General features: G+C 62.7%; 50 protein-coding genes (2 of these 50 cut by a window edge). 16 read left to right on the forward strand and 34 right to left on the reverse strand.

The genetic code is table 11. The features are described 5' to 3' along the window. Positions 1-1,141 carry the 3' portion of an aromatic ring-hydroxylating dioxygenase subunit alpha gene (locus A0J57_RS03970; RefSeq protein ID WP_061933982.1) on the forward strand. The gene continues 227 nt to the left of window position 1, outside the view, so the window shows 1,141 of its 1,368 coding nt (coding positions 228-1,368); the start codon falls outside the window, past its left edge; its stop codon occupies positions 1,139-1,141. A gap of 177 nt (positions 1,142-1,318) precedes the next feature. Here the strand turns inward: A0J57_RS03970 and A0J57_RS03975 are convergent, their stop codons facing one another. After that, positions 1,319-1,711, reverse strand: coding sequence for a helix-turn-helix domain-containing protein (locus A0J57_RS03975; RefSeq protein WP_061933984.1), 393 nt, complete (start codon positions 1,709-1,711; stop codon positions 1,319-1,321). 107 nt (positions 1,712-1,818) lie between these two features. Between A0J57_RS03975 and A0J57_RS03980 the strand changes: the two genes are divergently transcribed. Next, on the forward strand, positions 1,819-2,583 hold the full coding sequence (locus A0J57_RS03980) for an NAD(P)-binding domain-containing protein (RefSeq protein WP_328587031.1): 765 nt from the start codon (positions 1,819-1,821) through the stop codon (positions 2,581-2,583). A 54-nt stretch (positions 2,584-2,637) separates the two neighbouring features. Here A0J57_RS03980 and A0J57_RS03985 read toward each other — a convergent pair whose 3' ends face one another. Together A0J57_RS03985 and A0J57_RS03990 are read right to left on the reverse strand one after the other, a co-directional pair. Beyond that, positions 2,638-3,828, reverse strand: a complete 1,191-nt coding sequence (locus A0J57_RS03985; protein WP_061933988.1) for an acyl-CoA dehydrogenase family protein — start codon at positions 3,826-3,828, stop codon at positions 2,638-2,640. After that, positions 3,828-4,955 carry an acyl-CoA dehydrogenase family protein gene (locus tag A0J57_RS03990; protein ID WP_268873865.1) on the reverse strand — a complete coding sequence of 376 codons (1,128 nt, stop codon included), beginning with the start codon at positions 4,953-4,955 and terminating at the stop codon, positions 3,828-3,830. The genes A0J57_RS03985 and A0J57_RS03990 overlap by 1 nt, the downstream gene beginning before the upstream one ends. Positions 4,956-5,170: 215 nt before the next feature. Here A0J57_RS03990 and A0J57_RS03995 point away from each other — a divergent pair, with 215 nt between their 5' ends. Together A0J57_RS03995 and A0J57_RS04000 are read left to right on the forward strand one after the other, a co-directional pair. Next, positions 5,171-6,019 carry an enoyl-CoA hydratase/isomerase family protein gene (locus tag A0J57_RS03995; protein WP_061933992.1) on the forward strand — a complete coding sequence of 283 codons (849 nt, stop codon included), beginning with the start codon at positions 5,171-5,173 and terminating at the stop codon, positions 6,017-6,019. A 274-nt stretch (positions 6,020-6,293) separates the two neighbouring features. Then, positions 6,294-7,031 carry a TetR/AcrR family transcriptional regulator gene (locus tag A0J57_RS04000; protein ID WP_061933994.1) on the forward strand — a complete coding sequence of 246 codons (738 nt, stop codon included), beginning with the start codon at positions 6,294-6,296 and terminating at the stop codon, positions 7,029-7,031. Between the two features lie 27 nt (positions 7,032-7,058). Here A0J57_RS04000 and A0J57_RS04005 read toward each other — a convergent pair whose 3' ends face one another. From A0J57_RS04005 to A0J57_RS04020, 4 genes are read right to left on the reverse strand one after another with little or no spacing between them, the layout of a single operon-like run. Further along, on the reverse strand, positions 7,059-7,481 hold the full coding sequence (locus A0J57_RS04005) for an SRPBCC family protein (protein ID WP_061933995.1): 423 nt from the start codon (positions 7,479-7,481) through the stop codon (positions 7,059-7,061). Between the two features lie 31 nt (positions 7,482-7,512). Then, complete coding sequence (gene meaB / locus A0J57_RS04010; RefSeq protein WP_061933997.1) at positions 7,513-8,451, reverse strand: methylmalonyl Co-A mutase-associated GTPase MeaB; 939 nt, start codon at positions 8,449-8,451, stop codon at positions 7,513-7,515. Continuing rightward, the gene (locus tag A0J57_RS04015) at positions 8,448-8,852 is read right to left on the reverse strand and encodes a cobalamin B12-binding domain-containing protein (protein WP_061933999.1); all 405 of its coding nucleotides are present in this window, start codon (positions 8,850-8,852) and stop codon (positions 8,448-8,450) included. The genes meaB and A0J57_RS04015 overlap by 4 nt, the downstream gene beginning before the upstream one ends. 10 nt (positions 8,853-8,862) lie before the next feature. After that, the gene (locus A0J57_RS04020; protein ID WP_235600777.1) at positions 8,863-10,533 is read right to left on the reverse strand and encodes a methylmalonyl-CoA mutase family protein; all 1,671 of its coding nucleotides are present in this window, start codon (positions 10,531-10,533) and stop codon (positions 8,863-8,865) included. Positions 10,534-10,754: 221 nt separating this feature from the next. Here A0J57_RS04020 and A0J57_RS04025 point away from each other — a divergent pair, with 221 nt between their 5' ends. After that, positions 10,755-12,383: a class I adenylate-forming enzyme family protein gene (locus A0J57_RS04025; protein ID WP_061934003.1), complete on the forward strand. Its 1,629-nt coding sequence runs from the start codon at positions 10,755-10,757 to the stop codon at positions 12,381-12,383. A gap of 125 nt (positions 12,384-12,508) precedes the next feature. Here A0J57_RS04025 and A0J57_RS04030 read toward each other — a convergent pair whose 3' ends face one another. The 4 genes from A0J57_RS04030 to A0J57_RS04045 all read right to left on the reverse strand — a co-directional run bounded on the left by A0J57_RS04030 (position 12,509) and on the right by A0J57_RS04045 (position 16,286). Then, on the reverse strand, positions 12,509-13,408 hold the full coding sequence (locus tag A0J57_RS04030; protein WP_061934005.1) for an LLM class F420-dependent oxidoreductase: 900 nt from the start codon (positions 13,406-13,408) through the stop codon (positions 12,509-12,511). Positions 13,409-13,495: 87 nt separating this feature from the next. After that, the gene (locus A0J57_RS04035) at positions 13,496-14,257 is read right to left on the reverse strand and encodes an SDR family NAD(P)-dependent oxidoreductase (protein WP_061934007.1); all 762 of its coding nucleotides are present in this window, start codon (positions 14,255-14,257) and stop codon (positions 13,496-13,498) included. 115 nt (positions 14,258-14,372) lie between these two features. Continuing rightward, on the reverse strand, positions 14,373-15,137 hold the full coding sequence (locus A0J57_RS04040; RefSeq protein WP_061934011.1) for a glutathione S-transferase family protein: 765 nt from the start codon (positions 15,135-15,137) through the stop codon (positions 14,373-14,375). A gap of 216 nt (positions 15,138-15,353) precedes the next feature. After that, a complete protein-coding gene (locus A0J57_RS04045; RefSeq protein WP_061934124.1) occupies positions 15,354-16,286 on the reverse strand; it encodes a 3-keto-5-aminohexanoate cleavage protein in 933 nt (310 codons plus the stop codon). Positions 16,287-16,495: 209 nt separating this feature from the next. Between A0J57_RS04045 and A0J57_RS04050 the strand changes: the two genes are divergently transcribed. Continuing rightward, positions 16,496-17,350, forward strand: a complete 855-nt coding sequence (locus A0J57_RS04050) for a MaoC/PaaZ C-terminal domain-containing protein (RefSeq protein WP_061934012.1) — start codon at positions 16,496-16,498, stop codon at positions 17,348-17,350. A gap of 75 nt (positions 17,351-17,425) precedes the next feature. Here A0J57_RS04050 and A0J57_RS04055 read toward each other — a convergent pair whose 3' ends face one another. The 5 genes from A0J57_RS04055 to A0J57_RS04075 form a co-directional block, all read right to left on the reverse strand. Next, the gene (locus A0J57_RS04055) at positions 17,426-18,808 is read right to left on the reverse strand and encodes an SRPBCC family protein (protein WP_061934014.1); all 1,383 of its coding nucleotides are present in this window, start codon (positions 18,806-18,808) and stop codon (positions 17,426-17,428) included. 178 nt (positions 18,809-18,986) lie between these two features. Continuing rightward, complete coding sequence (locus A0J57_RS04060) at positions 18,987-19,802, reverse strand: enoyl-CoA hydratase/isomerase family protein (protein ID WP_061934016.1); 816 nt, start codon at positions 19,800-19,802, stop codon at positions 18,987-18,989. Positions 19,803-19,811: 9 nt separating this feature from the next. Beyond that, positions 19,812-20,726 carry an SDR family NAD(P)-dependent oxidoreductase gene (locus A0J57_RS04065; RefSeq protein ID WP_235600778.1) on the reverse strand — a complete coding sequence of 305 codons (915 nt, stop codon included), beginning with the start codon at positions 20,724-20,726 and terminating at the stop codon, positions 19,812-19,814. Positions 20,727-20,847: 121 nt separating this feature from the next. Further along, entirely contained in the window at positions 20,848-21,885 is a 1,038-nt protein-coding gene (locus tag A0J57_RS04070; protein WP_061934020.1) for an NADP-dependent oxidoreductase, read from the reverse strand. A gap of 37 nt (positions 21,886-21,922) precedes the next feature. Next, entirely contained in the window at positions 21,923-23,131 is a 1,209-nt protein-coding gene (locus A0J57_RS04075) for an acetyl-CoA hydrolase/transferase family protein (RefSeq protein ID WP_061934022.1), read from the reverse strand. A gap of 145 nt (positions 23,132-23,276) precedes the next feature. On the opposite strand from A0J57_RS04075, the gene A0J57_RS04080 reads away from it, so the two are divergent. Further along, positions 23,277-24,059 (forward strand): SDR family NAD(P)-dependent oxidoreductase, encoded by a 783-nt coding sequence (locus A0J57_RS04080; RefSeq protein WP_061934024.1) that lies wholly within the window; start codon positions 23,277-23,279, stop codon positions 24,057-24,059. A gap of 27 nt (positions 24,060-24,086) precedes the next feature. Here A0J57_RS04080 and A0J57_RS04085 read toward each other — a convergent pair whose 3' ends face one another. Genes A0J57_RS04085 through A0J57_RS04115 form a run of 7 tightly spaced genes read right to left on the reverse strand, consistent with a single transcriptional unit; the run spans position 24,087 to position 31,328 of the window. Continuing rightward, the gene (locus A0J57_RS04085; RefSeq protein WP_061934026.1) at positions 24,087-24,935 is read right to left on the reverse strand and encodes a MaoC/PaaZ C-terminal domain-containing protein; all 849 of its coding nucleotides are present in this window, start codon (positions 24,933-24,935) and stop codon (positions 24,087-24,089) included. Positions 24,936-24,981: 46 nt separating this feature from the next. Continuing rightward, positions 24,982-26,130, reverse strand: coding sequence for an acyl-CoA dehydrogenase family protein (locus tag A0J57_RS04090; RefSeq protein ID WP_235600779.1), 1,149 nt, complete (start codon positions 26,128-26,130; stop codon positions 24,982-24,984). Between the two features lie 4 nt (positions 26,131-26,134). Further along, positions 26,135-27,040 (reverse strand): CoA ester lyase, encoded by a 906-nt coding sequence (locus tag A0J57_RS04095; RefSeq protein ID WP_061934028.1) that lies wholly within the window; start codon positions 27,038-27,040, stop codon positions 26,135-26,137. After that, the gene (locus tag A0J57_RS04100; protein WP_061934030.1) at positions 27,037-27,498 is read right to left on the reverse strand and encodes a MaoC family dehydratase; all 462 of its coding nucleotides are present in this window, start codon (positions 27,496-27,498) and stop codon (positions 27,037-27,039) included. Before A0J57_RS04100 ends, A0J57_RS04095 begins: the two co-directional genes overlap by 4 nt. Then, positions 27,498-28,697, reverse strand: coding sequence for an acetyl-CoA acetyltransferase (locus A0J57_RS04105; RefSeq protein WP_061934032.1), 1,200 nt, complete (start codon positions 28,695-28,697; stop codon positions 27,498-27,500). Before A0J57_RS04105 ends, A0J57_RS04100 begins: the two co-directional genes overlap by 1 nt. Position 28,698: 1 nt before the next feature. Next, positions 28,699-30,150 carry a hydroxymethylglutaryl-CoA synthase family protein gene (locus A0J57_RS04110; protein WP_061934034.1) on the reverse strand — a complete coding sequence of 484 codons (1,452 nt, stop codon included), beginning with the start codon at positions 30,148-30,150 and terminating at the stop codon, positions 28,699-28,701. 11 nt (positions 30,151-30,161) lie between these two features. Next, positions 30,162-31,328, reverse strand: a complete 1,167-nt coding sequence (locus A0J57_RS04115) for an acyl-CoA dehydrogenase family protein (RefSeq protein WP_061934128.1) — start codon at positions 31,326-31,328, stop codon at positions 30,162-30,164. Between the two features lie 413 nt (positions 31,329-31,741). Here A0J57_RS04115 and A0J57_RS04120 point away from each other — a divergent pair, with 413 nt between their 5' ends. After that, the gene (locus A0J57_RS04120; RefSeq protein WP_061934036.1) at positions 31,742-32,305 is read left to right on the forward strand and encodes a MarR family winged helix-turn-helix transcriptional regulator; all 564 of its coding nucleotides are present in this window, start codon (positions 31,742-31,744) and stop codon (positions 32,303-32,305) included. A gap of 317 nt (positions 32,306-32,622) precedes the next feature. Here the strand turns inward: A0J57_RS04120 and A0J57_RS04125 are convergent, their stop codons facing one another. The 7 genes from A0J57_RS04125 to A0J57_RS04155 all read right to left on the reverse strand — a co-directional run bounded on the left by A0J57_RS04125 (position 32,623) and on the right by A0J57_RS04155 (position 42,121). Continuing rightward, positions 32,623-33,366: an NADPH-dependent F420 reductase gene (locus A0J57_RS04125; RefSeq protein ID WP_082718577.1), complete on the reverse strand. Its 744-nt coding sequence runs from the start codon at positions 33,364-33,366 to the stop codon at positions 32,623-32,625. Between the two features lie 27 nt (positions 33,367-33,393). Then, complete coding sequence (locus tag A0J57_RS04130; RefSeq protein WP_061934040.1) at positions 33,394-34,668, reverse strand: MFS transporter; 1,275 nt, start codon at positions 34,666-34,668, stop codon at positions 33,394-33,396. 67 nt (positions 34,669-34,735) lie between these two features. Beyond that, positions 34,736-36,226, reverse strand: a complete 1,491-nt coding sequence (locus tag A0J57_RS04135; protein ID WP_064232602.1) for an acyl-CoA reductase — start codon at positions 36,224-36,226, stop codon at positions 34,736-34,738. 26 nt (positions 36,227-36,252) lie between these two features. After that, a complete protein-coding gene (locus tag A0J57_RS04140) occupies positions 36,253-37,692 on the reverse strand; it encodes a hypothetical protein (protein ID WP_061934044.1) in 1,440 nt (479 codons plus the stop codon). 179 nt (positions 37,693-37,871) lie between these two features. Continuing rightward, on the reverse strand, positions 37,872-40,103 hold the full coding sequence (locus tag A0J57_RS04145; RefSeq protein WP_062017034.1) for a TonB-dependent receptor: 2,232 nt from the start codon (positions 40,101-40,103) through the stop codon (positions 37,872-37,874). Between the two features lie 626 nt (positions 40,104-40,729). Further along, positions 40,730-41,305 (reverse strand): MarR family winged helix-turn-helix transcriptional regulator, encoded by a 576-nt coding sequence (locus tag A0J57_RS04150; RefSeq protein ID WP_101756436.1) that lies wholly within the window; start codon positions 41,303-41,305, stop codon positions 40,730-40,732. 213 nt (positions 41,306-41,518) lie between these two features. Beyond that, positions 41,519-42,121, reverse strand: coding sequence for a helix-turn-helix transcriptional regulator (locus A0J57_RS04155; RefSeq protein WP_061934048.1), 603 nt, complete (start codon positions 42,119-42,121; stop codon positions 41,519-41,521). A 586-nt stretch (positions 42,122-42,707) separates the two neighbouring features. Here A0J57_RS04155 and A0J57_RS04160 point away from each other — a divergent pair. Together A0J57_RS04160 and A0J57_RS04165 are read left to right on the forward strand one after the other, a co-directional pair. After that, positions 42,708-43,469: a glutathione S-transferase family protein gene (locus A0J57_RS04160; protein WP_082718579.1), complete on the forward strand. Its 762-nt coding sequence runs from the start codon at positions 42,708-42,710 to the stop codon at positions 43,467-43,469. Between the two features lie 62 nt (positions 43,470-43,531). Further along, on the forward strand, positions 43,532-44,587 hold the full coding sequence (locus A0J57_RS04165) for an NAD(P)-dependent alcohol dehydrogenase (protein WP_061934051.1): 1,056 nt from the start codon (positions 43,532-43,534) through the stop codon (positions 44,585-44,587). 76 nt (positions 44,588-44,663) lie between these two features. On the opposite strand, the gene npdG is transcribed toward A0J57_RS04165, so the two are convergent. From npdG to A0J57_RS04185, 4 genes are all read right to left on the reverse strand, one after another. After that, a complete protein-coding gene (npdG, locus tag A0J57_RS04170) occupies positions 44,664-45,323 on the reverse strand; it encodes an NADPH-dependent F420 reductase (RefSeq protein ID WP_173664332.1) in 660 nt (219 codons plus the stop codon). Between the two features lies 1 nt (position 45,324). After that, entirely contained in the window at positions 45,325-47,640 is a 2,316-nt protein-coding gene (gene cofH / locus A0J57_RS04175; protein WP_061934053.1) for a 5-amino-6-(D-ribitylamino)uracil--L-tyrosine 4-hydroxyphenyl transferase CofH, read from the reverse strand. A gap of 11 nt (positions 47,641-47,651) precedes the next feature. Further along, positions 47,652-49,343, reverse strand: coding sequence for an FAD-binding protein (locus A0J57_RS04180; protein WP_061934055.1), 1,692 nt, complete (start codon positions 49,341-49,343; stop codon positions 47,652-47,654). Between the two features lie 194 nt (positions 49,344-49,537). Further along, entirely contained in the window at positions 49,538-51,727 is a 2,190-nt protein-coding gene (locus A0J57_RS04185; protein ID WP_061934057.1) for a TonB-dependent receptor, read from the reverse strand. A 532-nt stretch (positions 51,728-52,259) separates the two neighbouring features. Here A0J57_RS04185 and A0J57_RS04190 point away from each other — a divergent pair. The 6 genes from A0J57_RS04190 to A0J57_RS04215 form a co-directional block, all read left to right on the forward strand. Continuing rightward, positions 52,260-53,258, forward strand: coding sequence for an LLM class flavin-dependent oxidoreductase (locus A0J57_RS04190; protein WP_061934060.1), 999 nt, complete (start codon positions 52,260-52,262; stop codon positions 53,256-53,258). Between the two features lie 155 nt (positions 53,259-53,413). Further along, positions 53,414-54,583 carry an aminoglycoside phosphotransferase family protein gene (locus A0J57_RS04195; RefSeq protein WP_061934061.1) on the forward strand — a complete coding sequence of 390 codons (1,170 nt, stop codon included), beginning with the start codon at positions 53,414-53,416 and terminating at the stop codon, positions 54,581-54,583. A 52-nt stretch (positions 54,584-54,635) separates the two neighbouring features. Continuing rightward, positions 54,636-55,667, forward strand: a complete 1,032-nt coding sequence (locus tag A0J57_RS04200; protein WP_061934063.1) for an LLM class flavin-dependent oxidoreductase — start codon at positions 54,636-54,638, stop codon at positions 55,665-55,667. Between the two features lie 258 nt (positions 55,668-55,925). Further along, a complete protein-coding gene (locus A0J57_RS04205; RefSeq protein ID WP_061934065.1) occupies positions 55,926-56,156 on the forward strand; it encodes a biotin/lipoyl-containing protein in 231 nt (76 codons plus the stop codon). Positions 56,157-56,245: 89 nt separating this feature from the next. Beyond that, positions 56,246-56,626: a Rieske (2Fe-2S) protein gene (locus A0J57_RS04210; RefSeq protein WP_061934067.1), complete on the forward strand. Its 381-nt coding sequence runs from the start codon at positions 56,246-56,248 to the stop codon at positions 56,624-56,626. Positions 56,627-56,898: 272 nt separating this feature from the next. Then, a protein-coding gene (locus A0J57_RS04215; RefSeq protein WP_235600780.1) for a ThuA domain-containing protein crosses the window boundary here: on the forward strand, positions 56,899-57,671 show its 5' portion. 190 nt of this gene lie beyond the right edge of the window; only the first 773 of its 963 coding nucleotides appear in the window; the start codon lies at positions 56,899-56,901; the stop codon falls past the right edge of the window.

The raw sequence follows: 57,671 nt of genomic DNA on the forward strand, positions 1-57,671 counted from the left end.
CGGCCGCGCGTCGATCATAGTCGTCAGGACGCGGCCCGAAGAACTGAAGGCCTTTCACAATTTCTGCGCCCACCGCGCCAATACGCTGGTCACCACCGACTTCGGCACCGTGGGCAAATGCTTCCACTGTTCCTTCCACGGCTGGGAATATGATCTTGACGGCAATCTCGTCAAAATCCGCGATGAAGAGATTTTCCGGCCCGATGTGATCGCCCACCGGCCGGGCCTGGAGGAAGTGAAGATCGGGCTATGGGGCAATTTCGTGTTCATCAACATGGACCCCGATGCGGAACCGCTGATGGATTTTCTGGGCGATATTCCCAAGCATCTGGAACCCTATAATCTGGAGCGGTTCAGGCCCTATCGGGACGAGGAACTTACCTGGGACGCCAATTGGAAAACGGCGGCCGAGGCGTTCCTGGAATTCTACCATGGCGACGACGTGCATCCCGAAGTGCTTGGCAATAGCGAGACCTATCGGATGCAATATGACCTGTTCCCCAACGGCCATGGCCGCATGATCATTCCGGTCGGCCTGCCGCGCGAATTCAACGACGGCGACAAGGTTCCGCCCGAAACGCAACAGATGCTGGGCCTGTGGGACGGCAAGCCGGAGGATTATCCGGAACTCGACCTTTCCAGCGGCGATTTCAAGAAGGCGCTCGTCGACACCAAGCGGCGCTGGGCGGCGAAATATGGGCTTGATTTCAGTGGGCTGAGCGATGGCCAGGTCACCGACGACTGGAACTATTCCTTCTTCCCGAACATGACCTTCAACACATTTGCCGACGTTCTCCAGATCCAGCGCTGGCTGCCCGACGCCACCAATCCGGAACGAAGCCGCTACGTCACCATGACGCTGGCGCCGCCGGTGGACGATCCCGACTATCGGATCTTCGACATCAACAATTTCGGTCCCGACGCCCATGGCCCGATGAACTTCGACGGCAAGGTGCGCCCTCCGCGCGAACGACATGAGGATACGGCGGATTTCGGCTATGTCCTCAATCAGGACATCCGGCTGGTGCCCGAAGTTCAGAAGGGTATCAAATCCCCCGGTTTTAAGGGCGCGCTGCTGGGCGAGGCCGAGGTCCGCATCCGCCACTATCTGGTGGAGATCGACCGCTATCTGGAGAGATAGGGCTTCGAGCAAGGTGTCGGCGCGCGATATTCCGAAGAGTGCGCCAAGGAAGACGGCTGCTGGAAATTCAGGTCCCGTCCGGTCAGGATCATGACCCTATGGGAGGTCGTTCCCAACAGACCGCACCGGACATGGCCCGCCATCTCCGACCGGGAGGGCGGGCCACGTTCATCGCTCTCAGGCCTGTTCCATCAGGCGGTGTTCATCCACGCGCCTGCCGGCGCCTTGCGGTCCGGCCTCCGCCCAATCCTTCAGCGCCGATATGGCGGGCGCGAGCGCGCGTCCGAAGTCGGTCAGTGAATATTCGACCCTGGGCGGCACCTGCGGGAACAGCGTGCGCAGCACGAGGCCATCCTTCTCCAGTTCCTTGAGCTGCTGGATCAGCATCTTCTGCGTGATGCCTTCAATCGCCCGCTCCAGTTCCGAAAATCTGAGGGTGTCGGACGTGAACAGCTGGCAGAGGATCGTAAGCTTCCATTTGCCTTCCAGCCGCCGCAACGCATCCACTGTGGAGGCGATGCAGGCGGCCCGCATGGCCGGATCGGTACAGATGGGCGGGGCGTCAGCCATGTCACTATCCTTTTGGTGGGTTACTGTGTTTTTTGTTCGTTCTTGCGATTAGCACGCTTTCTTACCATCCTTGAAGAAACTATTCGCCTGCGCACTGGCGTTGGATCATCACCAAGGAGCAAAAAATGAAAATCGGTATCATCGGCGCTGGACAGATCGGATCGACCCTGGCGCGCAAGTTCAGCGCGGCCGGGCATGCGGTGAAGCTGGCCAATTCGCGCGGCCCGGAAACGCTGGCGGAGCTTGCGTCGCAGATCGGGGTCGCCGCCGCAAGCGCCAGGGACGCGGTCAGGGATGTCGATGTCGTCATCATATCCGTGCCCTTGAAGAGCGTTCCCGAACTGCCCAGGGATCTGTTCGACGGCGTCCCCGATGACGTGGTGGTCATCGACACCGGCAACTATTATCCGATCCGCGACGGCCGCATCGATGCCATCGAAGACGACCTTCAGGAAAGCCTCTGGGTTTCGCGGCAGATCGGCCGCCCGGTGACGAAGGCGTTCAACAGCATATTCTGGACCAGCCTCGCCAATGAAGGGAAGCCGGCGGGTTCGCCCGGTCGTATCGCCCTGCCCGTTGCGGGCGACGACGCGCGGGCGAAGGCGGTTGCCCTGGAACTGGTGGACGTGGCCGGTTTCGACGGCATCGATGCCGGGACCATCGATGAATCCTGGCGCCAGCAGCCCGGCACGCCGACCTATTGCACCGACTATGATGCAGAGGGCGTGCGGAAGGCGCTGCGCACCGCCGTCAGGGCGCTCGCACCGGTAAAGCGGGATGAATCCTTCGAGAAATTCGCCCAGCTCTCCGGCGATTTCGAACCGAAGATGCTGATCGACATCCTCCGGTCGATCAGCAAGGCCGGCAATTGAAATGAGGGAATAGCGACGGTCCGGAGCGGTGAGACCGCTCCGGCCCTTCCTCCATCAGGCTGCAAGCACCGTCTTCGCGATGATGTTCCGCTGAATTTCATTGGACCCGCCGAAAATCGACCAGCAGCGGGAATAGAGATATTGATGCGCCATGGCGCTCGCGGCTTGCGCCGGCGATTCCTTCTCTCCGACCGGCCTGTGCAGGTCTTCGGGATCGTGAATGGCCGCATAGGGCCCTTCCAGGGCGAGCGCCAGTTCGGCCAGGTCCTGCAGGACTTCCGTCCCCTTGACCTTGAGCATGGACGCATCCGCGCCCTGCGGCCGTCCCTTCGCCCACCCCTCCACGAAATAGCGTTCCATCGCGCACAAGGTCTGCGCCTGAACGGAAATGTCCGTCAGCCGGGCCGCCAGCCGCGCCTTGACCCCTGCCGGCACCTGCGCATCGGCCTGCACGGCGTCGTTCATCCCGCGCAGCCGTTCCAGCAGGCGCAGCTTGTTGCCGGAATCCGCGATCGAGACACGCTCATGGGCAAGGAGGAATTTGGCGATGTCCCAGCCCCGCCCTTCCACGCCCACCAGATTCTCCACTGGCACCCGGACGTCGTCGAAGAAGGTCTGGTTGGTGTGATGCTGTCCGTCGATGGTGACGATCGGCCGCACGGACAGGCCGGGGCTGCGCATGTCGATGAGCAGGAAGCTGATCCCCTCCTGCTTGCGGCCCGACGCATCGGTGCGCACCAGGCAGTGCATCATGTCGGCCCAATGGGCTTCGGTCGTCCACATCTTGGACCCGTTAACGACATAATGATTGCCGTCGCGAACCGCCGTGGTCTTGAGCGAGGCGAGGTCCGACCCGGCGCCCGGTTCGGAATAGCCCTGACACCACCAGCAGTCGGAGGAGATTATGCCGGGCAGCCATTGCGCCTTTTGCGCGTCGGTGCCGAAGCGGTTGAGCACCGGGCCGATCATGTTGACGCCATAGGGAATGATCATCGGCGCGCCGGCCAGCGCCGTTTCCTGCAAGAAGGCGAGATGCGTCGCCGCGTCCCAGCCAAGGCCGCCCCATTCCTTCTTCCAATGCCCCAGCAGCCAGCCCTTCGCGTCCAGTATCTTCTGCCAGCGGACATAATCCTGCTTGTCCAGTTCCTTGTACTGCGCAACCTTGTGGCGGATGTCGCCCGGCAGGGCGTCACGCACGAACGTCCTCACTTCCTTCCGGAAAGCGTCCAGCGCCGAATGATCCATTAGCCATTTCCTTCGAGTGTGGAGAGGCGCGCGGCCCGCGCCTCGCATGTTCCGATCTGGGCCCGAATGGCGGCAAGCCGGCGGGCATGGTGGCTGACGATGGTCTCGTCGCTGACGCCCATGCCGCCGAACAGCTGCACCGCGCCGTGGCCGACGGTGCGCCCCGCCGCGTCGCAGGCCAGCGACGCGGCCAGCACGCACCGGCTGCGTTCGGCCATATCCTGCCCGGAACCCAGCACGGCGATGGCATGGGCGGCCATCGCGGCAGCCTCTTCGCCTGCAATGGCCATGTCGGCGGCCTTGTGCTGGAGCGCCTGGAAATTGGCGAGTTTGGTATCGAATTGCTCGCGAACGTTGAGATAGGCGAAGGTTTCGCGATTGGCCGCCGCGGCGATGGCCGCCGTTTCCACGGCAAGACCGGCCAGACCCCATAGCAGCGCATCGTTTATGGCGTCCAATGCGTCGCCAACGAAGGCGAGGCGCGCTTCGGGACCGAGCCGCACGGAATGCAGGATCACGTCGGCCGCGCCAGCCGCATCGATGGCGCGCGTCGACGCCAGTTCCAGGCCTTCGGCAGCCGAGGGAAGCACGAAAAGCGCCGTCTCATCCCCCAGCCTTGCGCTCAGGAGCAAATGGCTGGCGACGTCGGCATGGCGAACGGCCGGCTTCACGCCCGACAGGACATAGCCGCCCGCACCATCCGGCTCGGCCGCAAGAATGGGGGCCGCGAAGGCGTCGAACCCCTCTGCATGGGCGAGGATGGCAATGGCGTCGCCGCTGGCGATGCCAGCCAGCAAGGCGGCGGCCTGCTCTCCTTCCGCCGCCTGCAACAACCGGGCGGCCACGACGGCGCAGGCCAGCACGGGCTCGACCAGCAGTCCCTCGGCCAGGGCCGCCTGGACGACGGCCATGTCGGCCGGCGTTCCCCCAAAACCCCCATGAGCCTCCGGCAACAGGGCCGCGACCGTGCCCAGTTCCAGCAGATGGGCCCAGAGCGCCAGCCGGTCCGGGGCAGGCCCGTGCAGGCGCCGCGCCCTGTCCTCCAGACCGCTTTCCGCAGTCACGAAGCGGACAAGCGTCTCCTGCATCATCCGATGCTCATCAGTCGTCCCGAAAAAAACAGACACTGCCCACCTCTCCCACTGAAATCCGATCTGGCGTTGTCACGAGCGGCGGCGCCTTCCGACATGAGAACCGGCAGATGATACGCCCGACGCTGCGTCATGGCTGAAGAGAAGGAGCATGCTGCCGCCCCGAATCTTGCGCTTGCGACTCGCCTTGGCTCCTGTATTAGTCTAAACATACTAATTGCGACAAGCGGGTGAGATTGCCACCCGGACAGATGAGGTACGAAGCCTTGCCCGACCCGACCGCCACCAAAGACGCGCCGCAGCCCGAAGCGCACATCCTGATCGACGAAGATGGGCCGATCCTTCGCGTCACGTTGAACAGACCCAGTAAATATAATGCGCTCGATCATGAGATGTGGGCCGGATTGGGCGAGGCGACCGCCCGTTTCCGCGACCGGGACGACCTGCGCGTCATGCTCGTCACGGCGCGCGGCAAATATTTCTGCGCGGGGATCGACCTCAACGGCGCGCTCGCGCCCGACCCGCAGATCGCCAGTCCATCCGCCTTCCGTCGCTGGTATCGCCAGGGGGTGGGAAGCCTTCATCCGCTGGGCGACGAGTGGGAGGCGATCGAAAAGCCGATCGTGGTCGCGCATCAGGGGCCATGTCTGGGCGGCGCGCTGGAATTGTCCCTTTGCGCCGATTTCCGCTTTGCGTCCACCGATGCCCGCTATGGATTGCCGGAGATCGCCCTGGGGGCCATTCCGGGATCGGGCGGCACCAGCCGGCTCACCCGCCTGGCCGGCCCGCACTGGGCGCGCTGGCTCGTTCTCGCCAATCGCCAGATCGACGCGGAACGGGCCCTGTCCATCGGGCTGGTTCATGAGGTGCACCCCACCGACGCGCTGGCGGCGGCGGTCGATTCCTTTTGCGCGGAACTGGTGGCCATCCCTCCGGAGGCCTTCGCCGCGGGCAAGCTCGCGATCGAATTGACCAAGGATCTGGAGCGCGGCCAGGCTCGCAATGTCGAACGCCTGACGGCAAGCTCGCTTATCCTGGGCGAGGAGTTTCACAGCATGATGAACGCCATGAAGGAAAGGCTGTCCCGCCCCAAGGGCTGAGGCGCCCGGCAATCGGCGCCTGCTGCGGGGATGAGGACGCGCGCGCATGACGAGCCCCCTTTTGAAAAGCAGGAGGTTGCCGCTATTGGGGAATGTCGCCCCCCGTTTTTCGGGGCGATGCCGGAGCATCGTTCGGAAAAGCCTGTCGAAGGGCGGGAGCCGGTTTTCCAGATCGAACGATGCGACGACAAAATTTGGAGCGCGCGACCTGCGTCCGGTTCAATGCAGCGCACTCCAGCGATGACGACCATATGCAACTATTCGATTGGGGCCGATGGAAGCGAAGGAAGAAAGCAGCACATCCGAACGGATATTGTCGATGGCGCTCACCCTGTTCAACATGGAGGGGGTGGAGCGGGTCGCCGTGCACAGGATTGCCACGGAACTGGGGATAAGCCCCGGAAATCTGACCTATCACTTCGCCAAGCGCAAGGACATCATCGGCAAGCTGGTGGACCGGCTGGAGCAGCAGTTGCTGGGCACATGGGATCGTCCGGAACTGGCGACGGAGGCGGAGGAGATGGCCCGATCCCTCATCGACCTGTTCGGGATCATGTGGGACTTCCGATTCTTCTTCAGTTCCATCAGCTTCCTGTTCGAGGACGATCAGGATCTCCGCGAACGCTATGTCCGGCTGGAAGACCGGATATTCCTGGCCCGCGTGGCGATCATCGAAGCCGCCATCGAAGCGGGCTACATGCGCAGGATCGTCGCGCCATCCAGTCCTGAACTGCTGGCGGGCAATATGTGGGACGTATCGATCGCAACACTGGCGTTCGATCGCATCCGCCATGGTTCGCGCTCATCGCGAAAGGCCGACGCGCTGCTCAAATGCTTCATGCGGCATGTCAGCCTGATCCAGCCCTATTCGGACAATCTGTTCCTGCAGGAGCTCGTCGCGATCGCGGAGAAGAAGATCGCCGCCTATGAGTCCGCCGAGCCGCCCGCCCCCCGCCGGCGGCAGGGCGCTAAAGCGGCAAGGGCGCGGAAGCAGGAACGCGCCGGAAAGTGACGCCTTCCCGCTTCCTGGCCGCGACGGTCAGGAAACCGATTGCAAGGCCGCCCGCAAATGCCCCACCCGCGTGGGGTAATAGGCTTCCAGCCCGGCATTGATCTGATCGGCCATGGGATGGCCGGCCTGCTGGCCCGATTCCCAGTACAGGCGCGCATGGGTCGCATCCACTGCGCTGAGCGACATCGAACCGCTGACCCCGATGACCGGCGGACGGCTGGCGTCGATGACGGAGTAGCCGAGGACGTGATTCTCATTGTCCAGCCGGTCGAGGCGCTCGACCACCCACCAGTCGGCAAAGGCAATCCTGCGGGTCGCGCCCACACCGGTTCCTTCGGTCGTGACGTCCACGACGTCGGGATGCCAGCGTCCCAGATGCGCAAAGTCGGAAATAATCGCCCACACATCCTCGACGGACGCATCGAGGTCCGCGGTGATCGATACGGTCATGGCTCTTCTCCTTTTCGAACTGGCCTGTTCTTCAATTCCATCCGACCAATGCTCTTGCCACCTCATGCGGGTCCGATCGACGGCCGATGAGATCGTCGATCCTTTCCGCCAGTTCCCCATTATCGGCCTGGAAACGCCTGGAAAGGATTGCCTGGGCGAGCGCCCATATGCGGGCCTGCAACTGGCGACGGCGGCGGCGTGCCGCATCTTCGGGATGCCGGCTGCGCGTCAGGAAAAAGGCATCCAGATGGTCGATCACCGCCTCGACTCCCTGCCCCTTGCTCGCCTCCGTCGGGATGACGGGCAACGCCCATCCCTCGGCGGTTTCGCGGCGGTGGGCAGCCATTTCGCGCAGGTCGCCGATCATCCGCGCCGCGCCGGGCGCATCCGACTTGTTGACCAGGATGAGGTCGGCAATCTCCAGGACGCCCGCCTTCACCGCCTGCACGCCGTCGCCCCCCTGCGGCACCTGGAGCAGGACCACGGCATCGGCGTGGACGAGTATCTCTATCTCGCCCTGTCCCACGCCCACCGTTTCGATGAGGATGATGTCGAACCGCATCGCATCCAATATGGTCAGCGCATCGCCGGTCGCATGGGCCAGGCCCCCGGGCGCGCCCTTCGACGCCATGGAACGGATGAAGACGCCCTCATCCGTCGCATGCTGCGACATGCGGACGCGGTCTCCCAGCACGGCCCCTCCCGACAGGGGGCTCGACGGGTCGACCGCCAGGATCGCGACACGCTCGCCCCTCTGCCGCCACAAGGTGACGAGGGCGTCGATCAGCGTGCTCTTGCCGGCGCCCGGCGGCCCGGTGAAGCCGACGATCCGCGCATGACCGCCTGCGCGGTACAGTTGGCGCAGCTGGTCCTCAATTCCGGCGTCGCCGGCTTCCACCAGGGAGATCAACCTTGCCGCGGCGCGACGTTCGCCGCGCAGGACCGCAGCGGCAAGATCCTGCGGGTTCATGCGCTGGTCCGGCCCCTGCCCTGTACGAAGTCGATGATCTCCGGCATGGTCGTGCCCGGCCCGAATATCCCCTTCACGCCGATGGCCTTCAGTTCGGCATGGTCGTCCGGATGGATGAGGCCCCCCACCATGACCGGGACGTCGCCTGCGCCCCGCCGCCTCATCTCCTCGATCAACAGCCTCGTATATTGGATATAGGCGGCGGAGGAGAAGCTCAGCCCCACTATGTCGGCGTCTTCGTCAAGCGCCGCCTGCGCCATGCCGGCGACGCTGTTATGCTCCCCGATATAGATCACCTCTATCTCGGCATCGCGCAGGAACTGGGCGATGGTCCGGATTCCCTTGGAATGCACATCGGTGCCCAGCATGCCGAGCAGACAGCGAACCGTGGACGTCGTCATATGATTCCCCTCAGCCGGCATAGTTCAACGGCGCCTCGATCGCGCCATAGGGGTCGTAGGGATAGCCATTGGCCACGCGCAGCGTGCCCCAGATTTCCCCGATGCTGGCATTGTCCAGAAAGGCGTCGATCATCGCCTGCATGCTGTTCCCGCCGCCGTGCGCCACGCCGTGCAGCTTGCGCAGGGCCGCTTCCCAGCGCGACCGGTCGCGCTGCTGCTTGAATTCGGAGAAGCGCCGGAGGTGCGCCTTGGTGTTGGCCGGGTCGAAGGCGAAGCGGACAGGCGGCGGGTCGTCGTCGGGGACGAACCGGTTAAGGCCCACGACGATGCGTTCCCCGGATTCCAGTTCCCTGCGGACGCCCAGATTATGGTCGTCCATGACCTGCTCCACGAAACCGCTGGTCATCGCCTCGATGATGCCGACCTCCTCGATCCGCGCCAGCAGGGCGACGGCCTCGGCCTCGACCGCGTCGGTCAGCGCCTCGACATACCAGCTCCCACCCAGGGGATCGGCCACCCGCGCCGCGCCGACCTCGTTCGCCAATATCTGCTGCTGGCGAATGGCAAGGTCGCGCGCCTCATGGGTCGGAACGCATACCGGTTCGTCATAGGTGCAGGCCTCCAGCGACTGGACGCCGCCGCACAGGGCGGCGAAGCTCTGGATCGCGGTCCGGGTCAGATTGTTGAGCGGCTGCTTGTAGATCAGCGAATTGCCCGAAGTATGGCACGCCACCCGCAGGCGGAGGGCGCGATTGTCGGTCACGCCGAAACGATCCTTCAGCGTCCGGGCCCAGAATCGACGCAGGGCGCGGAACTTCGCGACCTCCTCGAAGAAATCGGTATCGGAGGTGGAAACCCAGGCCAGGCTGGCGCCGGCCTGATCCGCGCTCATCCCGCGTCCGACCAGATCCTCCAGCGTCTTGATCACGATGGCCATGCCGACCGCGATCTCCCCGCCGGGTGTCAGGCCCCGTTCGCGCAGGTCATAGGCCTGGGGCAGGCCGAGCGCCCATTTGGGGCTGTTGCGGACGCAGAATTCGACCTGATCCACGGCGCTGCGATGGCCGAAGTCGGCGGGCACGACCCCCTGCCCCCAGCCGGACAGCGTTTCCTGCAACATGTCCGGCATGTTCGACCCTTGCAGCGTTTCCAGCGCCTGCCCCCGCGAGACATGGGTCGCCGCCACCAGCGCATAGGCCGTCGTCGTCCAGTGCCATGCCGTATCGATCTTGGCGAGGTCCATCCCCTCCACCAGGCGCGCCATGTCGTGCATCGTGGGCAGCGAGCACCCCTCCAGCCCGACTTCCGGCCCGATCGCCGGATGATCGGGATCGATGCCCTGGTTGGTCGGCGGATCGACCACGACATTCACGCCGCCGCCGCCCGATGCCAGGACCTTCAGCAACCCCTCGCGCGTATCCTCCGGCGCGCCGTAGCCGACGATGTTGCGCAGCGTCCACATGCGGCTGCGGTACATCTCCCGATAGGCGCCGCGCGTGAAGGGATATTGCCCCGGATCGCCCAGCTTCTCGCGATAGTCCGCGGCAGGCTCCGCCGGGCCGTAAAAGGCTTCGGTCTCGGTCCCTCCCCAGCTTCTGGTCCTGGAGAGCTTCACCTCGAGATTCTCTATGCTCTGAATGAGGGCATCGTGATCGCGTGGATCGGCAGTGCTTTTCATCATCCCTCTCTTGTTCGATTGGGGCCGTGGTCAACGGCCCGGGCCAGTCCTACACTCCATGGGAGCGAGCAGCAGACGGAGACGCCGTTCCCGGCCTTTCACACGGCAACTTTGTCTCTTGCCCCATTGGCAAATAGGTCGTTCCTACTAATAGTATAAGGATACTAATGAGTCGAGTCGGTTTCACGGGGAATCCCGATGTCCGTCGCAATTTGGAGGATGTTATGAGCGAGGGCTCCGTTGGAGTGGTGGCAGCGTCGAACCAGGCTTATTGGCCGGCGCAGCCGGACGGCGAGATCGTCGATTGGAGCGTGGGCGACCTGTTGCGCCATGTCGCGGCGTCGGTGCCGGAGGAGGTCGCGCTGCTGGAACCGCGCGATCCGGAAAGCGGGGCCCAGCGGCAATGGACCTATGCCCAATTGCTGGCCGAATCGGAACGGGTGGCGCATTTCCTGCTGCGGCATTTCCAGCCGAAGGACCATGTAGCCATCTGGGCGGAAAACCGCCCGGAATGGATTTTCGTCCAACTGGGCGCGGCGCTTGCCGGCATGACGCTGGTGGCCATCAATCCGGCCAGCCGCGCCAATGAACTGCACCATGCGCTGTCGCTGTCGAAGAGCAGCGGACTGTTCCTCAGCCGCCATTACCGGGGCACGGACACGCTCGCCCTGCTGGAAGGGATCAGGGGGGACCTTCCCCTGCTCCGCCATGTCTGGCTGTTCGATGCGTGGCAGGACTTCGACTGGCCGGAGGAAGCGGGCGACCTGCCGGCCGTTTCCGCCGACGACACCGCCATGATCCAGTTCACCTCCGGCACGACCGGCAAGGCGAAGGCCGCCATGCTGTCGCACCGGGGGGTCGTGAACATCGCGCAATTCACCAACGCCCGCTTCACGATGCCGACGGGATCGCGCTGGCTCAGTTGGCTGCCCCTCTTCCATACGGGAGGATGCATTTTCGCGATATTGAGCTGCATCTGGAACCGTGGGACGATGGTGCTGCTCTCCGGCTTCGATCCCGCCATCGTCATGCGCGTCTGCCAGGAGGAACGCCCCCGCTGGCTGCCGCTGGTGCCGACCACGGCGCTGGCGCTGCTCGACGCGCCCGACCGCAGCGCCTACGACCTTTCCAGCCTGGAAATGGTCACGCAGGGCGGAACGCCGATCGCGCCGGAGCTGGTGCGTCGGCTCGAAAGCGAACTCGGCGTCGACCATGTCATGGTTTTCGGCCAGACGGAGACCTGCTCGACCGTCTGCCTGGGGGTTCGCGGCGAAAGCGATCATCATAAATTCTCGACCATCGGCAAGGCCATGCCGCATACCGAATTGCGGATCGTCGATCCCGCGAGCGGCGAGATCGTGCCCTTTGGCGAAGTGGGAGAAGTGCAGATCCGGAACTTCGCCGTCATGCAGGGTTATTTCGGCCAGCCCGACGCCACGGCCAGCACCGTCGACGGGGATGGCTGGCTCCATACCGGCGATCTCGGCACGCTTCAGGCCGACGGTTACATGACCCTGACCGGCCGGCTGAAGGACCTCATCATCCGGGGCGGCGAAAACATCTATCCGCGGGAGATCGAGGATATCCTCGCCACGCATCCCGGCATCGTCGAAGCGGCGGTGTTCGGCGCGCCCGACGCGCGCTGGGGCGAACGGATCGTCGCCGCCCTGCGGATGCGCCCGGGCGAGACGACCACCGCCGCCGATCTCAAGGCGTTCCTCGCCCCCTTGCTGGCGCGCCACAAAATACCCGAGGCGGTATGGATCGTGGACGCCTTTCCCATGACCACATCGGGCAAGATCCAGAAATTCGCGCTTCGCGACGCCTATCTCAAGACTGTGGCCGCGAGTTGAAAAAGGGGGCCATGGCGCGTTCATGCGAACGCGCCATGGCCCCCTTCTCCCCCTTTTTCCGGAAATTGGTTTCAACCGCCTCGCACGCAAGGCCGGCTGACCGACCTTGCGCACGAGACGCCCCCTTAGTCGAGATAGGCCTTCAAATCCTGCGCCAGATTGTCGATGGTCGCATGAAGGACATCGGGCTCGTGCGAATTGAGCGCATAAATGAAGTGCGTCGCGCCCGCATCGGCAAAGGCCTCCGCAATCTCGATGATCCGCGCCCGGTCGCTTCCCAGCACGGTCGACCGCAATTCGGCTTCGCTGACCTCTTCGTCGTCCAGCGAGACGTTGAAGCGCATGCAGAATTCGATCGACGCCGGATCGCGCCCGGCCTTCTCCACCAGATCCTTGACCTCCTGCGTCTTGGCGCGGAATTCCTCCGGCGTGATGGCGGTGGGGTGCCAGCCGTCTCCCACCCGGGCCACGCGCTGGCCAGCCGCCGGGCTCATGCCGCCGATCCAGATCGGGACGCCGCCGGGGCGATAGGGCTTGGGGGAGGTCCAGACGTCCGAAAACTGCCAGAACTTGCCCGAATGGGCGGCGCGTTCCTGGGCCCACAAGGTCCGCATCACGTCGATCGCTTCGTCGGTGATGGCGCCGCGCTTTTCCCAGGGCACGCCCAGCACGTCGAATTCCTCCCGCACATTGCCGACGCCCACGCCCAGAATGAGCCGCCCATGAGAAATCTGATCGAGCGTCGCGACATATTTGGCGAGATCGAAGGGATTGTGGAACGGGACGACGATGACGGACGTGCCGAGCGTGATCCGGCTGGTCCGGGCGGCGACGGCCGAAAGGATCGCGAGCGGATGATAATAGGGCCGGTCCCCGATCCTCGCGCGGACATAGGACAGGTTGATCAGATGTTCCGACGTCCAGATCGACGCGAAACCGCGTTCCTCGGCACGCACCGCGACGTCTATCAGATGGCTCGCATCCGCCACGCCCCAGTTGTTCGGAATTGACAGGCCAATCTTCATATGTGGCTTTCCTTGTTCTTGATCGATCTTCTCACCGCCGCAGCCCGGCGATCCGGTCCGCCGGGCGCCGCAATCGCCGGGAAAATTCTATGCCGCAAGATGGCCGCCATCGACCACCAGCGCATGCGCGGTCACGAAGCTCGCCTTGTCGGAACATAGCCATATGGCCGCTTCCGCCATTTCCTCCGGCCGCGCCATGCGTCCCATCGGCGCGAAATCGTCCAGCGCCTGGCGGATCTCCTCCGAAAGGCTTTTTCCCTGCGCCACCATGGCGGTGTCCGTGACGCCCGGACAAATCGCATTCACCCGGATATTCTTCTGCGCATAGTCGAGCGCGGCAACCTTCGTCAGGCCGACCACGCCATGCTTGCTGGCGACATAGGCGGGCACGCCAAGCGTCCGGCTGCCGGCGAAGCTTGCCGTGGAGGCCGTGTTCACGATCGTGCCGCCGCCGCTTTTCAACATGGCGGGGATCTCCGCCTTCAGGCAGTTCATCACGCCCTTCAGGTTGATGGCGATGGTGGTGTCGAACGCATCGTCGTCCCATTCATGATCGCGAATATGCGTGATGCCGGCATTGTTCATCGCGCAGTCCAGCCGGCCGAAGCGGTCCAGCGTCGCCTCAATCAGCGCGTCGACCGATCCCCGGTCCGCGACATTGGTCTGCACGAACGCCGCTTCCCCGCCAAGATCGCGGATTTCCTGCGCCACCTTCTCGCCCTTTTCGGGGTTGAGATCGGCTATCACGACCCTGGCGCCGCGCTGCGCGAACAGATGGGCGGTCGCGCGCCCGATGCCGTCGCCGCCGCCCGTGACCAGCGCGACCTTGCCCTCAAACCATTGTTCCATGCATCCTTCTCCCGAAACGGCGAAGCTGGAACGTCCTTGAACGTCCCTCTCGCTCATTGTGATGTCTCATCGATAACCGCCGCCGCAGCGCATTCAGGACGCTGCCGCCGCCCGGTCAGACCTTCGCTGACATGAACGCTCCCCTCGCTGCATAGGATGCCATGTCGACCGATACGCCGCTGGGGCCGGAACGGCCGAAGAAGCGGTCGTAATCGCTGTCGGACGCCGCCTGCACCGACGCCGCCTCCGCATCGATCCTGGACGTGACCGTCCGGACCCCGCGCTTGACGGCCGGCCGTTCGTCGATCCTGTTGCGCCAGGCGACCAGATAGGGATGATCCTCGGCGGAAAAGCCGTGGCGCTCAAGATAGGCGGACCAGGGATACATGGCGATGTCCGCGATCGAATAGCTGTCTCCCCCCAGCCAGGGCGAAACGCTCAGCCGCGTGTTGAAATTCGCATAGACGCGCGCCGCCTGGTCCCGGTAGCGCCCGGCAGCATAGCTGTCGCCATGGTCGGCAACCAGTTGGAAGTGATTCATCTGCCCCAGCATGGGACCGGCAAGCGCGGCCTGCGCGACCAGCCATTTCATCACATCCCATCGCGCCGGCGCAGGCGGCAGCAGAGGCGATCCGTAGGTTTCCGCCAGATAGATCAGAATGGCGACGGATTCGAAGATCGGATGATCGGCGCCCGCCCCGTCATGGTCCACGATCACCGGCACCTTGCCCAGCGGATTCATGGCCAGGAACTCCGGCGTGCTGCCCCCACCCCTCAGCACATCGACATGATGAAATTCATAAGGGCATCCGACCTCTTCGAGCATGATCGCCACCTTGAGGACATTCGGACTGCTCATTCCGTACAGATCGATCACCATTCCGTCTCCTGATCCCTATCGTCGGCGGCGGATTCGGCTCCGCATCGCCCCGTTGCCGGTCGCAGCGCGCCCCCGCCGTTCGCATCGACCCTGTCGGGCGACGAACTGAGTCGGAGCGGGCCGTTCAACACCAACATATAACTTTCATTATTATATGCTAGCGTATTTATTTCCGTGCGACGGCGGCGATGCCGATCCCTCTACGCCGCAGCGGCGCTAGAAGCCGACCTGGTCTCCGCCCTTGGTCTTCATGATCGACCGGGCTTCGTCCGGCGTCGCGATCTCAAGGCCCAGTTCCTCCAGAATGCGGCGGATCTTGGCGACCTGATCAGCATTGGACGAGGCGAGCCGCCCCTTGCCGACATACAGGCTGTCCTCAAGACCCACCCGCACCGATCCGCCCAGCAGCGCCGACAGTGTGACCATCGGAATCTGGTGCTTGCCCGCAGCGAGTGCGGAAAACAGGAAGTCCCGTCCGAAAAGGCGATCCGCCGTCGACTTCATATGCATCAGATTTTCGGGCTCCGCGCCGATCCCGCCCAATATGCCGAACACGCCCTGGATGAAGAAAGGCGGCTCGATCAGCTTGCGGTCCGCGAAATGCGCGAGATTGTAGAGATGCGCGATGTCGTAGCATTCGAATTCGAAGCGGGTCCCCTGGTCGTTGAGCGCCATCATGGCCCGTTCGATCTGGGCGAAGCTGTTGGAAAGGATGAAATCCTTCGTCATCTCCAGATAGGGCTTCTCCCAGTCATGCTGCCATGCCTGAACCTTGGACCCCGCGCCCGAGATGTTGAAGTTCACCGAGCCCATGTTCATCGACGCGACCTCGGGCCTGGCCCATCGGGCCGCCGCAAGCCGTTCATCGAGCGGCATTCCAAGCCCCCCGCCGGTCGTGATGTTCAATATGGCGTCGGTGGACTGCTTGATGCGGGGCAGGAACTGTTCGAACAGATGCGGCGACTGATCTGGCTTGCCGGTTTCCGGGTCGCGGGCATGAAGATGGATCATTGCCGCCCCGGCCTCCGCCGCGGCGATCGCCTGTTCGGCAATCTGGTCCGGCGTGATCGGCAAATGCGGGGACATAGACGGCGTGTGGATCGAACCGGTTACGGCGCAGGTGATGATGACCTTTCCGGGCTGCATCATGGCGGGATTCATCCTCTCATTCTTATTGGCAGGTTCAATACGCTAACAGACATGCTGCCTTTTCCACCGGGTTATCAAGGCAGAACGGGGAATGGAGAGCCTTCGCGCCCGCTTCCCGCATGATGTCGAACAAATCCCGGTTGACCATCATCGCCCCAAGATAGTACGGAAGCATATATTTTGCAAACATTCGATGCGGAGAGGCTTCCATGGACTTGGACAGGTTGCGGAATTGGGTGATTCCGGCGGTGGATGACGACTACACCGTCAAGGACGGCATCCTTTATGCGCTCGGCCTTGGCTTCGGCTCCGATCCGATGGACGAAAATGAACTCGGCTTCGTCTTCGAAGATGGGCTGAAGATCGTTCCGTCCATCTGCAACACGCTCTCCCACCCCGGCTTCTGGGTGAAGGAACCGGTGCTGGGGCTGGATTGGGTCAAGATCCTGCACGGCGAACAAAGCTTCGTCATGCATCATCCCCTGCCGGCCGAGGGCAAGGTGAAGGGAACCTACCGAATCCTGAGCGTCGAGGATAAGGGGAAGGAGAAAGGCGCTGTCCTGACCCTCGAAAAGCGGCTGGTCGACCGGGAGAACGGAACGCTCTACTACACCGTCGTCACCACCGTCTTCATGCGCGGCGATGGCGGGCAAGGCGGCTTCGGGGAAATCCCCGTCGCGCCCGATCCGCTGCCCGAAAGGGCGCCGGACACGGTCGTCGACATAGCCACATTTCCGCAGATCGCGCTGGTCTACCGGCTGAGCGGCGACTATAATCCGATCCACGCCAGCCCGTCCATCGCGCGCAAGGCTGGGTTCGATCGGCCGATCCTCCATGGACTTTGCACCATGGGCCTGGCCACGCGCGCAATATTGCGCGCGCGCTGCGACTATGATCCTGCCAGGCTGACGTCCATGTTCGTCCGGTTCAGCCGTCCGGTCTATCCCGGCGAGACGATCCGGACGGAAATCTTCGATGAGGGCGGGGGTCTGGTGCGCTTCCGGTGCCGCGCGACCGAACGGGATGTCATTGTCCTCGACCGTGGCAGCGCAACGGTCGACTGACGACAGCCGGCGATCACCACGCCGGAAGGGGCGCGATAGCAGCATCCGCCGATGCGCAAATCGCGCCCCTTCCAGTTATTTTCTGCCCAGATAACGGTCGATCTCATCCAGATAATGGTTGATGCGGCATTCCGACGCGCTCAACCGGTTTCCGACATGGCTTCGGGACCGCAAGCCGCGCTGGATATAGGGCAGGCGTTCCACATCCTGCAAGAGGACCGATCCCCAATCCGCCATGCTTTTCGGCTTGATGCGCGGAGGACGCACCTCCCCTGTCCATCCCTTCTCCTGCGCGACCGTCATCGAGGTCGGGTCCGCGATGACCTGATCGGGATCGGCAAGCGGAAGAAGCAGGCAGATCGAACGATAGACATGCTTTTCAGGATCGTCCGGGCACGGCAGCCAGGACTGGATGTGCACGCCGTAGGAGAAGACATTCAGCGTGACGTGCGGAAAGATGCTATAGTTCCAGTCGTCCGTCACCTGATCGTCGCTCAACCTGTCGAACAGGTCGGAATGGCCGTTGCGCGCAGCCCATTTCCGCAAGGTGTCGCAAAAGGCCCGTCGATAATCCCCTCCCTTGATCCCCAGATAATCGGCGTTGTCGCCGCCATAAAGGGTGATCATGCCCTTCAATATTTCGGGAACATCATCCGGGTTCCTGCTTCTGTCGCCCGAATAGCCGAAGCGGATGAACATCCGGCTGACGCCCTTGTCATACAGGTCATATTGCGTGCGCAGTGTCGCGGAAAGCGGGATGACTTCCGGATGCGTGTCATCGGAATGATAGAATTCGAGAAACGCCTCCATCGCCGTTTTCCAATTGGCGTCGACGACGTCCTGCACTTCCCGATAGACGCGGGAGCGGGTGAAGTCATAATTCGCCAGATGTTCCGGAACCACGCCAAGCGCCTGATGCAGAGGTTCGACATCATCGTCGAAGCTGACGAACACCAGCGCGTTCCAGACTTCGCAGCGCAGTTCCCTCAGGCCGTTCATGCCGCATAGATTTTCCGGCGGAAAGGTGTGGCGGTCCTTTACGCTGCGCACGGACCCGTCGAGATTGAACCGCCATCCATGGAACTTGCAGTAGAGCGACGCCCCATCCTTGATCGATCCATAATCGTCATACACCAGGAAATTGCCGCGATGCGGGCAGACATTGTAAAAGGCCTGGATATTGTCTTCGGAGGAACGAACGACGACGATCGATTCACGGCCGACGTCGAATTTGAAATAATCCCCGACCTTTGACAGATCCTGGGTCAAACCCGCGAAAAGCCAGACCTTCTGGAACAGACGGTCCCATTCCATATCGGCTTCTTCCCGCGAGAAATAACGCTCCGTCGGAACTATGCCCTTGTGGACGAGCGTTTTCGGCGATTTCGCGGCAATATCGCCATTCTTCGTTTTGGGATATACGATATATCCCTTTTCAATATCATAGTCTTCGGACATTTTCCCACCCTCTCATTGTCGTTAATCCATATGACAATGGGAGGTTGCGAAGGTCACTGATCCAAATCAAATTTGACGATATTCATGATTATGGCTTTCTCAATATTCTTGTCTTGGCAGGAAAATTCGTTCCACCTGCCGTTCTTCTTACCTCACAACATGAGATATTCAGAAAATTCTATCGTACCGAAGGAAAGGAGGGCGGGCGCTTTTCAATGAACGATGTCACCCCCTCCGCAAAGTCCGGGTCCCCGACCGCCTGGATAACGCCCGCATTCTCTGCATCGAGCTGATCGGAAAGCGTGGTCATCGCCGCCTGGTCGAGCAGTCGCTTCGCGGTGCGCGTCGCATGCTGGGGCGCGCGGGCCAGACGGCGGGCGAGTTTCCCCACCTCCTCATCCAGCATGTCGGCCGCCACGATCCGTGACAAAAGGCCCAGCCGCTGCGCCTCTTCCGCTTCGACGCGGGCGGCGGTCAGCGTCAGCATCTTGGCGGGACGAACGCCGATGACGCGGGGCAACAGCCAGCTGACGCCGGCATCCGGATTCAACCCCATGCGCTGGTGCGCGAACAGGAAGAATGCCGTATCGTCCCCGATGACGATGTCGGCGGCAAGCGAGAAGAGGAGGCCCGCGCCAGCGACCCCCCCCTTCACCGCCGCCACGACGGGCCGGTCGAACGCGAGAAGCGCCTGGACGAGACGCTTCACGCTGGCCATGCGGATAGTGAAATCCGCCTGCAACGCAGCAGGCCCCTCCGCAACCCCCTTTGCGAAGACGGCCAGGTCGCCGCCCGTCGTGAAATGCTTGCCCTTGCCGCAAACCACCAATGCGCGAATGGCCGGATCATTCTGCGCATCTTCCAGCAGGGCGATGAGATCCGGCGTCGATGCCGGCGGCATGGCGTTGCCATGCTCCGGACGGTTGAACGTCAGCGTCAGGACGCCGTCCGTCCGATCGACCAGAAACGGCGGCGGATCAGTCACCTCAGTCATTGCAAAGCCTCAGAAAGGGTCCCAGGTGAAGACATGCGACGAAATGTCGAGCGGGTAGAAGTTCGGACGGAATGCCGGCAGCGCATGGGTGACGACGCTCTCGGCGGTCCATCCTTCTCCAGTCTGGGTCGTGCGCACGGGGCGGCTCTGGCTGAACAGGATGAGTTCGTTCATCCGCGCGCCGAACACCTGCCCGGTCACATCCGCCGCAGCGTCCGACAACAGGCCGCAGGCCAGCGGGGCTATCTTGTCCGGCGTCATGCGCTTCGCGATTTCCAGACGCTTGCGGTTCGCTTCGTCATTCGCCGGAATGGTACCCACCATTCGCGTGAATGCAAAGGGCGCGATGCAGTTCGACCGCACGTTGAAACGCTTCATGTCGAGCGCGATCGATTTGGACAGGCCCGCAACGCCCAGCTTGGCGGCCGAATAATTGGCCTGTCCCAGATTGCCGATCAGGCCGCTGGTCGAGGTCATGTGCACGAATGCGCCGCTGCCCTGATCCTTGAAATAGGGCGCCGCGGCCCGCGACATGTAGAAATAGCCATCCAGATTGACCGAACGGACCAGATCCCAATCCTCCGGCGTCATCTTGTGGAAGATGATGTCGCGCAGGATGCCGGCGTTGTTCACGACCGCGTCGATCCGGCCGAAGGCGTCGATCGCGTCCTGAATGATCGCCTGCGCACCGTCCCAGCTCGCTATGGAGTGGAAGGATGGCGCGGCTTCGCCACCGGCCGCCTTGATCTCGTCCACGGTGCGCTGTGCGGGGGTGGCGTCCGCCCCCTCGCCCGATGCGCTGCCGCCCAGGTCGTTGACGAGGACCTTGGCGCCATTTTCCGCGGCAAGCTTGGCAATGCCCGCGCCCACGCCGCCACCCGCGCCGGTAACGATCACGACCTTTCCAGATAGCAAGTCGGCCACGAATCCTTCTCCCCTATTCCACATGCGCCCGTATCGGACGTTTCCAAAAGATATGCAAGCTAACTAGATTTACGGCGATCCTGTCAAGCTTTTTCGGAACGCGGCAGGGTCGATCCGCCTGCTATCCAATGTAAATCAGGTTCTTGCCTCTGTTCTCGCCGGCATAGAGGCGGCCGATCGCCGCCGGAGCCGATTCGATGCCTTGCATTATGTCCTCCGCATGGACGAGCCGGCCCGCGTCGATCAGGCGGACGAGTTCGGCGGAGGCGGTTTCGAACCGGGCGGCATGGTCGAAAATGACGAACCCGCCCCAGCACAGCCGCCGCGTCAATATTTCACGTTCGTTGCGAAGGCCCATGGGAGGGGGCGTCCAGGCTGCGATGGACGCCGTCCCGCACTGGACGATGCGCCCGCCGACCCGCATCGCGCGGATCACGACGTCCAGGGTTTCGCCGCCGACATTGTCGAAGAATATGTCGACGCCTTCGGGCGCGAGCCGCTCGACCGTTTCGGCAAGATTGCCCTGCTTGTAGTTCGCCGCGTCATGATAGCCGAACCGGTCGACGCAGCGGCGACGCTTTTCCTCATCGCCCGTCAGTCCAACGACATGGCATCCCGATTCACGAGCCAGTTGGCCGACGATGGACCCCACCGCTCCCGCCGCCGTCGAAACAAGCACGCGGTCGCCGGGCTCCGGCCGTCCGATCCGGTGGAAGGCGAGCCATGCGGTGAGGCCGTTGATGCCAAGCACCCCCGCATAGGCCGAGAGCGGCGCAAGCAGGGTTTCGGTCTGCGTGATCAATTGCTCCGGCCCCGCCACGCAGAAATCCTGCCAGCCGAACCAGCCATAGACGAAGCTGCCCGCCTTGTGCCCGGCGTGGCGGGACTCGACGATCACCCCGACCGCAAGCGCCCGCATCACGCCGCCCAGCGGCACAGGCTCCGAATAATTCCTGTCGTCGCAGGCCCAGCCGCGCTGCGCGGGATCGACGGACAGAAACAGGTTGCGGACCAGAAACCGTCCTTCGGCCAAAGGCTCCACCGGTGCTTCATCAAGGGCGAAATCCTCCGCCTGCGGTATGCCCCTTGGCCTGCGGACAAGCAGAACCCGCCGGTTGCTGGCGGGCAGCCCATAATCGGGGACGAACTTGCTGGCCATTGTCACGCCTTCACGCTTCCTTCCTGCCGGATGGGGTTCAGAGCTTTGCCGCCATTTCTCGCCAGGCCCGGGCCAGCCCCTCCCGCGCATCCGGCGCGGCAATGGCGATCAGAGCAGCCGCCCGCTCATGGACCGAAAGCCCGCGCAAGTCGGCCGCGCCTTGCTCCGTCACGACGGCATCGACATCGACGCGGGAAAGAGAGGCAAGGCCGCCGTCGCCCAGCAACGGGCGGATACGCGACCCCTTGCCGCCGCCGAAGGTCGCGGGCAACGCGACGATGCTCATCCCCCCCCGACCCAGCCTGGCCGCCCGGGCGAAATCGGGCGCGCCGCCCGCCCCGCTCACCGCGCGTCCGGCGGCCAGTTCCAGATTGCACTGGCCGAACAGATCCACCTCCAGCGCGGAATTGACCGCGATGAACCGTTCCAGCGCGGCGAGGCGCATCGGGTCATGGCTGTGCTCCACGCCCCGGACATGAATGTCCTTCCGTTCCGCCGCCCACTGGTAAAGATGCCTGCTGCCAAGCACGACCGTCGTGACATGCGCCCAGTCGGGATCGAGCGCCCCTGCCTCGGCAAGCGCCATGACGCCGTCGGACAGCATGCCGGAATGAAGGCGCAGATTGCGGCGATCGCACAAGGCCTGCATCAAGGCATGCGGCACCTTGCCCAGCCCGACCTGAAGCACATCGCCATCGGCAATGAAAGCGGCGGCCAGAGACGCGATCCGGCGGGTCGCGGCATCGACTTCCCCGACGTCGTAGCCGGGGAGCGGCGCAGTGGAATGAACGATATGCGCGAAACGGGAGACGGGAACGACCGGCGCATTGGCGATGCGCGGAACATGGGGGTTGACCACCGCCACGATCCGGCCGGCCCGGCGCAGCACATCCGGCGTGAATTCCGCGGCGGGGCCCAGGCTGCAATTCCCGTCGGAATCGGGCGGCGTCACCTGTATGACGCAGCAATCGAATCCCGGCTGATCCCGCAGCCATTTGATCGTCGCGGCATAGCTGAAGGGCAGATGCCTGTAGCGGCCGTCCCGCTGCGCATCGGCGAGACCCGGCTGCATGAACAGGCCGGAGACGACGCAACCGGCCGGTATGTCCTCCGACCGCAAGGGATTGATGCCGGGGACGAAGCTGGTCGTGATCCGCGCATCCGGCGCTGAAAGCACGGCGTCGACGATGTCCTGCGGCGCACCGCACGATCCGGGCAGAAAAATCCGATCCTGAGGCTTGAACATGGCGAACGCTGTCCCGTCACGATGGGCCGACCACCCAATGGTTCGCAAGCATAGCTATAGACAGCCGCCGGTCAAATGGTAAGTAAGCGAATAGTTTTCCAGACTGGCCCGTTTCAAGGCCGCGGGAAGGCAAAGGAGAGGGATCATGACGAAATTGAACGACAGGATCGCGGTCATCACCGGCGCCGCACGCGGCATGGGCGCGGTCACCGCACGCCTGTTCGCGGCGGAGGGCGCCCGGGTCGTCCTGGCCGATATTCTGCCGGAGGTTCACGACGTGGCGGCGGAGATCGGCAACGCCGCCCTTGCCGTCACGCTCGACGTGGCCGACGAAAATAGCTGGGCGGAACTGGACCGCCGGACCCGCGCGGCCTTTGGTCCGGCGGACATATTGATCAACAATGCCGGCATCATGTGCGTCGGCACGCTGGTCGATCTGGAACTCGCCGCTTTCGAACGCACGTTGCGGGTGAACCTCTGCGGCACTTTTCTGGGCATCAAGACATTGGCGCCCGGCATGAAGGCGGGGGGCAAAGGTTCCATCGTCAACATCTCCTCGACGGAGGGGCTGCGCGGGATCAACGGCATGGGTGCCTATACGGCCAGCAAATGGGGGGTCAGGGGTCTCACCAAAAGCGCTGCGATGGAATTGTCGCCCTTCGGCATCCGCGTGAATTCGGTTCACCCCGGCCCGATCAGGACTCCCATCGCCCTGGATGTCGCGGACGCCGATCTGGATGCCGACTTCGCAGGCCTGCCCCTGGGACGCGCGGGCGAACCGGAAGAGATCGGACGCCTCAGCCTTTTCCTTGCCAGCGACGACGCATCCTTCATCACGGGCGCCGACTTCACCGCCGACGGCGGGATGACGGCAGGCAGCTATATGCGGTTCCTGCCCGGCAACCCTCCATCCCTCGCCAGCCGGTGACGACGGGCCTTGCGTCGCCTCGCACCCTTAGCGAAGCGACGCCATCCCCCTGTCCAGCACGGTCACGTCGCGATCGATAGCGACCATGCGGAACCGCACTTCGTCGCCGGCACGCCACAAGTCGATCCGCAACCGTTCGCCCGGATAGACCGGCGCGGAAAAGCGGACGCTGATCGATCCGAACCGATCCGGATCATCATGGCAGCAGAGCGCCAACAAAGCCCGCCCTGCCATGCCCAGCGTGCAAAGGCCATGAAGGATCGGGCGGTCGAAGCCGGCTTCCCGCGCTATGGCGGGATCTGCATGGAGCGGATTCCAGTCGCCGGACAATCGATAGAGAAGCGCCGCACGCGGCGACACCGTCATCGTGGCGTTGAGATCGGGCGGGCTGTCCGGCAGCGGCGGGAGGCCGGGCAGCGGCGCGGCCGGCCCCCCGAAACCGCCGCCTCCCCGCGCGACCCAACTCTCCCGTAAAGTGGCGAGCAGGAGGCCGCTGTCCGCGTCCACAAGCATGCGTCGGCACCGGAGAAGCGCATGGCGTCCCGGCCCCTGATCAACGATCTGCTCCACTTCATAACGGCCGACGACGCGCCCTTCGACCGGCAGGGGCGCATGCAAATCGATCGACTGCTCGCCATGCAGTATGCGCTGCCAGTCCAACCTGAAGGGCTGATGTTGCAGCCAAAAGCCCGGAGACCCCAGCACCACCGCCATGGTCGGCAGCGATTTCAGCTCCGGACCGTAGAGAAAGGGAAGATCGGCGTCTGCATCGCCACATCCGACGCCAAGCGCATAGAGGATCGTGTCGCGCTTCGTGAATTGCTGCTCGACGTCGGGAAATATGTGCGCCTTCAGCGCTTCATGGTCGAGAGGCAAGCCAATATCCTATCCGCCAACTTTTCCCATCCGATCGCACACCGTCCTAGAGCCGGTCCTTGAACAGATCGCGCGCAATGATCTGCTTCATGATTTCCGCGGCTCCGCCGGCGATCCGCACGATACGCGCATCGATGAAGGCCCGCGCAATCGGATATTCGGTCATATAGCCATAGCCTCCGAAAAATTGCAGACACTGGTCGACGACCTTGTTGTGCAGGTCGGTGACGAGCAGCTTCGCCTTCGCCGCGTCGACCGGCGTCAGTTCGCCCTTCAGATGCCGGGCGATGCAATGGTCGGTGAACACCCGCAGGGCCGTGGTTTCGGCGGCCAGTTGGGCCAGCACGAACTGCGTGTTCTGGAAGGTGGCGATCGTCCCGCCGAACGCCTTGCGCTCGCTGGTGTAATCCACCGTCCATTGGATCGCGGCTTCCGCGACGCAGATGCTGCGGACGGCCTGTGTCAGCCGTTCCTGCGCAAGCTTCGTCATCAGCATCCTGAAGCCTTCGCCCTCCTGGCCAAGGCGGTTGGCGACGGGCACGCGCACGTCGGAGAAGAAGAGTTCGGACGTGTCCTGCGCCTTCAGGCCGATCTTGTCGAGATTGCGCCCCTTTTCGAAACCCGCGCGCGCCGCTTCCGTAAGGACGATGCTGACGCCTTTCGCGCCTGCATCCGGATCGGTCTTGCAGGCGAGCAGCACGAAATCGCAATTCTGGCCGTTGGAGATATAGACCTTCTGGCCGTTGACGACATAGTCGTCGCCGTCGCGCACAGCCCGCGTGCGCAATTCCTTGAGGTCGCTGCCCGCGCCCGGCTCGGTCATGGCGACGGCGCCGATCGCCTCGCCCGTCACCATCTTCGGCAACCAGGCGCGCTTCAGCTCCTCCGATCCCCAGGCAAGGATATAGGGCGCCACCATCTCCGAATGAACCATGAAGCCCGGCCCGGTGATGCCCGCATAGGCCAGTTCCTCGATCACCACGACATTGTACAGCCAGTCCGCGCCCGCCCCGCCATAGGCCTCCGGCAAGTCGCAGCACAGCAGCCCGGCCTCCCCCGCCTTGCGCCAGACCGAACGGGGAACGATCTTGTCCCGCTCCCACTGGTCGTGATGGGGGGCGAGTTCGGCTTCGATGAAGGCCCGCACGGAATCGCGGAACATCTCATGGTCGCTGGAGAAGAGCGAACGCTGCATGACTTTATCCGTTCTGGTCAAGGGCGGCATGGGCGGCGGCTTGCGCCAACACCCCTTTTGCCTGCTTCAAATGGGGAATGTCGATCATCTTGCCGTCCAGCCCTACCGTCCCCGCGCCCGGCGCCGCATCGAAGGCCGCGACGACGCGGCGGGCATGGGCGACCTCCGCTTCCGAAGGCATGAAACTTTCATTGATGGCCGCGACCTGCGCGGGGTGGATCGCGACCCGGCCGGTCCAGCCCTCGGCGCGCGCGGCACGGCAGGAGGCGCGAAGCCCCTCCTCGTCCCTATAATCCACATAAAGCGTCTCGATCGCCTGCACCCCGGCGGCATGCGCGGCCAGCAGGCAAAGCGAACGGACCATGCGGAAGGTCAGCGCCCATTGCCCCGTTTCATCGACATTGGTGCTGGCCCCGATGGCGGCGGAGAGATCCTCCGCCCCCCAGGTGATGCCCGCCAGCCGCGACAGTCCCGCATCCGCATAATCGCCCAGGCGGAAGGGCGCCACCGCCGTCTCGGTCGCCACCGGCAAGATGCGGATCGATCCGGGATCGACCCCGCCCTGCGCCTCCAGCGCGTCGAGATAGTGGGAAAGGGTGCGCACATCCTCCGGCCCGTTCGCCTTGGGCAGCATCAGGCCGTCCGGCGCGGCGGCGACGATGGCGGCCAGATCGGCCAGTGCAAGTCCACTGTCCAGCGGATTGATCCGCACCCATAGCTGCGATCTGCGCTCCCCCCGCGGCCGGGCCTTCAGATAGGCCGCGACCAGTTCCCGCGCCAGCGGCTTGTTTTCCGGCGCGACCGAATCCTCCAGATCCAGGATCAGGGCGTCGGCGCCCGTGCCGTCCGCCTTGCCCAGCTTCTTCTCGCTGTCGCCCGGAATGAACAGGAAGGAACGCAGGCCGATCATGCGCCTTCCTTCGGACGCTTGCGCTGCAGGCCGGAGCGCTTGCAACTGGCCACCAGATCGCCATGCTGATTGAACGCCTGATGCAGGAAAGTGACGATGCCCGCGTCAGGACGCGACTTGCTCTCGCGCAGCTCCAGCACCTCCGTCACCACATGGATGGTGTCGCCGTGGAACAGCGGCTTCGGGAAGCGCACCTCATCCCAGCCGAGATTGGCGACCGCCGTGCCCAGCGTCGTGTCGCCCACCGAAATGCCGACCATCAAACCCAGCGTGAAGGCGCTGTTGACGATGCGCTGCCCGAATTCCGTGCCGCGCATATATTCCTCGTCCAGATGGAGCAGCGCGGGATTGTGGGTCATCGACGTGAAGAGAACATTGTCCGTTTCCGTCACGGTACGGCGGATCGGATGTTCGAACCGCTGCCCGATGGTCATTTCATCGAACCAGACGCCCGCCATCAGTGCAGCCCCAGGATGGAAATGGCGGCGATGCCCAGATAGGGAACCCCGCCCAGATTGTGGCTGAGCCCGAGCGACGGATTGGACAATTGCCGCTCGCCCGCGCGCCCCAGAAGCTGGCTGTAATTTTCATAGGCCATGCGCAGCCCCGACGCGCCGATCGGGTGGCCGAAACATTTAAGGCCGCCGTCGACCTGACAGGGCACCCCGCCGCCGTCACGATCGAAGAACCCATCGAGCACATCGGTCACCGCGCCACCATCCCTGGAAACGCCCAGATCCTCCATCGTCACCAATTCGGTGATCGAGAAACAGTCGTGCACCTCCATCAGCGACAATTGTTCGCGGGGATTGGTGATGCCTGCCTCCTTATAGGCGCGCTCCGCCGCCTTGCGCGTGTTGCGGACATAGGAACCGTCCCACAGGTTCGTGGTCGATTCGATGCCCGAACTGATGGAAAGCTGGATCGCCTTGATCGTGACCAGATCCTTCTTGCCCAGCGCCCGCGCGATTTCCGGCGTGGTGACGATGGCCGCCGCCGCCCCGTCCGACACGCCGCAGCAGTCATAGAGGCCCAGCGGCTCCGCGATCATCGGGGCGTTCAGGATCGCGTCCATGCTCACCTCCTTGCGCAGATGCGCCTTCGGGCTGTGCACACCGTTCTGGTGGCTCTTCCACGAAACATGGGCGAGCGCTTTCTTGAGGTCTTCGCGCGAGGTGCCGTATTTGGAGCGATACCCTGCGGCAAGCTGGGCGAACCCGGCGGGCGCCGACCCCAAAGGCAGCCAGAGATCGTTGAACGTGCCCTTATAGGCCGTGGGCAGGCCGCCATAGCCGGTGTCCTTCAGCTTCTCCGCACCGATAGCGAGCGCGATGTCGACCGCGCCGGAGGCCACCGCATAGGCCGCCCCGCGCAGCGCCTCGGTTCCCGTCGCGCACATATTCTCCATCCGGCTGACCGGAATGCCGTCCAGCCGCAGGGCGGTGGAGGCCGGAATGGCGGAATTGCCGATATTCACATTGTCGATGCAACTGCCGAACCATGCCGCCTCGATCTGGTCCCGCTCGATACCCGCGTCCAGCAGCGCCTCGTCGAACGCTTCGGCCAGCAGCGCCTCCGTCCCGGTATCCCAGCGTTCACCGAAACGCGAACAGCCCATGCCGAGGATGGCGACCTTGTCCTTGATGCCTGTAGCCATGTCAGACTCCTTTCGCGACCGGGGTCGCCTTCCAGAAATAGCGGTTGAACCCCCGGACCTTGTCCGGTTCCTTGATGCGATAGACCACGCGCAGCGGCGTTCCGACCTCCAGCCCTTCCGGACCGACGTCGACGATCTCCATCAACAGGCGGGCGCCGACATCGAACTGGACGAAGCCCACATAAAGCGGCGGCGCGGGATAATAGGACAGCCAATCGCCGGTGAAGGTCATCACCTGCGACGGCTGGTCCGTCAGCGACAGGTCGGTGAATTGCGCGGCGGGCTGCCGGCATTCGGGGTTCACGCAATAGGAAAGCTGCGGGAACTGCACCATGCCGCACGCCCCGCATTTGCCCGCCAGGAAAGCGGATAGCTGGTCGGAATCGCGATAGAGCGTCGTCAGCGCCGCCTTGTTGCTCTTTTCCGCGCGCATGCCCCATTCAAGGTCAAGCTCATCGTAGAAGGACAGCATCCGCAGATAATCGGTGGTGGAGACCTTGTCCGCGATTGCGCCGGACAGGCCGCGCGCCGGGCGGAAATCCGCGATCGCGTCCGTCACTTCCAGCACCAGCGCTTCCGCGCCCTGACCGAAGGCGAGGACCAATATCCGGTCGCCCGGCCTGGCCTGCTCCAGCGCGCCAGCCAGCATCAGCAGCGGATGCGCGGTGCCGGTATAGCCGACGGTCGATTCCAGCCCATCGGCAATCACGCCCTCGAACCGCAACAGCTTGGCTATGCCCGGCACCGTATTTTTGAGCGGCGACGCCAGCACCAGCGTGGAAATATCGCCTATGCCGATCCCCGCCTCATCCAGCGCCTTGCCGACCGCGCGGGGGAAGATTTTCGCATAGCCCTCATCGCGGATCCAACGCTCTTCCCAGAAATAGTCGTGGTCCTGATCGGTGGACCGGAAATGATCCACGAACTGCGCCGCGACGGTGCCCGAACCCAGCAGCTTCGCGATCACGCCCTCGCTGCCCAGCCGGAAGGCGGCGGCTCCAGCGCCATAGGTCATTTCCAGCGTGCTCGCGGGCTTGGCCCTGGGGCGATCCGCCGCCAGATAGAGCTGGTCGCCGCCGCCATCGCGCAGCGCCTGGACCAGACCGGCAAGACCGGCGCGTTGCGATCCCCCCATGTCGGTTCCGCGCACGCCATCGCCCAAGGCCAGCGCGCCAATGGCGATGACGCTGTTCTGCAGATCGGCATAGGGCAAGGTGGTGGAGGCCAGCGTCAACCGCCCGATGCCGTCCCTCGACCGGGCGCCCAGCGCGTCCCGTCCGGCTTCCACGGCCATGGTGATCGCGTCCTCATCCCAACTGGCAAAGGCGCGCTCGCCCTTCGCCATCCCCTTGAGCGAGGGCGCCATCCATTTGTGCGCGGCGGCGATCGCGCCCCTGTCCATGCGAAGACGCGGCACATAAGCGCCGAAACCGGTAATGCCGTAATGAGTCATGACGTGCCTGCTCAATAGGATTTGGGAAGATCTAGCACCTTCTCGGCAATGAAGCTCAAGATCAGTTGCTCGGTGATGGGGGTGAAGCGCGGCAGGATGGATTCGCGGAACAGTCTTTCGACCTGATATTCCTTGGCGTACCCCATGCCGCCATGCGTCATGACCGCCCGCGTGCAGGCGTCGAAACAGGCCCGCGCGCCCAGGAACTTGGCGGCGTTCGCCTCAGCGCCGCAGGACTGGCCGGAATCGTAGAGATAGGCCGCGCGCATCACCATCCAGAAGGCGGATTCAAGCGCGATCCAGCTTTCCGCCAGCGGATGCTGAATACCCTGATTCTGCCCGATCGGACGACCGAAGACGACACGTTCGCGGGCATATTGCGATGCCCGCGACAGGGCGTTCTGGCCAAAGCCGATCGCCTCGATCCCGACGAGGATGCGCTCGGGATTGAGGCTGTGGAGGATATAGTGGAAGCCCTTGCCTTCCTCCCCGATCCGATCCGCGTCGGGCACGAAATAATCGTCGATGAACGTCGCGTTCGAATCGACGGCGTTGCGGCCCATTTTGGGGATGCGGCGGACTTCGATCTGGCTCTTGTCCAGGTCGGTGTAGAACAGCGTCATGCCGTCGGTCGGCTTGCGGCACTCCTCCTTGGGGGTCGTGCGCGTCAACAGCAGGATCTTGTTCGCGACCTGGCCCGACGACGTCCAGATCTTGCGTCCGGTGACGCGGTAGCCGCCATCCACCTTGGTCGCGAAGGTCTTGATGCTGGTGGTGTCCAGCCCGGCATCGGGCTCGGTCACGCCGAAACAGGCCTTGTCGTCGCCAGCGACCAGCGGCTTCAGCATCCGCTCCTTCTGCTCGGCATTGCCGAAAACGACGACCGCGTGGGGCCCGAACAGGTTGAGGTGCAGCGCGCTTGCCGAAGAATAGCCGCCGCAACCCGACGTGACGGTGTGCATCATGATCGCCGCCTCGGTCACGCCCAGGCCGGCGCCGCCCACTTCTTCCGGCATGGTGATGCCCAGCCAGCCGCCGTCCGCCATCGCGCGGTGGAACTCATGCGGGAAGCGATGCTCCTCATCGCAGGCCGACCAATATTCATCGTCGAACCGGTCGACCACCTTCTTGACACCGACGCGGATAGCCTCGTGCTGCTCGGAAAAGCTGATGTCCACGTACCGATCCTTCTCCTCTCCCATGGCATGTTCGCCATGAAAGAAGTACATAAGCTTATTATTCGTAAGCGCAAGAGCATTGGCCAAATTGTTCGCGCTTCTCCCTTTCAACAGGCTCGGCAAGATCAGGCCCCGTATAGGCTGCGGAGCGGGATAAGTTATTGCCTCACCTGATTTTTCAGGCGGGAATAATCGCGGTTGTAAGACTGCTTGCGCGCGACCCGCGGAAAAAAATCGGCGGTTTCGCCGCAGGGGGTAGCAAAGCCGCCCCTTCTTTCACCGTGCAACTTGACGCAGACCCTGATAGTTTGCCAACGTAAAAGGTGCATCCGTCCCGTCCGAAGACGTGGAGCCGCTCAAAAAAGGCGCTCCGCATCCGGATCGGCATGGGGCATCGTAAAGGATGAGACTGAATGGCCAGCGCCACCAACAAAGCGATCGGTTCCCGCACCAAATCCAGTGAGGCCGCAACCAGGAAACAGGGAACCGAGCGGCCGATGGCGCCCAATATATTCCGGCTGGGCTATCTCATCCACGACGTTTCGCGGATGCGGCGCACCGTCTTCGACCAGCATATGAAGCCTGAAGGGATCACCCGTTCGCAATGGTGGGTGCTCGCCAACCTGTCGCGCCATCCGGGCCAGGGGATGATGAGCACGGAGCTTTCCAAGCTGCTCGACGTCGGCAAGGTCACGCTCGGCGGCCTCATCGACCGGCTGGAGATGGCCGGCTACGTCTACCGCCGGCCCGACAAGAACGACCGGCGGGCCAAGCACATCTTCATCACGGATGCCGGTTACGCGCTGATCGACCGCATGCGCGTCATCACCGAGGATCTCAACCGGCAGATCTGCGAAGGGCTGACGCCGGAAGAGATCGAAACGATCGAACGGCACCTTCTCCATATCAAGGACAATCTGCGCGGCATGCTGACCGAGGAGCAATCCTCCGAAGAGGACCCGCTGGCGGAAGGCTAGGCTCAGAACCCCTTACTGGTGGGTTCGAGGCGTCGAAATGGCCCAGTGCTGCGTCGGCAAGGCTGGAAATATCAACATATCCTGCGCCTTGCCTTCTTGCCCTGAGCCTGGGGACCGCTCGCGGCGGTCGGGTCATCGAATGGCGCATTGCGCTCAAGAAAAGGCCCGATCCTGTCGGGCAGGATCGGGCCTTTTCTTCAATGCGACACCAAGGAACCAGACCGCGCGACCTGTAATCGCTTCAACCCGATCCGCCGGGCTGAGCGATTTGGTTGGTTACAAGACATTCCCCCACATTCCGAATTTCTCCGCCTGGCCTAGCTATGTGCCGGAGGCGATTTCACCGCTTCGGCGCCGACAAGAGCCTGCCGAAGCTGGTCGTAATTCATGCGGACGCAATAGCCCGGCATCCCCGCCTGGAAACGCCATCCCTCGACAAGAGCTCCGGCGTCGAGGACATCGAAGCCGAGATCGTCGATGAACGCGGCCACGGCCTTCTTGGCATCGGCATCGTCCCCCGAAATCGGCAGGGCTCGCCGATCCACGGCTCCATTGGGGCGAGCGTCAGGCTCGATGTCGGCCGCCAATATGGCGTTGAAGGCCTTCACCACGCGGGATTCAGGCAACAGCTCCGCAAGGATTCCGCTCGTCGTCGTCTGGTTGCGATCCAGCGCGGCGACCTCCCCGTCGCGGGCGGCATAATAATTGCCTGCATCCAGCACGATCTTGCCCTCCAACGCGGCCAAGGGCAGATCTTCATAAGCGAAGAGAGGAACGGCGATGAGCACGATGTCTCCGAACGACGCGGCTTCTGCCGCAGTACCCGCCTTGACGCCGATCGTGTTCGCGATCGAGAACAGGCTCTTGGGGGACCGGCTGTTGGAAATCATCACGTCATGACCATGCCTTGCAGCAAGCGTTGCCACGGCTCGACCGATATATCCCGCGCCGATAATGCCGATTTTCATATTATATTCTCCATGAGACATGATGCAACTGGACGGCCATGAACGATAATAGGCAAAAACCACTTCATGGCGTATTTCAAACGGTTTCACCATTCTCAATATATGCGAATACTATCTCGATCAATTCGATATTCTCTGCCCCGCGAATTTCGCTCCCCGCGATCGGACGGACTGGCGAGCGCGGGACGGCGGCGAAACAGGAATATGATCCAGTCCCAGGATCAACAGCCCACCCAATAGATAACAGATCGCCGAAATCTCGATCGCCAGTCCATAATCGCCATTTCTGTCATAAATCATCGAAAAGCCGAGGGCACCGCCCGCGCTGACGATATATGTCGTCATCGAAAGCAGTCCATAAGTCCGTGCATAGGCGGCATAGGGGAAATAACGCGCCGCGAAAAATGCTATGAAATCGACCTCCGCCCCCTGTGCGAAGCCCAGCAATATTGCGGCGGTGAGCGCGATCATCAATCCATTGTGCGTGGAATCGATCATGGCGCCGATCACCACCGTACCGACGATCGGCAACAGGAAGCATGTCGCCGCGACCAGCGGCGGCCAGATGCGATCGAGCAGGAAGCCGCCGACGATGCGCCCAAATGCGATGGCGAGCGAAAATCCCGATGCCGCCGCCGCCGCGTCGGTCGTCGACAGGCCCTTGGATGTCAGAATGGGCACCATATGCACCACGAAGCCCCCGATGGGGACGCTGACGAACGCAAAGCAACCGCTTAACAGCCAGAATTGCGGCACCTTCAGGATTTCCAGAAAGCCGACTTTCCGGGCGCCGTCGACGGGCTGCTCCATATTTGCGGGACGTTCACGGAACAGCAGCAGCGCCGCGGGCAGCCCGGCCATGACCACCGCACCCATCAATGCCGCATATCCCCAACGCCAATTATGCCCGACCAGAATCGCCGCAAGGATCGGCATCATCAGCGCCGATATGATGGACGTCCCGCACAGGCTCAGCCCCAGCGCCATGCCGCGATGCGCCTTGAACCAGCCGGCGACGCCCCTCGTCCACGGCATGGGCCCGCTCGCCGCCGCCACCAGGCCGATGAAAGTGACGATGGCATAAAGTATGGCGAGATTGAGCGGCAGAAGGATCAGCGCGCAATATCCCGACGCCAATCCGATGAGCCCCCCTATGCCCACGGACCGCGCGCCGATCCGGTCAATGACGCAGCCGAACACGGGAAGCATGAAGGCCGAAATGACGCTGATGATCGGCAACAACGTCAATGTCGTGCGCGACCAGCCCAGTTCGCGCTGCATGGGCTCTATGAACAGCCCCGAAGTCATGATCAGAAGCCCGTAACTTGTCCCCATCGCGACCGACCCGCCAAGGACCGTCCGCCACCCGGCACGCCATTCAGAAGGCGTTTCCATCAACAGCTCTCCGTATCTATCGTTCGGCCGCCGGTGAATTGATCAACGGCGGCCGAATGGCGGGCAATCAGATCATCGAGGATTGCTTGACCGACGTCGGCTCCAGCCAGGGTCCGGGATTGATCACGGAATCGCAATTGCTGTCGACGACCCACCGGCACATCCTGCGTTCCGCCTCGATCCCGTCCTGCGGGGTCGCCATGGTCCCCGCTATGGCGTAGCCGATCGGCACGAACATCTGACCGCCCATCAATGCGGCCCGGTCGCGCAGCTTCGCCCGGAGCGAGTCCGGAAAGATGCCGACGGTCTGGGTAGCCGACGAAAAGGAAGCGATCGCATCCTCTATATTGTCCAGCGGAACGATATTGCCGACGCGGCCGTAGAGAAGCTTGGGGAAATCCACCTGCTCATCCATCTGCGATACGATGATGGCGCCCGTCTTCTCTATCCTGTCGGGATCGGTGATGACATTGTAGAAATCCTTGAGCGGCATGATCGATTGAATTTCCGACTTGAGTTCCGCATCGAACTTGACCGGCCCGCCGCTGGTCGTCTTGGGCAGGTTCTGCATCGCCTCGAACACATAGCGGCCGAAGCGGTTCGCCTTGCCGATGCCGACGGCGTCCGTGCCGGATTCCAGGAACATCACGCGGGCATTCACGCAGGCCTCCTGATCCCAGCCGCCCACGTCCGCCGCCAGGCGGGTGGCGACCTCCTTCATCGTCTCCTCATCGGCCAGGGCTTCCTTGCCGATCAAGGTGGTGCTGTTCTTGGGGTCCAGCGTGATCAGGTCGAGGCCGGGGCCGAGATATTTGGAGATGTGCCGGATCGAGGAATAGCCGCCCCAGGCGACGATCTTTTCGACATTCTGGGGCTGATACACCATGCTCTCGACCTCTTCGTCGCCCCCCTTCCAATAGGCCACGGTGAGGTGCTTAGTCAGCGGATGGTCGGGCGCCATGTCGATCATGGTCCGGGCGATCGCATTGGCCGACAGCGGGTCGTTCGAAGGCGCCTTGATGATGGCGTCGTTACGCGTGATCGCGGAGCGCAGGACGGTGGCGATCGAAACCACCGGCACATTGCCCGCGATGATGTGCACGCTGCGCGATCCGACCGCGCGCACATTGATCAACCGCCCGTCGGCCAGCTTGCTGGGAACCCACCCTTCCAGATATTGCGAGCCGATGCGGTTTTCCACGACATCGCGCACATGGCCGCGGTGCAGCATCGTCGGACAGGTGCGATAGCAATGTTCCATCACCGGGCGCGACAGGTTCGACGCATGGCAACTGACCTCGAACGCCTCCCGCCAATAGGGATTGGTATCCAGATCCAGCCTGTCGCCCAGTTCGTGCAGGAAGTCGTAAATATCCTCCAGCGACAATTCATACATGTCCATCAAGCTTATCGGACGACTGTTGATGAGTTGCTTTATATATTTGCGGACATCCGCCGTTTCGAAGGACCGGCCCTGACCGCTCCGGTCGCCATGGGTCACGGAATAATCGTCAATGATCGTTCCCCGGATAATGAGCGGTACGCGAAAATCAGCCATCATATATCTCCCAACTTCATTCCCGCTCAGATACGGAGGAGCGACTTGAGCGCCGCATCGGTGTTGTCGACCGTGGCGGAACAGGTGACCTTGTCGTCCCCGGTCACGGCCTCGCTATACCGGGTGACGGTATCGTGGATGTGCGTGCCCTTCCGCCCGCAGGGGCATTGCCGATCCCATTCGACCGTCACCTGATCGCCCGACACGATCCCGCCCCAATAGGTCTGGGCGAGGAGATCGAGACAGGCGAAACGGCCTGTCTGCCGCCCTTCGCGGGGCAGCGGTGCGCCGGTTTCCGGGTCCAGCACGAACGGAATATGATAGGCTGCGGCATGATAATAGCCCTCCGGACAACGCGGCATCGATCCGGTGATCTCCGTCATCCCATAGGAATGGACCCATTTGCTGATCCCGGTGAAGTCACCGATCTGGCGCTCCCAGTCGTCGGGCAGCACGACGCCCTTGCCGCCGCCGCCGACCGATCCGCAACTGTCGGAAGAAAAGACGTCGCGGATGCCGCGCGCCAGACCTTGCTGCGCCGCCTGGACGAGATAACTTGTCTGCGACGTCACCATGACGCGCTTGCCCTTCAGCTCGTCCATCATCCGCTGCATGAACTCGTCCGTCTCCTGCGGCCGCCGTTCCAGCTCGTCCAGATAGACGCGCATAGCTTCCCGCATCGAATCCGACAGTTCGAACTTGTCCAGCTCGCCCTTCGCCTGCGCCACGCGGATGCGGCCGCTCAGCGACATCAGGTCGGCGCTCAGCGTGCCGTTGGTCATCGTATAGCATTGGTCAGGCGACGGCGCGACATGCTCGGCCATGAAGGTCACGAGCCGCTGGGCCACGAACCGCCCGTAACGAAGGCTGGGATAGATGCAGGGCATGCGCTCGCCGTCGAAGCCGAGCTTGACGCCGCCTTCGTCGCCAAAGCCCTTGAACGCCTTGGTAAAGCCGAACATCCAGAAATCCCTCTCCATATCGGTGCGGGGAAAGAAGGATATTTTCCCGGTGGTCCCGGACGTGTGGAAGGGCTGAAGAGGCGTTTCGGCTTCCAGCAGGCTCAGCCAGTTGTCGATGCCGGTGCATCCCCGCGCATCGACTTCCGACAGGTCGACCGATGTCAGCCCGTCGAACCATTTCGTCAGCATGTCGAAGCGCCCCTTTTCCAGAAGGGACATCGGATAGGATTTATAATGGGTGTGCTGGAACAGCAGCGGCACGATGTCGTTCAGCGACTCGATCGCGTTCACGCCCGCCTGCTGCGCCTGAATATCGAGCGCCCGGACGGCGGGGCGCAGGTTGCGGAAACGCTCCCGCGCCGCTTCGAGCTGGAACGCCTCCACGGCCTTCCGGTCCATATTGTACAGATCGTCCCACCCCCTGTACAAGGACAGTGAAATCTCGTCCGGCGCATAGCCGCTATTGGATTTCAGGACGCGGATCGCCTCCAGAACCTCAACCATTCGAACACCTCTCGCTAAGTTCTGGCCGGCAGACTGGGGTCCGTTGAAGGGAATGTCGCCAGCATAATTTACAGGTGGGTATCAAAAACTTATGGCCCACGATGGGCCGGGCCGATTTTCCCCGCGCCGATTTTTCCGCGCAGGGAACGGGCGGGACGCGAACGCCCCGCCCATCCGGATCACCATTTCATCGATAGTTCGACGCCGAGCGTTCTTCCCTCGTTCAAGCCGCATGCGCAGGCCTTCTGCGTGGTGTAGAGGACCGGCGTGAAGGAATTCAGGCTGAATTCGTTCGTCAGATTCTTCCCATAGAGCGTCAGCGAGACATTGCCGTCGCCGGGCTCATAGCTGATCTGCGCATCGAAAATATCCGTCGCCGGCATCTTCGGAACCGCGCCATCGCGCCGACCGGTATTATAGTCGGGGAAATAGGCCGCATCGCGGTGGCTGTAATTGCCGCGGAAGGTCAGCTTGCCGAAACCGAAATCATGGTCGGCCGTGATGCCCGCGCTATAGGTCCAGGGCGCAAGCCGTGGCAGTTTCTGGCGATAGTCGAACGCATCGACCGTCGGCACGGGATCCTGCGTGATGTCATACCGGATCTTGTCATATTTGCCGTGCACATATCCGACATTCGCGTTGAAGATCACCCCCTTGGCCAGTTGCTGGACGAATTCGACCTCGAACCCCTTGGTGGTCGCATCCGCCGTGTTGAACGTGGTCTGGATCGCGGCCCTGCTCACATTGTCGAATACGGTGATGTCGCGCTGAAGGTCCTTGATCTTCGTGTAGAAGAGAGCGCCGTTGAACCGGGTCGTGCGATCGAAAAGATCCGTCTTGAAGCCGATTTCGATCGCATCCTGCTTTTCGGGATCATAGGGCGGCGGGGTTCCCGGCGAATTATATCGCACATTATAGCCGCCGCTTCTGAAAGCCTTCTGCGCAGTGGCGTAGAACTGGATGGTGTCCGCCGCCCAGAACTGAAGCCCGACCTTGGGAGAGAAATTCTTCCAACTGTCGGAAAGATCATATTGATAGGTGCAAGCCCGCGCCGCGATGGAGCAGGCGCCGGGGGTGCCATTGGTGCCCGGCTGATTGACGTTCGGGTTCTCGCTTGCCAGCGGCGCGATCCTAGCCTTCTTCTTTTCGTAATTATACCGCCCGCCGATCTGCAACATCAGATGATCGGTGATCTTGTAATCGATCTGGCCGAAAGCGCCGAAGACATTTTCCTTCAGCCTGCCACCGGCCGTCGAATTGATGAGGATCTGATGATTGAACTGTTCGAGATCATTATAGAAATAGAATAGTCCGGCCGTAATCGTCGCCCGACCGAATGTGCCATTATATCTCAACTCATTGCTGAACTGATCCGCGGCGGTCCATGCATCGGTGTGCGAGATGGGGATAGCCGTTCCATCGCCATCATAGGTCGTCAGGTTTCGCACATGACGAAAGCCGGCAATATTGGTGATGGACGCATTTTCACCGAAGCCGACATCGAACCGGGCGTTGAGCGAAGCATTATACCATTGGATGTCGGTGCTCCCGCGCTCATCGAGATAGACATCATTATAGCTGGCGCCATAGGCCGGCAGCGGACCCGCCCCATCCTCGTCGCGCTCGAACGCCTTGGCCACGGGCCCGTCGCCCTTCTGCTGCCCATATTCGCCGCGCAAAATGATGTCGGCACCGCCCGATTCGAACCGCAACGCCGGACGGACCGCAAAAACCGTGTCCTTGCTGAAGCTGTAGCTCCTGCCGTTCAGCGAGTTGGTCGCCAGATTTCCTCTGTTGTTGAAATATCCGGCATCATGACGATAGAGGACAGCAAGTCGTCCGGAAATCGTATCGGTCAATCCGCCACCTCCCGCCACGGCGATATTGACCTCAGGCCCGGTCTCCACGCGGACCCTGGCGATAAGGTCTGCCTCCTGCCGGGGAGCGGCGTTGCGCAACAATACAGCGCCACCCGTGACATTTCGCCCGAACAAAGTGCCCTGCGGTCCCCGAAGGACTTCGATGCCGTCCAAATCGAACGTATCCAGCAGGACGCCGATCGGCACGCCGACATAAATGCCGTCGACGAACATGCCGACCGTCGGCGCCGTCGAACCCACCGAACTGTTGACGCCAAGGCCGCGTATCTGGAAGTTCGCAAACCCCTTCAGGCTGCTGACCCCGTCAAAGGCGACATTCGGCACGGAATAAGCCAGGGTCTGTATGTTGGTCAGCTTGAGCGCCTCGATCTGGCCGGAGCTGAAAGCGGAAATCGTGGCTGGAACCGACTGGTTCAACTGCGCCTGGCTCTGCTTCGTCGCCGTGACGATGATGTCCTCCAGCAACGTGCCTCTCTGGCCCTGCTCCGCCGCTTCGGGCAGAGGCGCCGACGCAGACTGCGCCCAGGCCATACCCGTGATCCCCAATGAGGTCGTGGAAAACAGATATGCCAATCCACCGATCAACGCGGCATGTTTACAGGCCGTCGCCGGATGCACTCCAAAAATGCCCGGACTGAATTTCCGATCTTTTTTCATTGCTCACCCCTCTCCTCTTATATTGATCTGTTTTTAATAGGATATTTTTTGATCTTTTTTTCATGCCGAAAATTGCTGGCATAAGCCGTCTGGAGCGCCCTCAATTGCCGTTGAAGTCTCTCGATTACATATCATGCGGCGCGGCAGGCGCACATATATCCAAGGGCGCCATATTCCCCATTGGCCTGAGCAATCCGGCACAATCGAATATTGTTCGCTATCGATCTTTTTTGGTATGGGATAAATTACAGGGGGTGCTGGCGATAGTTTCGTGGAGCGCGTTCAGCGTTGCGCCAAGGTCCGCCGCTGCGGGGATAAACGCCGCAAGTGGCAGCCTGCGCCAAGGCAATGGAAATGGGATCGCAGCGGCGTCCCGGATCATCCCGGCGCGACGCGGTCGGCGGAAGGCCGAACCGACATGTCGGGAGTCAATCGCCGTCGATCATAGACGCGCGCATGCCTTGCGCGACCGATGGATCAATCAGGCAGGCAATAAGGGTTCAGGCGACGTCGTCTTCCGCACCATAGGAAGCGTTTTCGGAGGATTGTTCCTCTGAAAGCATCTCGCGCAGATTATCCTTGATGTGGAGGAGGTGCCGTTCGACCGCCTCGATCTCTTCGGATGTCATCCCCTCGCAAATTTGCTGGTTGAGGCGCTCGGTGATCACCCGCATCCGCTCTATCAGCGCATAGCCGGCATCCGTGATGAAGATCTGCTTGGCCCGGCGGTCGTTCTTGTCCGGGCGCCGGCACACATAGCCGGCCGCATCCAGGCGATCGATCAGGCCACCCAGCGTGACCTTGCCCACGTCGAGCAGCTTGGAAAGCTCCGTGCTCATCATGCCGCGCCCGGGATGCCGGGACAGGTTGGCCAGCACCCACCATTGCGACCGGGTGATCCCTTCGGGCTTCATATGCTGGTCGTAGGTCGTGCGCCGCATGCGCGATACATCGTGGATGAGATAGCCCAGCCGGAATGCGTTGGGGACCATCGGCCGTTCGCCTTCCGGCCTCCGGGCCGACTGCCGGGCGGGCTTGGAGCGGGATCGGGTCAGCTTGCCGGCGGCACTAGCCATTCAGTCTCATCCTTCAAGTCGCAGCCGGTCCCAGGGGATGCGACGCCTTCCGGCCATCGACGAATCCGAACGGACCAGCCTTAAATGATTTGTTTGCAAACTATTGGCAAAAACGTCAAGCATGAAGCTCGATAATCCGGGCGAAATCGTCATTTCGGCAGCGACTGGCGGAACCCGTTCATCACCCGTCGCACGCCCCTTTCGCAATGACCATCAGAAAGGCCGGATGGTCGTCAGCGCAGCCCCGCCATCGACTTCCGTCCGGTCGGATTGATTGGGGAAATGCGGTATGGACATCCGGCTGAGCCGCGAGACAGCCTGGCTGCGCGATATGACGCCCATCTTGTTCATCGCATTCTCGATGTGAAAATCGACCGTCCTCTTCGAAATCGACAGCATGTCGGCTATGTCCTTCGACGTTTTTCCTTCGCCAACGAACATCAGGCATTCGACCTCGCGCCGCGACAGGCTTTCGGTGCGATATTGCCGTTCCAACGCCTCACGCGCCCAAGCGTTCAGTTGCGTCTGCCGCGGGATGAGGAAGGACAGGCTATCCTTTATGCGCGCTTCCGGCGGCATCTTCTCCCGGCTGACAAGAACCGTCAGCCCGACCGCGCCGCCATAGCCATAGCAGGGCGCCGCCAAACCGCTGAGCCAACCCCGCTCCAGCATCAGCTCGCGAAGCTCCCGTTCGTCGGGCGCATCGCCATATTTGCCGACTTCGAAGATCTTCGGCAAATCGCTTCTGACCAGAGAAAGGCGCTTGATGCTGTGGTTTATGCCCCGCCGCATATATTCGCGCAGATAATCGCGCATCGCCGGACAGGCTTCCTGGACATATTCGGTGCTTTCGTCCGTCCAATCCGTTGCAACGGTAAAGGTATAGACAAATGCATCCCACCCTAATGATCGGACAGGATCCGATAAGGCATTGTAGACTTTACTGCACCTGATGCTCGACATTTTTCGAGCCCATCCTATCCTGAATTTTCAGCGATTATATTTATTCGACCATTTCCGTACATGCGCGATCACATCAAGGCGCACCGTCATCAAAGCCAATGATTGAGAATAGGTTACATGCATCCAAAATTCAAGTTCATTATTCCGCATCGGCATTAGCGCAGCAGCGTTTTCCGGCCCTGTTGCGTCCCCATCGCATCGATCTTCCAACATGGGCGACATTAAGATGCGTTTGCATATTATAATCCATGCATACTATATGGAATCGGCAACCGAGTCGCGGCGTCATGATCCGATGCACGGCGCCTCACCGGCGATGCTGCCGCTGAGTGGGATGACATGGAACCCTTGGCCGTCATGAAGCCGGGCCTCATGCCCTTCCCGCTGCTGCCGCATATTCAAACACATCACCTTAGAGCTTGGCAGGAGAGACCCCCTCATGATTGATCTGTACGGAATGGGCAGTCCGAACGTGCTCAAGGTTGCGATCATGCTTGAAGAACTCGGACTGGACTATCGCTTCCATCATCTTGACGTTCTTCTGGGCGGCAGCGCGACCCCCGAATTTCTGGCGATGAACCCCCTCGGCAAAGTGCCGGTCATTGTCGATCATGAGGGCGCGCCCGGTCAGCAGCCGATTTTCGAATCCGGGGCCATCCTCATCTACCTGGCCGAAACATATAAGTCGGACTTGCTGCCACCCGCTCCGGCGCGTTGGGACGTGATCAAATGGCTGATCGCGCAGGTGGCGCTGGCGGGGCCGATGCTGGGCCAGTTGAATCATTTCCAGCTCGTCGCAAAGCAGTTGGACAGCTACGCCGGCCGACGCTATCGCGACCAGGCCGGCCGCGTATATCGCGACTTCGACACGCGATTGGGCGTCGCGCCCTGGCTGGGCGGCTCCGATTATTCGATCGCCGACATCGCAATGTATCCATGGGCCGGCTACTTCAGCCGCCACGGCTTCGCAGCCGAGGATTATCCCAATCTCATCGCCTGGCGGGAAAAGATCGATCAGCGACCTGCAGTCCAGCGCGCCGCCGCCCTTCTCGCTTCCAAGTCGGAAAAGGAGATGGCGGCGCGGCGCGTGGCCAAGCCGGAGGATTATGACCGTTTCTTCGGCCGGTCCAAGGCGGGAGACGTGCAGGTCGATATGGACGGCTATCTCGCCCAGGGCTCCTTCACATCCGCCAAAACATGACGACCGGCGTGGACGGAAACCGATAGGGCAGCGCCGATAATGAGATATGGAGAGGAAATAAGATGACCAAGGTTCTGGGCTATGCGGCAGCGGCGCCGGGCGCCCTCCTCAAACCCTTCGAATTCGAACGGCGGAATATGGGTGCGCACGATGTCGTGCTGGAAATCACCCATTGCGGGATCTGCCATTCGGATCTCCATGCCGTGGACGGCGAAATGCCCGGCATGCCTTTCCCGATGGTGCCGGGCCATGAGATCGTCGGCAGGATCACGGCCGTCGGCGAGGCGGTAACCAAATTCTCGGTGGGAGACGGCGGAGCGATCGGATGCTTCACCGACTCCTGCCGCCTGTGCGAACCATGCCGGGAAGGCCATGAACATATGTGCGTCGAAGGCGTCACCGGCACCTTCGGGTCGGTCGAGCGCGGCGAACAGGGCTTGCCCACCTATGGCGGCTATTCCAGATTGTACGTCGCGAACGAGGATTATGTGCTGCGCCTACCGGACACGCTCGACACCGCGTCGGCAGCGCCGCTGCTCTGCGCCGGCATCACCACCTATTCCCCATTGCGCAAATGGAAGGTCGGCCCGGGAAAGCGCATCGGCATCGTCGGCATCGGGGGCCTGGGCCATATTGCGATCAAACTGGCCGTGGCCATGGGTGCGGAGGTCACGGCGATCACGACTTCGGCCAGCAAGGCGGCGGATGCGCGGGCGCTCGGCGCGGATCATGTTCTGCTGTCATCGGACGAAGCGCAGATGACGGCCGCCCAGGGGCAGCTCGATTTCGTGCTTAACACCGTATCGGCGCCGCACGACCTGAACGGCCTCGTCGCCTTGCTGAAGCCGAACTCGACCCTGTGCCTGCTGGGTATAGGATCGGGCGCGCTGCCCGTCCTGACCGGCCCCATCATCTTCGGTCAGAAATGCGTGGCGGGATCTCTGATCGGCGGCATAGCCGAGACGCAGGAAATGATCGACTTCTGTGCCGATCACGGCATCGTCGCGGACATCGAGCTGATCCGGATGGACGAGGTGAACGAGGCTTATGCCCGGCTTCGCCGCAACGATGTGAAATATCGGTTCGTCATCGACATGAGCAGCCTGGAACCGACCTGACGCCGGTGCCGGGCTGGTCCGCGGCCAAACGCCGCCCGTTGCAAACGGACGAAGCCGGAAATGCAGGCGGGAAGTCTCAATCGACGGGCGGGGTCAGCTTTCCCGTGATCTGGACGCCGGCGCCATCGACCTTGTAGGTCTTGTTGAGGAAGATAAGGACCGAAGTCAGCGCTTCGGCGGCAGCGGAATTGGCCAGCCCGCCGCCATGCAGGCCGCGCAATCCCGCCTGATCCGCGATCTCGACCACCTTCGCCCGCGCCGCCCTGTCATCGCCGAAGACCAGCACGTCGCAGGCAATATCCTCATCCGTCGCCAACTTGTGCGCGGCGACATTGTGGAACGCCGAAACCAGAGTGACGCCGTCGCCCAGCAAGGCCTGCGCACGCTGCGCCGCGCTGCCCTCCGCCGGAAGCTGCACGCGCATGACCTTCGGCGGCACGAGCGGCACGGTCGTGTCGACCACCAGCTTGCCCGCGACATGGGGAGCGATCTCCGCCAATGTTCCCTCTTGCGCCGCGAAGGGCACCGTGACGATGACGATGTCCGCGGCCTTGGCCGCATCGGCATTGGCCATGCCGGAAAGGCCGAAGCCCAGTTCGTTCGCCACGCGCTGCCCGCTTTCCGCGGAACGCGACCCGATGATGACCCTGCGCCCCGCCTTGGCCAGCCGACGCGCGATCGCTGCCCCCAGCTGACCCGTGCCGCCGACGATGGCGATGGTCTGCATGTCGTTCATTCTATTCTCCCAATGTTTCAAGAAGGGCCGGCGCATCGACATGGCCGTAAAGGGTGGTCCGCTGGCGCACCGGGCGCCCGGCCAGACCGGCAAGTTCGGCCATGCGCGCCGGATCGCAGAGCTGGCCATTGAGCCCCCCCGCCGCGCGCGTGATGGATTCGTCCATCAACGTTCCGCCAAGGTCGTTGACCCCCGCACGGAGCGCCGCGACGACCCCGTCGCCGCCCAGCTTGACCCAGCTTGCCTGGATGTTGGGGATCAGGGGATGCAGCGCCAGCCGGGCGACGGCGTGCATCAGCAGCGTTTCCCGGAAACTCGGCCCGGAACGGGCCTGGCCCTTGCGCCAGTTGGGCGCCTCCATATGCACGAACGGCAGCGGCACGAATTCGGTGAAGCCGCCGCTTTCCTGCTGAAGATCGCGCACCCGAAGCAGATGCCTCGCCCAATGCTCATAGCGCTCGACATGGCCGAACATGATCGTCGCCGTACTGCGTAGCCCGACCCGATGCGCGGTGCGCATCACCTCCAGCCACTCGGCGCTGTTCACCTTGTCCGGACAGATGATCGCGCGGACATCGTCATCCAGAATCTCGGCGGCGGTGCCGGGCAGGGTGGAAAGGCCCGCCCGCTTCAACTGCACCAGATAATCCTCCAGCGGCAGCCCCAGGGTCGCCGCGCCATGCGTCACCTCCAGCGGCGAGAAGGCATGGATATGGATGTCCGGCGCGGCGGCGCGAACCGCACGGAGCACGTTCAGATAGATATTGCCGTCATAGTCTGGATGGATGCCGCCTTGCAGGCATACTTCCGTCGCACCGCGCGCCACCGCCTCGGCGGCGCGGCGTCCCACCTCTTCGAAGTCGAGCCGATAGGCCGGACCGCGTTCCGCTTTGGTGCTGCCCTTGGAAAAGGCGCAGAAGCCGCATTTGTAGAGGCAGATATTGGTGTAGTTGATGTTCCGGTTGACCACATAGGTCACGACATCGCCGGCCACGTCCCGGCGAAGCATGTCGGCCGCCTCCGCGACCAGCGCCATGTCGGGACCATCGGCGCGGAACAATTGCGCGATCGCCGCTTCGTCCAGCCGCTCCCCGGCGACGGCGCGATCCACGATCTCCTCTATCCCCCTGGATACCGCCGTTCTGCCCGTTGAGAGGATCGCGGGAACCGGCTGCCCGCTCCCTGCATGCCAGCCGTCCGTCACCGGCAATCCGCGCGCATCCACGGCGCGGCGCACTATTCTGGCGAGCGCCGGCTCCATCCAGGCCTCCGGCTGGCGCGCAAAGGCCGGGCCGACCGCCAACCGCTCCCGCAACACCCGTCCCGCGGCAGCAGTCGTCCGGGCCAGGGCATCCAGATGCGGCCAGGGCGCCTCGGGATTGACATGGTCGGGCGTCACCGGGGAAACGCCGCCCCAATCGTTCACCCCGGCGCGCAGCAGCAAGGCGTGATCTTCCGGACGGTGCAGATTGGGTGGCGCCTGGATCACCATCTCCGGTCCCAATATCGATCGCGCGGCGGCGATCGTCCACAGATGCTCTTCCAGCGACGGCTCGGGATGGCTTGCCATCCTCGTGCCCGGCTTGGCGCGGAAATTCTGGATGATGACTTCCTGGACATGCCCATATCGGCGGTGCAGGTCGCGAATGGCGATCAGGGCTTCCAGCCGTTCCGCCCGCGTTTCGCCAATGCCGATCAGCAGGCCGGTGGTGAATGGCACCCCGGCCCGCCCGGCGGCGGCAATCGCTTCCAGCCGGCGCGCCGGCTGCTTGTCCGGCGAACCATGATGCGGACCGCCTTTTTGCGACAGCCGATCGGACGCCGTTTCCAGCATCAACCCCATGGACGCCGAAACCGGACGCAGCGCCGCATAATCGGCGTCGTCCATCAATCCGGCATTGATGTGCGGCAGCAGCCCCGTTTCCTCCAGCACGGCATTGGCCATTTCACGCAGATAGGAAAGGGTGGTTTCATGGCCCAGCGCATCGAGCGCCTTGCGCGCCGCTGCATAGCGCGCCTCGGGTCGGTCGCCCAGGGTGAAGAGAGCCTCCCGGCACCCGGCGGCCGCGCCTGCCCTGGCGATGGCGAGCACCGCGCTGCGCGACAGGAAGGCCGTCTCGATCCGGCGCGGCGTCGTCGCGAAGGTGCAATAATGACAAACGTCGCGGCACAATTGCGTCAGGGGGATGAACACCTTGCGCGAATAGGTGACGACCGGCCCATGCGCCGCCAGCGTCGCCTGCTCGCTTGCGGCCATCAGTTCTGCCAGCGGCATTCCTTCGAGCGCTGGAATATCGTCCATTTCCGTCTGCCTCATGTCGCCCGGCCTCACGCCTCGCCCTTTTGAAGTGCCGCCTCGTCCTTCTGCCGCCGCATCTGGCGCGCGGCACGACGCCCGGAAAACACCGTGTCCGCGAGCGACATGCCGCTGAAATAAGCCTTCGAACACAGGCCGACGGCGGCCCGGCCCGCCGCATAGAGGCCCGGAATCGACGATCCGTCCTCCCGAATGACGGACCCGGTCTCCTCATTGACGCGCAGACCGCCAAGGGTGAAGACCAGCGTCATCGAGAAGGGCTTGGCCATGTTCAGGTCCAGCGCATAGAAAGGCCCGCGCGCCACCGGGGCGATATTCTTGGGATTCTTGCCGACGACATCAGGCACGGTGCCCTTGGCCGCGGCATTATAATCGCTGATCGTCTTTTCCAGCGTATCGGCCGGCACGCCGATCTTCTTTGCCAGCCTGCTCAGCGACGATGCCCGCTTCGTCCCGCCCAGCGCGATGTTGAACAGGTTCGGCAAGGTCAGCAGCCGCAGCCCCTTCTTGGGGAACAGGCAGGCCTTGAACGCCTTCCAGAAATTGCGGGAATCGATGACCAGCCACGCCTTTCCACCCTGGTCGAGAATGGCCGACCCCACAAAGCCGCTATAGGCATCCTCGGCAATGAAGCGCTCTCCATGTTCGTTGATGAGCGCGGCCTTGCTGAGTTCGGTCGGCGGCGCAATCACCTTGGTAAGGCACAGGCTGTCCATCAACCCGATCGATCCCCCCGCCGAACGGCCCAGTTCGATCCCGCTGCCGTCGTCCCCCATGCACGATATGGGAATGAGGTTCATGTAGAAGGGTTCGAAATGCGGATTATGCCGCTCCATCATCGCACGGTTGAAGAGGAAGCCCCCGGTGCTGATGACCACCCCGACCCGCGCACGGACGAAGCGCTCCCCCGTGAACTGCTCTTCCCACTCCGCACATGCCTGCGCGGCGCGGACCGACTTTTTCTGGCGGAACGGCATGACCGGCTTGATCTGGTCGAAGAAGGCGTCATGCCTTTTCCACTCGCTGTCGGGTATGACCGACGCGACGACGCCCAATATCCGTCCCCCCCGATCCATGACGAGGCGGCGGACGGGGGAATGCAGATGGATGCGGGCGCCCCGGTCCTGCGCCGCCTTGCGCAGCGCGTCGAAATGCAGGTGGCCGGTCGATCCGGCGCCCACCGCCCTATGCCCACGCGGCGCAGCGGCGGCACGTTGCTGGGAAACCGGCAAGGTCTCGTTGGCGGTATAATATAGAAAGCTGCCGTCCGGCGGATAGGACGTCTTTTCAAGATAGACCTCGCTGCTATAGGGCACGCCCAGCGATGCCAGCCATTCCAGATTGGCGTTGCTCGTCTCGCAGAAGGTCTTGAGCGTCGTCAGGCTCACCGCATTGGGTTCCTGCGAAAGATAGGCGTACATATTCTCCGCGGAATCCGGAAAACCCGCCTCCTGCTGGAAGCGGGTGCCGCCGGCATAGGTGACGCCGCCGCTGAGGCGGGTCGCGCCGCCGCCTGCGAAGCGATCCAGGCAGATCACATCCAGCCCCTGGTCCAGGCTTTCGACCGCGGTCGCCGCTCCCGCGCCGCCGAAGCCGACGACGACCACGTCGGCACTGTCGTCCCACGTTATGTCCGCTTCGGAATCGACCGTCATCGGTTCCGCGATCTTCGCGAGATATTCCGCATCGCCCTGCTTCGCCATGTCGCCTGTCCTCGCTTTGTCCGATCGCACCTTACGCCTTCTCCTGCTCGCCATCCTGCGCCGACGGCGTCTAGTATGGATGGACTAAACCCGTTCCTCAAGCTCCCATCCGCCGTCCATGGCGGGGGACCTGGCCCTCCGTCGCAACCCTCTGGCGAAGGCGGCGACGGAGAAGCCGAAGTCAGGCCATCACCTCAGAACTTTGCATCCAGGGTCACGCCATAGGTCCGCGGATCGCCGCGCACCGTCAGCGAACCGAAGCCCGAAGGCGTGCCGGTGCGATAATATTTCGTGTTGGTGAGGTTCGCTCCCCAGAAGCGCAGGCCGAAATTGTCGTCCGGCGCACGCCACTGCAAGGATGCCGAAAGCAGCGTATAATCGTCATTCTTCAGGAGATCGCCCGCCCCGGCGCCGATCACGCCGGTCGGCCCCGGATTGCCCGGATAGGGCGCGAGCGAGAAGTTGAAGCCATCATTATAATAAACCGACGACGACAGGATGAATTTCCCCGCATCGGTCGGAATCGCATAGTCGAAGCCGAAATTGGCGGTCAGTTTCGGCGTGAAGACGGTACGGCCGCCTGACGCGTCGACATTGATCTGGGGTCCTGAAAGCGGCGATGTCGGAAATGCCGGCGCGTTCGGGAAATCCAGATATCTGCCGTGCAGGTAAGTCGCGCCGCCGGTAAGGGTCAGATTCTCCACCGGTGCCGCTTCGAAATCGAATTCCAGGCCCTTGATCCGCGCCTTCGCCGCATTGAGGATGACGGCGATCGTGTTCGGCACGATCGAGAACTGGATGTCCTGATAATCGTAGAGGAAGGCGGCAAGGTTCAGGCGCAGCCGCTTGTCGAACAGTTCGCTCTTGATGCCGGCCTCATAGGCGTCGAGAATCTCGGGACGATAACCCGCCTGATCCGCGCCAAGCAGATTATAGCCACCGCTCTTGATCCCCCGGTTGTAGGATACATAGGCATTGACGTCCTCGGTCACGGCGTAATTCGCCGCCAGCCGCCATGTCAGCTTGTCGAACCCGGTCTTGGGCGCGAAGGGAGTCGGATTCAGCGCGCCGTTGAAGGTCTGCGTTCCCGTGATGCTCTGGCGCTCGGTCGTGAAACGCAGGCCGCCGGTGAGCTTGAGCTTCGGCAGGACCTCCACCGTCGCCTGGCCATATACCGATCCCGACTTGGTATGCTGCCGCGTATCATATCCCGCGACGCCGCCGCCCAGCGCCAGGCCGGTGATCTCGGCGTCCTTATAGCCTGCCTTGTTGTTGTAGTAGAAGGCGCCGACCAGCCAGTCGATGCTCGATCCGCTGGGCGCCATCAATTGCAGTTCCTGCGACAGGCTGCGCTGCGTCATCGGCAGGGATGCCCGGATGTAGTCGCCGGCCGCGCCGTCGGCGTCGATCACGATCGGGCCGGTCGACTTGCGGAAGGCGCTGATGCTGACGATGCGCGCGAAGTCGAGATCATGTTCGATGCGCAGCGACACGCCGCCCTGCTTCAGCTTGGTATAGGCGGGCAGGCTTTGCAGCGTATCGAAGCCCCCCGGCTGCACCACGCCGTCCAAATTGAGCGCGCCGGGAGGCAGCTTATAGTCGCTGCGCGAGGAATAGGCGCGGCTATAATCGCCGGCCAGACGGATCTGCGTCCGGTCGCTTGGCGTGATCAGCAGCTTGGAGCGGAAACCGACGCTCGAATCCCGCGCCGTTTCGGTGCCCAGCGTAAGATTGCGGCCATAGCCCTCGAACTGGTTGCGATATTGCACCGCCAGGTCGATCGCCGCCGATTCGGAAATTCCGGTCGTTCCGTAGAAATTGCCGGTCAGCGTATCGTAATTGGCGAAGCCGGCGCTGACCTCCACCGCCGGATCATGCTCGGGATCGCGCGTGCGGATCTGGATCACGCCACCGGTCGCGTTGCGGCCGAACAAAGTACCCTGCGGCCCCTTGAGGACTTCGATCTGCGAGATATTGTTGAACGACGACATGTTGGAGATTGGCGACGCGATGTACACGCCGTCCACATAGACCGCGACCGACGGTTCGTTATTGGGGTCGCTGGTGCTCGATCCCACGCCACGGACATAGATCTGCGCCGCCGACCCCTGAACGGTGATGTTCAGGCCGGGCACCGCGGCGCTAATGTTAGTAAGCGTATCAATTCCCTTGGACGCCAGGGCTTCGGAACCGACTGCAGCCACTGAAATCGGCACGTCCTGCAGGCGTTCCTCACGGCGCTGGGCAGTGACGATGATGTCCTGCAACTGCCCGCTTTGTTGGGCTTCCGTGGCCGCTGCGGGATCCGCCGCCGACTGGGCCTGCGCGGGACAGCCGATCATCGCCAGCGCCGCGGCGCCCGTAAGATATAGTGCCTTGTTCATTCGAACCTCCCCTTATTTGTTGCCTTCGCTCATTCATTCCATCATGCGGACGACGCCAACCGTTCCGCGACGCAGGCCGAGCAGGCCTGCTACATCCTCGCCCCTGTCAAGGGAGCGACCATTTCAACCGGTGGGATGTCCGGCACGCCCCCGTCGGATCAAGGCGACCCGAGGCTTTTCGGCAAGATCCGACGGGGCGTGGGGCCCTGGCCGACGACCGATCGGCACGTTACGACGCCACGCAGAGACTTCTGCACGCACCCTCCCATCTTCTTTTCACTCGTGCCGCCGAAGCCGCCGATTTCCCGGCCCTTCAAAAAACACTTCGCTAGCGTATAATAATAATATGTAATTGCAACCGGCAATTTGTTCGTTAATGAATTATCTGAAGATACCGACTCGTTGCGGACGCCCGCAGGCCTTGTGGAAACAGGCTGGCCGCGGTGTCCATCCGCCGCCGGGAGCCGCAACGAAAAGCAAAGCGGAGCGGCCTTCCGGCGCCCGCGAGGCAAACGGAATATAGGAGAAGAGCATGGAAGTCATCTTGCGCTACGACCTCATCACCTCGTCATCCGGCCCCTCCACGCCGGAGACCGTCGCGGCGGTGCTGGAACAGTCGCAATGGGCCGACACGCGGGGCTTTTCGACGGCGCAGTTCGGCGAACATCATGGCACGCCCTGCGGGTATAATCCCTCCCCGATCCTTCTCGCCGGCGCGGTCGCGGCACGCACGCGGAATCTGCGCATACAGCCCATCATCGCCCTGCCTCTCTACGAAACCGTTCGCCTTGCGGAGGATCTCTGCCTGCTGGACCATATCAGCAATGGCCGCCTCGATGTCTCGGTCGTGCTGGGCTATGTGCCGTCCGAATTCGAAATGTTCGGGATCGACATAAAGGAGCGCGGACGCATTGCCGACGCCAAGCTTGCGGTCCTGCGTCAGGTGTTCGACGGGGGGGAATTCGAGATCGACGGACGCCGGGGACGCATCACGCCCGGTCCGTTGCAGCCCGGCGGCCCAGCGCTCCTGATCGGCGGCAGCCTGAAGGCCACGGCGCGCAGGGCGGCGCGCTATGGCACCGGTTTCTACCCGATGTTCCGTTCGCAGGAACTGATCGACGAATATGAGCGGGCCTGCGCCGAATTCGGCAAGGCGCCCGGCCAGGTCTATATCAGCGACACGAGGCAGACCACCATCTATGTGAGCGAGGACCCCGACCGGGCATGGAGCCAGGTCGCGCCCTATGTCGCGGAATATCATGGCTTCTATACGGCCGCGAGCAAGAGCGCCGGTCAGTTCACCGGCTTTCAGGATGCGAACGACCATGACGCCTTGCGCGCGCTGGGCCGCTATCCGGTGATGACGCCGGAGGAATGCATCGCCTTCTGCCAGGAGGAGACCGATGCGGGCAACCGGATCGTCATCTGCCCGCTGATGGGCGGCATGCCCCTGGACCTGTCCTGGGCTAGCCTGGAACTGTTTGCGAACAAGGTGATTCCCGCGATCAGGACAGTTTCGGCAGCCGCCTGACCTTTGCGCATGACGCCCGGCCCGGCGACGATGCTGCGGCTGGGCCGATCGCCATTGCCCGGTCGCGCGCCACCAAGGGGCGACGGCGGGGCTGGCTTGAGAAACGACGGATTGCGCCTGGAAATTTCCCGCGCCTGGAAAATGGATGCGACCACATGGCATCTCTACCGGATCTGATCAGGGAAACCTACGCCAGGGCGCTTGACGCCCCTGCCGCGCCCCGGACGATCGACGACGTGCCCCTGAGCTATGACCGGATCACGCCCGAATGGCTGACGGCGGTTCTGTGCCGACGGGCGCCCGGCGCGGCTGTGACGGACTTCCGTTTGGGCGAGGCGAGCGACGGCTCATCCAACCGCCAGCGGATCTTCGTCGACTATAATCCGGCCGGGCAGGATGCGGGGCTGCCGCCGTCGGTCTTCTGCAAGGGCGCCATGAAGCTCGCCAATCGGGTCATGCTGGGCATGAACCTGATCATCGACAGCGAGGCCAGTTTCTTCAACCAGATACAGGATCGCATCGAAACGTTGACGCCGCCCAGGATCCATGCCGCCGCCGACCGGGATAGGTTCGGCTATGTCGTGGTGATGGAGGATCTGACCGAAGGGGCGCTTTTCCCCGACGAAAGCCATGAGATCAGCCGCGCCAATGCCGAGGACATGGTGGCCCAGCTCGCCGCGCTGCACGGCGCATTCTACGGCAGTCCGGAACTTGGCACGGCCAGCATCCCCTATATGAACTATGCCGACTGGTGGGTTCATCAGACGAAGGTCGCGCCGGATTTCGCGGACCGCTGCGATGTGGCGTTCGGGGACTGCGAAGCGATCATCCCTCCGCGTCTTTTCGCCCGCCGTTCCGAAATATGGCCGCGCACGATGGAAGCCGGCGCCTTGCACCACCGGCTTCCACGGATGCTCACCCATTGCGACGTGCATCTGCGCAACTGGTTCATCCTGGACGGCCGCATGGGCCTTTGCGACTGGCAGGTCACGCAGATCGGCCATTGGAGCCGCGACTTCATCTACGCGATGGCCACTGCCCTCACCATCGAGGATCGCCGCGCTTGGCTTGAAGACCTGCTGCGCCTCTATCTCGACGAACTCGTCGCCCGGGGCGGGGAAAAGGTCGGATTTGCCGAAGCCATGAAGCTGGTCCGGCAGCAGCTGGCGCAGGCGCTTGCCTTCTGGACGATAACCTACCGGCCCGCGCGTGACATGCCGAATATGCAGCCCGATGCCACATCGCTCTGCTTCATCGAGCGGATCACCGCGGCCATGGACGATCTGGATGCGCTCGATTCCTATGAAGGACCGGCTTCGGCCTGAACCGTTCCCCATTCGACCGGTCCTGCAATCTTTGACAGTGGGAGGATGAACCATGGCGAAGCAAGAGGACAAACCCGCAGCGCATCTGGAGCTTCGCTTCGACATGCGCCGGCCGGACTGGACGCATATTCCGAAGAAAGCGCTTTACGACGCTTCGCTCTCCATGTGCGCCTGGGCGGAGGACAATGGCTTCGAGTCCGTGACGCTGGCGGAGCATCATCTTACCAGCGATCATTATATGTGTTCTCCGGCGGTCATGGCGGGCGCGGTCGCCGCCCGCACCGAGCGGCTGGCGATCCGCATGATCATCCTTGCCCCTTTCTACAATCCCTTGCGCCTGGTGGAGGACCTTCGCCAACTGGCGGTGATCAGCGGCGGGCGCACCCTGCCGGTCATCAGCGGCGGGTATCGGGAAGTGGAATTCGCCGCCTATGGCGCGCGGCGGGAAGACCGGCTGAACATCATAGACGAAGTGATCGACCTCGCGCGGAAGGCGGAAGCGGGCGGGCCTTTCCGTTATCGCGGGCGGTCGATCGACAATCTGTCCCCGGCGCCTGAGGAACCGCTGCGCATGCTGATGGCGGCATCCTTTCCACGGGTCGCGCGGCGGGCGGCGCAAAATGGGGCGGATGGCGTATCGCCCAATATCGACGCGCTGTTCGACGTCTACCGCGAAGAATTGCGGAAGCTCGGCAAGCCCGATCCCGGTCCGTTCCCCGTTACCGCAGCCCGCTTCGTCCATGTCGTATCCGATGTCGACCAGGGTTGGGAAGAGGTGGGTCCGCATCTGCTGCACTGGGTCAACAGCTATAAGAGCTTCACCAAGGAGATTGGTGGCGGCGCGATATTGTCGTTCGACAATTCCGACGACATCGATGCCCTGCGCCGGAACAACGACTATATGATCGTCACGCCCTCACAACTTGCAGAGCATATGAACGCGATGGAACAGGACACTGTATATCAGTTCTGGCCGCTCATGGCCGGTCTCGATCCGGCACTCGGATGGAAGAGCCTGCGCCTGCTTCAGGAACAGGTTATCCCGAACGTTCGGGTGCGGCAGAATTTTCGGCCCCTTTACTGATCGGGCTGATGCACCGGGGCACCCGCCGAGGCTACGCCCCCGGTTGACAAGCAATGGTGGCCGCCATATCAATTGGTAAGCTAGCGTCCAATCTCACGAGGATGCGACCGGAGAGCATATGATCGATCATGCGGCCATGACGGCGTCCCACCTTCGGCGGCGGAAGAGGGCCGCGGAATTCCACCGTTGCGCTCGCCGCGTGCGATAGGCCACTTTTTCACAATTCAGCATCGGTTCCTATCAAGTCTGGAGTCATTCATGGCAGTTGAAATCATTCTTCCAAAGATCGGTTTTTCTATGAACGAAGCGATACTGGCCGAATGGCTCGTCGCGGACGGGGCCGACATCAAGGAAGGCGAACCGCTCTACACCATAGAAAGCGACAAATCGACGCAGGAGATCGAAAGTCCAGCGTCCGGCACGCTCGAAATATTGAAGCCGGTTGGCGAGACTTATGAAGTCGGAACGCTGCTCGGCCGGATCGCCTGAACCCGGACTTGAACCATGGCGGCGAAGCAGGCAGAATTGCTCGAATATGCCGGCCCGGATCGGGCCGGCCATGGACCGGACCTTCGCCTGTGAGCTATTTCGGCGTTCCGCAATCAAGGCAGGATGAAGCGGGCGAAACCGTGCGCGTCCGCCTGTGCGACCGGGCGGAGATTCCGACCGGGCGCTATCGCTGCTTCAAGGAGGGGGCGCTCTCCTTCCTCGTCTGCAACGTCAAGGGCACATTATACGCCATCATCAACCAGTGCAGCCATATGAAGGTCCCGCTAGACGGGGGCCGGCAGTTCGGCAAGGACTTCATCTGCCCCGTCCATGGCGCGCGGTTCGACATCCCCAGTGGAAAAGCATTGTCGGGCGCAGCCGTCGGCCGACTGGCCACTTATCCGGTGACGATCGAGGATGAAGGCGTTTTCGTCGAGCTTCCCGTCGTGGGGCTTGCCCCTCCCCGGTAAGGGTCGCCAAGCGGACCCTTCCAAATCGCGAGCAGCCATGGTCCGTTCCGACTGACGGCGATCAGGCGCGAGATAACCCTGTGGAAGCGGCATGATCTGCTCTGTCGCGGCCAGTGGCGGCTTGCGCGTGCACCAACTCCCAGAACGACTCCAAGATATGATCGCAGGAAATATGCGGCGGGGTCTTGGTATGTCCATCACTTTGTGGCAGATCATATAGGATATGATCGACCGAGAGAGTCGCGATACGAATCTTTGCTGGTGAGGATGAGTTGAAAGGGACGTTCACAAGCTGGGCCCGCAAGGTCCGCAATATGGCTGCTCCGCCGGGCAGGAAGCGAAGCCATTCCCGTGCCCCGCGCCCGGTGGGTGCGGCGCTGGCGGCGATGGCGGTCGCTTTCCTCTTGCCGATGCCGGCCGGAACGGCGCCCTTGCCGCCCGTGCGCATCCTGCTGTTCGCGGGACCGAAGCAGCATGGCGCGCCCGGCCGCCATGAATATGAGAAGGATCTGCGCGAACTGGCCTGGCTGCTCGAACATTCCGGCGCGGCGCGGGAGGTGAAGACGCAGGTCGTCGTCGGAGAAAAGCCGCGGGATCTGGCAATGCTGGAGGCGGCCGACGCCATCGTGATCGACGGCAATGGCGACTGGCTGAAGCGCGAAACCGGCGCGATCTTCCAGCAATATACCGAAACGGACGGTCTGGGCTATAATGCCGAGACCAGTGCCGCGCTCAAGGATTTCGACGCGCTTCTGAAGCGCAGGAAGACGGGGCTGGTCGTCTATCATTATACGATGTTCGTCGATAACCGGGCAGGCCGCCTCTATCTGAACGATTGGCTGGGCGGCGTCTGGATTCCCTATGTCTCGCACAATCCCGTCGACACATGGGCGATCAGGCCGATCCCCGGCAAGCATCCGATCCTGCGCGGGGTCAAGCCCTGGACGCCGCGGGAGGAGATGTATGCGCGCTATTTCCTGCCCGACAACCCCCGCCGCACCCCGTTGCTCACCGCCCGGCCGTCACAGGCGGCCAATGGCACCGG

Origin of the sequence: Sphingobium sp. 22B, from assembly GCF_001580035.1 — a bacterium.
Taxonomy (GTDB): Bacteria; Pseudomonadota; Alphaproteobacteria; order Sphingomonadales; family Sphingomonadaceae; genus Sphingobium; species Sphingobium fuliginis.

Bases quoted from the DNA above. Each gene is read 5' to 3' on its own strand.
- A0J57_RS03975 (WP_061933984.1), bottom strand. From the start codon at position 1,711: ATGGCTGACGCCCCGCCCATCTGTACCGATCCGGCCATGCGGGCCGCC.
- A0J57_RS03985 (WP_061933988.1), bottom strand. From the start codon at position 3,828: ATGGATCATTCGGCGCTGGACGCTTTCCGGAAGGAAGTGAGGACGTTC.
- A0J57_RS03995 (WP_061933992.1), top strand. From the start codon at position 5,171: ATGAGGTACGAAGCCTTGCCCGACCCGACCGCCACCAAAGACGCGCCG.
- A0J57_RS04000 (WP_061933994.1), top strand. From the start codon at position 6,294: ATGGAAGCGAAGGAAGAAAGCAGCACATCCGAACGGATATTGTCGATG.
- A0J57_RS04005 (WP_061933995.1), bottom strand. From the start codon at position 7,481: ATGACCGTATCGATCACCGCGGACCTCGATGCGTCCGTCGAGGATGTG.
- meaB (WP_061933997.1), bottom strand. From the start codon at position 8,451: ATGAACCCGCAGGATCTTGCCGCTGCGGTCCTGCGCGGCGAACGTCGC.
- A0J57_RS04015 (WP_061933999.1), bottom strand. From the start codon at position 8,852: ATGACGACGTCCACGGTTCGCTGTCTGCTCGGCATGCTGGGCACCGAT.
- A0J57_RS04020 (WP_235600777.1), bottom strand. From the start codon at position 10,533: ATGATGAAAAGCACTGCCGATCCACGCGATCACGATGCCCTCATTCAG.
- A0J57_RS04025 (WP_061934003.1), top strand. From the start codon at position 10,755: ATGAGCGAGGGCTCCGTTGGAGTGGTGGCAGCGTCGAACCAGGCTTAT.
- A0J57_RS04030 (WP_061934005.1), bottom strand. From the start codon at position 13,408: ATGAAGATTGGCCTGTCAATTCCGAACAACTGGGGCGTGGCGGATGCG.
- A0J57_RS04035 (WP_061934007.1), bottom strand. From the start codon at position 14,257: ATGGAACAATGGTTTGAGGGCAAGGTCGCGCTGGTCACGGGCGGCGGC.
- A0J57_RS04040 (WP_061934011.1), bottom strand. From the start codon at position 15,137: ATGGTGATCGATCTGTACGGAATGAGCAGTCCGAATGTCCTCAAGGTG.
- A0J57_RS04045 (WP_061934124.1), bottom strand. From the start codon at position 16,286: ATGATGCAGCCCGGAAAGGTCATCATCACCTGCGCCGTAACCGGTTCG.
- A0J57_RS04050 (WP_061934012.1), top strand. From the start codon at position 16,496: ATGGACTTGGACAGGTTGCGGAATTGGGTGATTCCGGCGGTGGATGAC.
- A0J57_RS04055 (WP_061934014.1), bottom strand. From the start codon at position 18,808: ATGTCCGAAGACTATGATATTGAAAAGGGATATATCGTATATCCCAAA.
- A0J57_RS04060 (WP_061934016.1), bottom strand. From the start codon at position 19,802: ATGACTGAGGTGACTGATCCGCCGCCGTTTCTGGTCGATCGGACGGAC.
- A0J57_RS04070 (WP_061934020.1), bottom strand. From the start codon at position 21,885: ATGGCCAGCAAGTTCGTCCCCGATTATGGGCTGCCCGCCAGCAACCGG.
- A0J57_RS04075 (WP_061934022.1), bottom strand. From the start codon at position 23,131: ATGTTCAAGCCTCAGGATCGGATTTTTCTGCCCGGATCGTGCGGTGCG.
- A0J57_RS04080 (WP_061934024.1), top strand. From the start codon at position 23,277: ATGACGAAATTGAACGACAGGATCGCGGTCATCACCGGCGCCGCACGC.
- A0J57_RS04090 (WP_235600779.1), bottom strand. From the start codon at position 26,130: ATGCAGCGTTCGCTCTTCTCCAGCGACCATGAGATGTTCCGCGATTCC.
- A0J57_RS04095 (WP_061934028.1), bottom strand. From the start codon at position 27,040: ATGATCGGCCTGCGTTCCTTCCTGTTCATTCCGGGCGACAGCGAGAAG.
- A0J57_RS04100 (WP_061934030.1), bottom strand. From the start codon at position 27,498: ATGGCGGGCGTCTGGTTCGATGAAATGACCATCGGGCAGCGGTTCGAA.
- A0J57_RS04105 (WP_061934032.1), bottom strand. From the start codon at position 28,697: ATGGCTACAGGCATCAAGGACAAGGTCGCCATCCTCGGCATGGGCTGT.
- A0J57_RS04110 (WP_061934034.1), bottom strand. From the start codon at position 30,150: ATGACTCATTACGGCATTACCGGTTTCGGCGCTTATGTGCCGCGTCTT.
- A0J57_RS04120 (WP_061934036.1), top strand. From the start codon at position 31,742: ATGGCCAGCGCCACCAACAAAGCGATCGGTTCCCGCACCAAATCCAGT.
- A0J57_RS04125 (WP_082718577.1), bottom strand. From the start codon at position 33,366: ATGGTGAAACCGTTTGAAATACGCCATGAAGTGGTTTTTGCCTATTAT.
- A0J57_RS04130 (WP_061934040.1), bottom strand. From the start codon at position 34,668: ATGGAAACGCCTTCTGAATGGCGTGCCGGGTGGCGGACGGTCCTTGGC.
- A0J57_RS04135 (WP_064232602.1), bottom strand. From the start codon at position 36,226: ATGGCTGATTTTCGCGTACCGCTCATTATCCGGGGAACGATCATTGAC.
- A0J57_RS04140 (WP_061934044.1), bottom strand. From the start codon at position 37,692: ATGGTTGAGGTTCTGGAGGCGATCCGCGTCCTGAAATCCAATAGCGGC.
- A0J57_RS04145 (WP_062017034.1), bottom strand. From the start codon at position 40,103: ATGGCCTGGGCGCAGTCTGCGTCGGCGCCTCTGCCCGAAGCGGCGGAG.
- A0J57_RS04150 (WP_101756436.1), bottom strand. From the start codon at position 41,305: ATGGCTAGTGCCGCCGGCAAGCTGACCCGATCCCGCTCCAAGCCCGCC.
- A0J57_RS04155 (WP_061934048.1), bottom strand. From the start codon at position 42,121: ATGCGCGATTATCTGCGCGAATATATGCGGCGGGGCATAAACCACAGC.
- A0J57_RS04160 (WP_082718579.1), top strand. From the start codon at position 42,708: ATGATTGATCTGTACGGAATGGGCAGTCCGAACGTGCTCAAGGTTGCG.
- A0J57_RS04165 (WP_061934051.1), top strand. From the start codon at position 43,532: ATGACCAAGGTTCTGGGCTATGCGGCAGCGGCGCCGGGCGCCCTCCTC.
- npdG (WP_173664332.1), bottom strand. From the start codon at position 45,323: ATGAACGACATGCAGACCATCGCCATCGTCGGCGGCACGGGTCAGCTG.
- cofH (WP_061934053.1), bottom strand. From the start codon at position 47,640: ATGAGGCAGACGGAAATGGACGATATTCCAGCGCTCGAAGGAATGCCG.
- A0J57_RS04180 (WP_061934055.1), bottom strand. From the start codon at position 49,343: ATGGCGAAGCAGGGCGATGCGGAATATCTCGCGAAGATCGCGGAACCG.
- A0J57_RS04185 (WP_061934057.1), bottom strand. From the start codon at position 51,727: ATGAACAAGGCACTATATCTTACGGGCGCCGCGGCGCTGGCGATGATC.
- A0J57_RS04190 (WP_061934060.1), top strand. From the start codon at position 52,260: ATGGAAGTCATCTTGCGCTACGACCTCATCACCTCGTCATCCGGCCCC.
- A0J57_RS04195 (WP_061934061.1), top strand. From the start codon at position 53,414: ATGGCATCTCTACCGGATCTGATCAGGGAAACCTACGCCAGGGCGCTT.
- A0J57_RS04200 (WP_061934063.1), top strand. From the start codon at position 54,636: ATGGCGAAGCAAGAGGACAAACCCGCAGCGCATCTGGAGCTTCGCTTC.
- A0J57_RS04205 (WP_061934065.1), top strand. From the start codon at position 55,926: ATGGCAGTTGAAATCATTCTTCCAAAGATCGGTTTTTCTATGAACGAA.